The sequence below is a fragment of the Treponema sp. genome (assembly GCF_024696245.1).
GTDB lineage: Bacteria > Spirochaetota > Spirochaetia > Treponematales > Treponemataceae > Treponema_D.
Genome location: NZ_JAILGZ010000109.1, coordinates 1 through 57,671, shown reverse-complemented (window position 1 = coordinate 57,671; position 57,671 = coordinate 1). Strand labels below are relative to the sequence as shown.

41 protein-coding genes and 2 tRNA genes (1 of these 43 running past the window's edge) are annotated in these 57,671 nt (G+C 39.2%); 12 read left to right on the top strand and 31 right to left on the bottom strand.

Going from position 1 to position 57,671, the window contains the following annotated elements; all coding sequences use genetic code 11:
• Nucleotides 1-445 carry the 3' end of an ATP-dependent DNA helicase RecG gene (gene recG / locus K6D58_RS07830; protein ID WP_296829382.1) on the top strand. Its footprint begins 1,754 nt before the window's first position, so 445 of the gene's 2,199 nt are visible here — the last part of the coding sequence; its start codon lies off the left edge, out of view; the stop codon is at nucleotides 443-445.
• Here recG and K6D58_RS07825 read toward each other — a convergent pair.
• The 22 genes from K6D58_RS07825 to epsC form a co-directional block, all read right to left on the bottom strand.
• Nucleotides 419-1,255 (bottom strand): sigma-70 family RNA polymerase sigma factor, encoded by an 837-nt coding sequence (locus tag K6D58_RS07825; protein ID WP_296829379.1) that lies wholly within the window; start codon nucleotides 1,253-1,255, stop codon nucleotides 419-421. The two genes, recG and K6D58_RS07825, sit on opposite strands and share 27 nt — an antisense overlap.
• A 339-nt stretch (nucleotides 1,256-1,594) precedes the next feature.
• Nucleotides 1,595-1,867, bottom strand: a complete 273-nt coding sequence (locus K6D58_RS07820; protein ID WP_296829378.1) for a co-chaperone GroES — start codon at nucleotides 1,865-1,867, stop codon at nucleotides 1,595-1,597.
• Between the two features lie 236 nt (nucleotides 1,868-2,103).
• On the bottom strand, nucleotides 2,104-3,798 hold the full coding sequence (locus K6D58_RS07815) for a tetratricopeptide repeat protein (RefSeq protein ID WP_296829375.1): 1,695 nt from the start codon (nucleotides 3,796-3,798) through the stop codon (nucleotides 2,104-2,106).
• 38 nt (nucleotides 3,799-3,836) lie between these two features.
• Complete coding sequence (gene nusB, locus K6D58_RS07810; protein ID WP_296829372.1) at nucleotides 3,837-4,289, bottom strand: transcription antitermination factor NusB; 453 nt, start codon at nucleotides 4,287-4,289, stop codon at nucleotides 3,837-3,839.
• Between the two features lie 12 nt (nucleotides 4,290-4,301).
• On the bottom strand, nucleotides 4,302-5,393 hold the full coding sequence (locus K6D58_RS07805; protein ID WP_296829369.1) for an MOSP complex formation periplasmic protein, TDE1658 family: 1,092 nt from the start codon (nucleotides 5,391-5,393) through the stop codon (nucleotides 4,302-4,304).
• A 68-nt stretch (nucleotides 5,394-5,461) separates the two neighbouring features.
• Entirely contained in the window at nucleotides 5,462-7,288 is a 1,827-nt protein-coding gene (locus K6D58_RS07800) for an alanine--tRNA ligase (protein ID WP_296829366.1), read from the bottom strand.
• A 248-nt stretch (nucleotides 7,289-7,536) separates the two neighbouring features.
• Nucleotides 7,537-7,866, bottom strand: coding sequence for a hypothetical protein (locus tag K6D58_RS07795; RefSeq protein ID WP_296829364.1), 330 nt, complete (start codon nucleotides 7,864-7,866; stop codon nucleotides 7,537-7,539).
• Between the two features lie 126 nt (nucleotides 7,867-7,992).
• The gene (locus K6D58_RS07790; RefSeq protein ID WP_296829361.1) at nucleotides 7,993-9,027 is read right to left on the bottom strand and encodes an endo alpha-1,4 polygalactosaminidase; all 1,035 of its coding nucleotides are present in this window, start codon (nucleotides 9,025-9,027) and stop codon (nucleotides 7,993-7,995) included.
• 178 nt (nucleotides 9,028-9,205) lie between these two features.
• Nucleotides 9,206-9,676: a 30S ribosomal protein S7 gene (gene rpsG / locus K6D58_RS07785; protein ID WP_296829358.1), complete on the bottom strand. Its 471-nt coding sequence runs from the start codon at nucleotides 9,674-9,676 to the stop codon at nucleotides 9,206-9,208.
• Between the two features lie 17 nt (nucleotides 9,677-9,693).
• Nucleotides 9,694-10,068, bottom strand: a complete 375-nt coding sequence (gene rpsL, locus K6D58_RS07780; RefSeq protein ID WP_296829356.1) for a 30S ribosomal protein S12 — start codon at nucleotides 10,066-10,068, stop codon at nucleotides 9,694-9,696.
• Nucleotides 10,069-10,195: 127 nt separating this feature from the next.
• Entirely contained in the window at nucleotides 10,196-14,692 is a 4,497-nt protein-coding gene (gene rpoC, locus K6D58_RS07775; protein WP_296829353.1) for a DNA-directed RNA polymerase subunit beta', read from the bottom strand.
• Nucleotides 14,685-18,242, bottom strand: a complete 3,558-nt coding sequence (gene rpoB / locus K6D58_RS07770) for a DNA-directed RNA polymerase subunit beta (RefSeq protein WP_296829350.1) — start codon at nucleotides 18,240-18,242, stop codon at nucleotides 14,685-14,687. The genes rpoC and rpoB overlap by 8 nt, the downstream gene beginning before the upstream one ends.
• Nucleotides 18,243-18,466: 224 nt before the next feature.
• A complete protein-coding gene (rplL, locus tag K6D58_RS07765; protein ID WP_296829347.1) occupies nucleotides 18,467-18,841 on the bottom strand; it encodes a 50S ribosomal protein L7/L12 in 375 nt (124 codons plus the stop codon).
• Between the two features lie 168 nt (nucleotides 18,842-19,009).
• A complete protein-coding gene (gene rplJ, locus K6D58_RS07760) occupies nucleotides 19,010-19,570 on the bottom strand; it encodes a 50S ribosomal protein L10 (protein ID WP_296829344.1) in 561 nt (186 codons plus the stop codon).
• A complete protein-coding gene (rplA, locus tag K6D58_RS07755) occupies nucleotides 19,570-20,250 on the bottom strand; it encodes a 50S ribosomal protein L1 (RefSeq protein WP_296829342.1) in 681 nt (226 codons plus the stop codon). The genes rplJ and rplA overlap by 1 nt, the downstream gene beginning before the upstream one ends.
• Complete coding sequence (gene rplK / locus K6D58_RS07750; protein ID WP_296829339.1) at nucleotides 20,250-20,684, bottom strand: 50S ribosomal protein L11; 435 nt, start codon at nucleotides 20,682-20,684, stop codon at nucleotides 20,250-20,252. The genes rplA and rplK overlap by 1 nt, the downstream gene beginning before the upstream one ends.
• A gap of 190 nt (nucleotides 20,685-20,874) precedes the next feature.
• The gene (nusG, locus tag K6D58_RS07745; RefSeq protein WP_296829336.1) at nucleotides 20,875-21,432 is read right to left on the bottom strand and encodes a transcription termination/antitermination protein NusG; all 558 of its coding nucleotides are present in this window, start codon (nucleotides 21,430-21,432) and stop codon (nucleotides 20,875-20,877) included.
• Nucleotides 21,433-21,446: 14 nt separating this feature from the next.
• Nucleotides 21,447-21,635: a preprotein translocase subunit SecE gene (gene secE, locus K6D58_RS07740; RefSeq protein WP_296829333.1), complete on the bottom strand. Its 189-nt coding sequence runs from the start codon at nucleotides 21,633-21,635 to the stop codon at nucleotides 21,447-21,449.
• Between the two features lie 35 nt (nucleotides 21,636-21,670).
• Nucleotides 21,671-21,743: transfer RNA gene (locus K6D58_RS07735), tRNA-Trp, on the bottom strand.
• Between the two features lie 105 nt (nucleotides 21,744-21,848).
• A complete protein-coding gene (gene rpmG, locus K6D58_RS07730) occupies nucleotides 21,849-22,025 on the bottom strand; it encodes a 50S ribosomal protein L33 (protein WP_296829330.1) in 177 nt (58 codons plus the stop codon).
• 27 nt (nucleotides 22,026-22,052) lie between these two features.
• Nucleotides 22,053-22,125, bottom strand: a tRNA-Thr gene (locus tag K6D58_RS07725).
• Between the two features lie 107 nt (nucleotides 22,126-22,232).
• Nucleotides 22,233-23,096 carry a serine O-acetyltransferase EpsC gene (epsC, locus tag K6D58_RS07720; RefSeq protein WP_296829329.1) on the bottom strand — a complete coding sequence of 288 codons (864 nt, stop codon included), beginning with the start codon at nucleotides 23,094-23,096 and terminating at the stop codon, nucleotides 22,233-22,235.
• A 76-nt stretch (nucleotides 23,097-23,172) separates the two neighbouring features.
• On the opposite strand from epsC, the gene K6D58_RS07715 reads away from it, so the two are divergent.
• Nucleotides 23,173-23,658, top strand: coding sequence for a hypothetical protein (locus K6D58_RS07715; protein ID WP_296829326.1), 486 nt, complete (start codon nucleotides 23,173-23,175; stop codon nucleotides 23,656-23,658).
• Here the strand turns inward: K6D58_RS07715 and radA are convergent.
• Genes radA through K6D58_RS07700 form a run of 3 tightly spaced genes read right to left on the bottom strand, consistent with a single transcriptional unit; the run spans nucleotide 23,651 to nucleotide 27,988 of the window.
• Nucleotides 23,651-25,006: a DNA repair protein RadA gene (gene radA, locus K6D58_RS07710; RefSeq protein ID WP_296829323.1), complete on the bottom strand. Its 1,356-nt coding sequence runs from the start codon at nucleotides 25,004-25,006 to the stop codon at nucleotides 23,651-23,653. The genes K6D58_RS07715 and radA overlap by 8 nt on opposite strands.
• Nucleotides 25,007-25,024: 18 nt before the next feature.
• Complete coding sequence (locus K6D58_RS07705; RefSeq protein ID WP_486389758.1) at nucleotides 25,025-26,287, bottom strand: TraB/GumN family protein; 1,263 nt, start codon at nucleotides 26,285-26,287, stop codon at nucleotides 25,025-25,027.
• An 18-nt stretch (nucleotides 26,288-26,305) separates the two neighbouring features.
• Nucleotides 26,306-27,988: a tetratricopeptide repeat protein gene (locus K6D58_RS07700; protein WP_296829321.1), complete on the bottom strand. Its 1,683-nt coding sequence runs from the start codon at nucleotides 27,986-27,988 to the stop codon at nucleotides 26,306-26,308.
• A 55-nt stretch (nucleotides 27,989-28,043) separates the two neighbouring features.
• On the opposite strand from K6D58_RS07700, the gene K6D58_RS07695 reads away from it, so the two are divergent.
• From K6D58_RS07695 to ppk1, 4 genes are all read left to right on the top strand, one after another.
• Nucleotides 28,044-29,786, top strand: a complete 1,743-nt coding sequence (locus K6D58_RS07695) for a hypothetical protein (protein ID WP_296829318.1) — start codon at nucleotides 28,044-28,046, stop codon at nucleotides 29,784-29,786.
• Nucleotides 29,787-29,984: 198 nt separating this feature from the next.
• Nucleotides 29,985-31,415: an MGH1-like glycoside hydrolase domain-containing protein gene (locus K6D58_RS07690; RefSeq protein WP_296829316.1), complete on the top strand. Its 1,431-nt coding sequence runs from the start codon at nucleotides 29,985-29,987 to the stop codon at nucleotides 31,413-31,415.
• Nucleotides 31,416-31,426: 11 nt separating this feature from the next.
• Nucleotides 31,427-32,956: a Ppx/GppA phosphatase family protein gene (locus K6D58_RS07685; protein WP_296829313.1), complete on the top strand. Its 1,530-nt coding sequence runs from the start codon at nucleotides 31,427-31,429 to the stop codon at nucleotides 32,954-32,956.
• Nucleotides 32,953-35,094: a polyphosphate kinase 1 gene (gene ppk1 / locus K6D58_RS07680; protein ID WP_296829310.1), complete on the top strand. Its 2,142-nt coding sequence runs from the start codon at nucleotides 32,953-32,955 to the stop codon at nucleotides 35,092-35,094. The genes K6D58_RS07685 and ppk1 overlap by 4 nt, the downstream gene beginning before the upstream one ends.
• A gap of 72 nt (nucleotides 35,095-35,166) precedes the next feature.
• Here ppk1 and K6D58_RS07675 read toward each other — a convergent pair whose 3' ends face one another.
• Genes K6D58_RS07675 through ptsP form a run of 4 tightly spaced genes read right to left on the bottom strand, consistent with a single transcriptional unit; the run spans nucleotide 35,167 to nucleotide 40,239 of the window.
• Nucleotides 35,167-36,615, bottom strand: a complete 1,449-nt coding sequence (locus K6D58_RS07675; protein ID WP_296829307.1) for a small ribosomal subunit Rsm22 family protein — start codon at nucleotides 36,613-36,615, stop codon at nucleotides 35,167-35,169.
• The gene (locus tag K6D58_RS07670) at nucleotides 36,605-36,937 is read right to left on the bottom strand and encodes a MerR family transcriptional regulator (protein WP_296829304.1); all 333 of its coding nucleotides are present in this window, start codon (nucleotides 36,935-36,937) and stop codon (nucleotides 36,605-36,607) included. The genes K6D58_RS07675 and K6D58_RS07670 overlap by 11 nt, the downstream gene beginning before the upstream one ends.
• Nucleotides 36,937-38,481: a ribosome biogenesis GTPase Der gene (der, locus tag K6D58_RS07665; protein WP_296829301.1), complete on the bottom strand. Its 1,545-nt coding sequence runs from the start codon at nucleotides 38,479-38,481 to the stop codon at nucleotides 36,937-36,939. Before der ends, K6D58_RS07670 begins: the two co-directional genes overlap by 1 nt.
• Nucleotides 38,482-38,532: 51 nt before the next feature.
• Nucleotides 38,533-40,239, bottom strand: a complete 1,707-nt coding sequence (gene ptsP, locus K6D58_RS07660) for a phosphoenolpyruvate--protein phosphotransferase (RefSeq protein ID WP_296829298.1) — start codon at nucleotides 40,237-40,239, stop codon at nucleotides 38,533-38,535.
• An 89-nt stretch (nucleotides 40,240-40,328) separates the two neighbouring features.
• Between ptsP and K6D58_RS07655 the strand changes: the two genes are divergently transcribed.
• From K6D58_RS07655 to K6D58_RS07640, 4 genes are read left to right on the top strand one after another with little or no spacing between them, the layout of a single operon-like run.
• A complete protein-coding gene (locus tag K6D58_RS07655; RefSeq protein ID WP_296829295.1) occupies nucleotides 40,329-41,465 on the top strand; it encodes an exonuclease SbcCD subunit D in 1,137 nt (378 codons plus the stop codon).
• Nucleotides 41,462-44,242 (top strand): AAA family ATPase, encoded by a 2,781-nt coding sequence (locus K6D58_RS07650; protein ID WP_296829292.1) that lies wholly within the window; start codon nucleotides 41,462-41,464, stop codon nucleotides 44,240-44,242. Before K6D58_RS07655 ends, K6D58_RS07650 begins: the two co-directional genes overlap by 4 nt.
• A gap of 13 nt (nucleotides 44,243-44,255) precedes the next feature.
• The gene (locus K6D58_RS07645; protein ID WP_296829289.1) at nucleotides 44,256-47,030 is read left to right on the top strand and encodes a PD-(D/E)XK nuclease family protein; all 2,775 of its coding nucleotides are present in this window, start codon (nucleotides 44,256-44,258) and stop codon (nucleotides 47,028-47,030) included.
• Between the two features lie 26 nt (nucleotides 47,031-47,056).
• Nucleotides 47,057-50,623 carry a UvrD-helicase domain-containing protein gene (locus K6D58_RS07640; protein WP_296829286.1) on the top strand — a complete coding sequence of 1,189 codons (3,567 nt, stop codon included), beginning with the start codon at nucleotides 47,057-47,059 and terminating at the stop codon, nucleotides 50,621-50,623.
• Here K6D58_RS07640 and K6D58_RS07635 read toward each other — a convergent pair.
• On the bottom strand, nucleotides 50,613-51,803 hold the full coding sequence (locus tag K6D58_RS07635) for a hypothetical protein (RefSeq protein ID WP_296829284.1): 1,191 nt from the start codon (nucleotides 51,801-51,803) through the stop codon (nucleotides 50,613-50,615). The two genes, K6D58_RS07640 and K6D58_RS07635, sit on opposite strands and share 11 nt — an antisense overlap.
• Before the next feature lie 98 nt (nucleotides 51,804-51,901).
• Here K6D58_RS07635 and coaBC point away from each other — a divergent pair, with 98 nt between their 5' ends.
• Together coaBC and K6D58_RS07625 are read left to right on the top strand one after the other, a co-directional pair.
• Nucleotides 51,902-53,101, top strand: a complete 1,200-nt coding sequence (coaBC, locus tag K6D58_RS07630; protein ID WP_296829282.1) for a bifunctional phosphopantothenoylcysteine decarboxylase/phosphopantothenate--cysteine ligase CoaBC — start codon at nucleotides 51,902-51,904, stop codon at nucleotides 53,099-53,101.
• 28 nt (nucleotides 53,102-53,129) lie between these two features.
• Nucleotides 53,130-53,999 (top strand): mechanosensitive ion channel family protein, encoded by an 870-nt coding sequence (locus K6D58_RS07625; protein WP_296829279.1) that lies wholly within the window; start codon nucleotides 53,130-53,132, stop codon nucleotides 53,997-53,999.
• 234 nt (nucleotides 54,000-54,233) lie between these two features.
• Here K6D58_RS07625 and K6D58_RS07620 read toward each other — a convergent pair whose 3' ends face one another.
• The gene (locus K6D58_RS07620; RefSeq protein WP_296829276.1) at nucleotides 54,234-57,635 is read right to left on the bottom strand and encodes a fibronectin type III domain-containing protein; all 3,402 of its coding nucleotides are present in this window, start codon (nucleotides 57,633-57,635) and stop codon (nucleotides 54,234-54,236) included.
• Between the last annotated feature and the right edge of the window lie 36 nt (nucleotides 57,636-57,671).

The following is a 57,671-nucleotide window of genomic DNA, read 5'->3' as shown; positions in this document are numbered from 1 at the left end:
AATCGAAGACACTGAACAAAAAGAAATCCTTGATGATTTTAAAAATGGAAAGATACAGATTCTTATAGCAACAACTGTAGTAGAAGTAGGTGTAGACGTTGCAAATGCCAGCTGTATTGTTATCGAACACGCAGACAGGTTTGGCCTTGCAGAACTTCACCAGCTTCGTGGACGTGTAGGAAGATCCAGCATTCAGTCCTACTGCTTCCTCATATACGGAAAAAACATAAGTCAGGACGGCATTCAAAGGATGAAGGCCCTGCATGAAAGTACAGACGGATTTAAAATTGCAGAAGAAGATTTAAAACTAAGAGGTCCCGGCCAGGTAACCGGAACCATTCAGTCTGGATATCTTACTTTAGGCATTGCAGACTTAAACAGGGATAAAGAAATCCTTAAAATTGCCCGCTACGATGCATTAAGCAACATACGCGCTGAGCTTTGACATTTTGCCAGGTACACGCATGTGTTTGATTGCACTCTGTTCAATCTGGCGGATTCTCTCACGGGTAAGATTAAACTGCTTTCCAACTTCCTTTAATGACATTGGTTTAACCCCGTTAAGACCATAACGCAGACGGAGAACACGTTCTTCATTAGGCTTAAGGGAAGAAAGTACCTTAGAAATATCTTCCTTCATGCATGAATCTACAGCAGCTTCTTCCGGAGCTGTATAACGGCAGTCTTCTACTGTTTCTCCAAAAGACTTTACTGCACCATCAGCATTAATTTCTGCATCAAGACTGAGCATTTCCCTTGAAATCTCTACCATTTCCTTTACATAAGATGATTCAAGATTAAGCATGCGGGCAACTTCTGTAAATTCTTCTTCCTCTGAAAGTTTTGAACCAAGCATCTTGCGGGCCTTTTCTATGCGTACAAGATCATCAGCCTTATTCATAGGAAGTCTTATAGGACGTGTTTTTTCGCTGAGAGCCTTAAGAATTGTCTGACGGATCCACCATACTGCATAAGAAATAAAACGGAATCCTTTATTAACGTCAAAATGGTCAATAGCAATAATAAGACCAATATTACCTTCGCTTACAAGATCTTCCAGTTCCATTCCCCTGTGGGCAAACTGCTTGGCAATATTTATAACAAAACGAAGGTTGGCATTTATAAGCCTGGTTTTAGCATTTTTATCTCCGGAAGCAGCTTTTACCGCAAGTTCTTTTTCTTCTTCTGCTGTCAAAAGCGGTATACGGGCAATATCTTTAATATAAGAGTTCATTACAGATAATTCGTTGTACATTTGAGCCTCCTGAAAACATAATTTATGAAAGTCATAAAATAATGTCTCATAAATATATTAGCAAGAAGTGTGCCAAACTAATAATAAAATCACAAAAATCATGGAATTTAATAAAAAAAATGCATAAATTGAACCCAAAACGGCAGAAAAAGACCTGCAGCAGGCTTTATTTAACAAAAAATCAGGGTATAAATATCAAAAAACGGCAATAAAGGCCATAAAATGTAAACAAAATCATAAAAATACAAGAGATTTGTGGTAAATTAGGGCATAAAAAAAGTGAGTCAAAATGACCCACTTCAATTGAAAATAAAAATCCCTGTATCAGAATGACCCTTATTATTCTACAACAGCGATAATATCGCTCATCTTAAGGATAAGGTAATCTTCTCCGTCAACCTTGATTCCAGTTCCGGCATACTTGTCATACAGGATTTTATCTCCAGTATTTACTGTAATCTTGTCCTTTTCTGTTCCTGGACCTACAGCTTCTACAACAGCCTGCTGTGTTTTTTCCTGTGCTGTATCAGGAATAATAAGTCCGCTTGCAGTTTTTGTTTCTGCTGCTACCTGTTTTACAAGAACCCTGTCTGCCAATGGTCTGATTTTCATATTTACCTCCAGTAATTTTTTAAAACATCATTTACTGACAATTTAATAAAATCTCAAAATGAAGTCAAATTTTTTTTCAAAATACTTCTTCATCTGTACATACCTGAACTTCAAAAAAAAAGCCTCTCGACTATGCATCCCACCTGCTTCAGGAAAGCCACCATATGTTCGGAAATACCTGCCAGAGCCTTGCAAAACCCCACCTGCTTCCAAAGCCCCAGGTAAATCCATAAAAACTATTCAAGAATATTCCTTAAAAGAAGTCTGGCCTTATTATTACCCGGATTAAGCTGAAGTGCATACTGCAGTGACCTTATTGCGTTTTTTCTGTCCCCAAGACCATCACTAAGCTTTCCTGTACGGTAAAGAATCTCTGATTTAGTAAATGAATCTTCTGCAATGGAAGAAGCCTCACTTAACAAATCCACAGCCTTCTCCTCCCTATAGGAACCTGCATAAATTACAGCCAGATTAACCAGAGTAACTGTATCTTTTGCATAATGATTATTCAGATAGTCATATAATTTTTCTGCAAGCTCTATATCCCCGTTACGACAGGCAAACCATGCAGCATAAACAAGTTCCCTTTTTCTTAAAGAAGAAGGATTCTCTCCGGGATCAAAATTCTCCCCATAGGCGGAAGTCATATTTCTCTTAAAGATTAATTCAGCCGTGTCCACAGAGTTTTCCTTTATAAGAACATCAACTGCATAATCCCCAACTTCTTCCGGATAAGTATTTTTATCAGTCTGATTTTCCTCAAGAAATTCCCAGATACGGGGAGCCTGCTGTTCTGGAATTGCCTTACTCATGCTAAGGGTATAATGCTTTAAGACCCTCAAAGCCGGACTGTCAGAAATCTCCAGAGCCCTGTCTATTTTATAAAGAGCAACATCAACAGTAGCACGGGGCCTTGAATCATTCTCTTCCATCTGCAGGGTTTTTAATCCGGAAGACCTTAAGTCAGCCATAAGCTTATCTTCCTGAACAGGCTGATAATCAAGAGCATGCTGAACATACAGGGCCAGAGCAGGCACATAACAGGGATTTACAGATAAAAGATAATTAATACCCTCGTACTCCCCTTTAACATCATCCTTAGAAAGACAGTAAAGGACATTATTCATATAAGTCTTTGCAAGAACATCATTACTTTCATCAGGAATAAGTGACCATTTTTCTGCATCAGCTATTATCAAATCCCTGCTTTTACATTCATTTTCTTCATCGTGAATCAAATGGTAACAGTCAGATAAAAGCATAAGATGCTCCAGCTCTTTATTTCTATCTGAAAACTCAGCCTTTGCTTCTCCTGCAATTGCACTTCTAACAAAGTCCTTCCCATCATAAAGAACTTTCTGCCAGAAAAGCACATCTTTTTCTCCGGAAATATTTTCAGAAAACAACTCCCCTGCTTCTTCAAATTTCCCGTCTTTAAGATACAAAAGGGCAGCATTCCTTAACCAGACCGAATCCCCTGAACCTTTCCAGGCATCAAGATAAACACTTATCAGAGATGGATCCTTAAAAGCATCTTCATTTTTATTATGAAGAAGCATCCTTAAAGAACTCTCAGCGTATAAAGATGAATATTCAGTATCTGCAAGTTTTTCTGCTGTTTTTACAGCCTTGTCATATTTTTCCTGATCAAGAAGAAAGCTTACATAACAGGCCCTGACCTGAACATTATCAGGAAACTCCTTTAAAGCTGCTGATAAAACAGATTCAGCCTTTTTATCATCTCCCAGAATTACGTATCTCTTGTAAACCCCAAGACGCTCAAAATAAGTAAAGGCATTTTTTTCTGCTTCTTTTAAAAGTTTATAAGCTTCTTTTGTATCATTTAATGAAAGGTAAATATCAATCTGCTCAAGGGTAGCAGTTAAAGAAACTGATTTAGAGTGAGATGAACAGGAATTAAAAAGCGGCAATATAAAAACTGCCGCTATAAATATCAGAAATGTTTTTCTCAAGAAGCCGTCTCTTTGCTGATTTTATCAAGAACCGCATTGATGAACTTATATGAATCTTCAGCACCAAAGTCTTTTGCAATGGCAACTGCCTCGTTTATTACAATCGAAGGAGATATATCCTTCTGATTAAGCAGGCTGAAAACGCTGATACGCATTACAGCAAGTGCAACTTTATTCAGGCGTTCCATAGTCCACTTTTCACTTAAGTGAGCCTTAATTATGCCGTCAATCTCTTCAAGATGATTGATTGTACCTGCAATAAGCAGACGGGCATAATCATAAGAATCTTCCTTAGAAGATGAATCTTCTTTTTCTCCATCGCCTTCAACAGCAGAAGATTCATCAGACTTATCCCAGTCAAACTTAAGAAGTTCTTCAAGAGGCTTATTTACAAGATCATGGCTGTATAAAGCCTGAAAAGCCAGTATTCTACCTTTTCTTCTAGACACCTTTTACTCCTACTACCAGTTAAGAAGCTTATCAAGAGCTTCACCGGTCTTCTTGCGTTCTACATTTGCAGAAGTATCAAGTTCCTTTCCAAGATCCTTAGCAGCCTGAGAAAAATACTGATTCTGCTTCTGAGAAGTTAAATTCTCTTTAATGTATTCATATACAGTTACATTACTTTCCGGCTGAACAACATCACCAATACCAAGCATCTTTGCATCATACTTTTTAAGTACTGCATAGAACTGATAATCATTGGCAGTTTCTGTTAAATCACTAAGATAACCTGTATCTTTTCCGAACAGTTCAAGAATTTTATCATAATTCCAGCCAAGCTGCTGAGCCTGCTGAGATGTTTTCTGAACAATAATGTCACCTGCACGATAAGATTTACCGTTTTTATCAGAATTCTTAATGTCATTGGCAGCAGATGCAGGTTTGCTTTCGTAAGAAGCCCTTAAATCCATGGCTGTCTTTTTAGCTGCAGCGTCATCGTCTCCCTTTGGAACCATTACAAGGAAAAGACGAACCATATCATTCCATACAAATGTTGCCTTATTCATTTCGTAAGCCTTGCGGATTTCTTCATCAGAAGCCTGAACACCTGCAATAGCATCCCTCTTCTGTTTAAGAACATACTGCTGGGCAATAATCTGATTCTTAAGGTAAGCCTTGTATTCGCTGGTATTCATACCGCTGTTTTCTTTAAGGTATTCATCAAGACTTTTACCTGTACGCTCTTTAATAGTTTCGTTAAGCTGAGCTTCGGTAACATTCTGACCAATCTGCTGACTGAATGTCCTAAGGAACTGTTCATTTACCTGAGAATCACTTATAGAAAGACCGTCTTTTGCAGCAGCCTGATTAATAAGCTTTTCAATAATAAGATTCTCAAGAACTTCTTTTTTCTGATCCAGGGTCAGTTCAGTCATTCCGTAAGGCTCATACTGCTTAAGTACAAAATTTACACGGGCCTTAAGCGTTTTTACAGTAATAGTTTCAGGTTTACTGAGCTTAATTACTGCAAGTGGCTGTAAATCATTCTGAGCAAATGCATTTACTGCCATACCAAAAATTAAAGCTAATCCTAAAGCAAAACGTTTCATAAAAATCCTCTTTTAGTAAATAAAACACCTTAAAATCAAAATGTTACAGATTAATTTAAAGGCCTGTGCTATTTATCAAGCGGAAGACCACCTGAAATAACAGCACGAATACGGCGGACACCTGCAGAAGATGACTGCTCCTTCTGAATCTTAAATTCACCAATCTGAGCTGTATGCTGAACATGAGGTCCACCACATACTTCCTTACTGAACCAGTCATTTACAGGATCACGGCCGATTGTATAAACTTTTACGTCTTCACCATATTTATTTGTAAACAAAGCACGGGCACCAGCAGCTTTTGCAGCATCCAGAGCCATTACTTCCATAGTTACAGGAAGATCTTCCTTAATCTTTTCGTTTACAATATCTTCTACCTTCTGAATCTCTTCCTTAGTCATAGGACGTTCAAAAGTAAAGTCAAATCTCATGCGTTCACTGTTAATATTGGAACCCTTCTGAGCAACCTGATCACCAAGAACATTTACAAGAGCCTGCTGAAGAAGATGTGTTGCAGTGTGATACTTTGTAGCAGCATCAGACTGTTCAGCAATACCACCCTTTGCCTTTCCTGCTTCGGCAGTTTTACTTGCTTCCTGATGTTTCTTTTCTGCTTCACGGAAACCTTCAACATCTACAGTAAAGCCGTTTTCTGCACCAAGTTCCTGAGTAAGTTCAAGAGGGAAACCATATGTTTCGTAAAGATTATAAGCAACCTTACCACTGATAATCTTTTTAGGATTCTTCATAAGGTTAGGAAGAAGTTTCTGGAATTCTGCTTCACCCTTCTTAAGTGTAAGACGGAACTTTTCTTCTTCTGCAGTAAGTTCCTTGTAAACCTTAACTGAATTCTGATCAAGTTCAGGATAAGCATTCTTAAAGTTATCAACTACAACCTGGGCAACTTCTGCAAGGAAAGCCTTTTCAATACCCAGCTTCATTCCATGACGTACTGCACGACGGATAAGACGGCGGAGAACATAACCAGCTCCAACTCTGTCTGGACTTACACCCTTCTGGTCACCAAGAATAAATACTGAAGCACGGCTATGGTCGGCAATAATGCGGACACTCTTGTCTTTTTCTGCATCTGTACCATAAACGTAACCACCGGCAAGTTCACCAATCTTTGCAATAATAGGCTGGAACACTTCTGTAAGATAAACCGAAGTCTTTCCCTGAAGAATACAGTTAGTACGTTCAAGACCCATTCCGGTATCTACATTTTTCTTTGGAAGAGGTTCAAGAGTCTTTTCATCAACGCGGTTAAACTGCATGAATACGTTATTCCAGATTTCCATCCAGTTTGCAGAATCAGTACCCTTGTTTGAACCTTCAGGAGGCAGACCTTCACCAACCCAGTAAAAAATTTCTGTATCAGGACCACAAGGACCTGTAGGACCGGCAGCCCACCAGTTATCACTTGCAGGAAGATATGCAATCTTATCCTCAGGCATTCCCACTGACTTCCATACAGAAGCAGCTTCTTCATCACGAGGAGCATTTTCATCACCGGCAAAAACAGTTACAGAAATCTTACGTGGATCAAGGCCAAGCCAGTCTTTACTTGTAAGGAATTCATAAGAAAAAGAAATAGATTCCTTCTTAAAATAATCACCAAGAGACCAGTTACCAAGCATCTCAAAACAAGTAAGGTGGGAAGGATCTCCAACTTCATCTATATCACCAGTGCGGACACATTTCTGATAGTCAGTAAGACGGGTTCCCGCAGGATGCTTTTCTCCCAGTAAATAAGGAACAAGTGGGTGCATTCCCGCAGTTGTAAATAAAACAGAAGGATCATTCTCCGGAATTAAACTCTGTCCGGAAATAACAGCATGATTTTTAGATTTAAAGAACTCAATGTATTTTGAGCGTAATTCATTTGCAGTCATAATAGAAGATAGTAGCACTTTCAGCTCAGATATTCAATTAAGTTTCTGCAAGATTGGAGCAACTTGTACTTACGCCAATACTCAAAAACACTAAGAAAAGCTTACCTTTCATAACCGGCTTTGCGGGGTTTTATTCCTCCCCTCCGGTCCGGAACACTCCGTGCCCCTCCAATCCGGGCTAGTATGACACAAAAAAAGCCCGGCACCCTAAAGAGCACCGGACTAATAAAGACTCCACGATTTTTAAATTATTTTTCTATATTTACAAGTGTTACCATACTAGCTCCAGTCTGGAATTCAATGGCATCACCTTTTTTATCATATTTCATAAGATAATCTTTTCCCTCCATTGCAAGGGAAATCTCATTACCCTTTATCCTGTACTCCACGCTTTTATCCGGAAGTCCAAGGAAAGAATAACAGGCTTCATTATCATCCCTGAATTCAATAACGAGTCCTTTATCACTCGTACCGTAAGAATTACCAATTACAGCTTCGGCATCATTACCACACGCTGTAAAAGCCAGTGCAACTGCAAGACCAAGCAGGCCCCCCAGAACATAATTTAACTTTCTCATTATTTCTCCTCCTGACATTGAAATAATCTTAAAGTTAGTTAATTATACAATATTCATTAGGACAAACAAGGGTAAAAACCCACAGCTTAAGGGTGATAAAAAAAAAGTCGAATAAAAAAAGAAAGATTACTCCTCTTCAAAGTATTCAAAGGCATCAATTATATCCAGGTATACCCCGTCAAAGCCTGCTTCCTGTATTTTAGAAAGATAACCGTCTTCTCCACAGATTATATTCTGCCAGCTGTCATACCAGTAGCGGACTTTATAATTTCCTTCCCAGTCAGTATTTTCTTCACATATAAAAGAAGGAGAACCAGATTTCCAGTCTGACTGCCAGTACCAGCGGTAAGTCTCGGCTTCTCCAATACTCATGTAACAGATTAAAAGTCTTTTACCACCACTCTTTTTATTTCTGATAGCTTCAATATCAGAAGACGTAAGGGCTTCATCACAGCAGTAAAGGTCCATAATAATTGCATCATAATCAGTATCAGCAAGAGCCGAAACAAAAGCTTCCTTTGAATCGTAATTTTCAGGATTAATTATATAGAGGAAATTCTTTGCATCAGAAAGGGATGTAACATCATCAGTGTTCTGATTATAAACAGAATAAGAGGGGATTACGTTAAGGGAACGTTCAGTAGCTGCAAAAGAAAGATATCCTTTATCCGCATTTTTAGCAAAAGAATCAGTAATTTTACTTTGATCACTACCTGTATAATCAGTAGAGAGTACTGTAAGGCCGGCTGCTGTATAATAATCGCAAAGTTCCTGAATTTCCTGAGACTGTTCATCCGGTGTTGCCGTACCATCAGCAATATCGTAAGAAGCATTCATTCCGTAAAAAGCATCTTCCCTTCCGCAACCGTTAATTGCTGCAAAATATGCAGAATCAGGAACAATTGAATCGGCATCATCATCATCCCAGGCAACATTCTGTCCGTTTTGTGGAATAACGATAAAATCAGAATCACTTTGCCTTGCAGTTTCTGAGATTTTAATTACAAAATTCCTCATAGCTGCCCTGTAATTATCACAAGTTAGAGAATCTTCTGAAACATTGTTATCAGAAGAATTACTTTGAGAAGAACCAGTACTGCAGGAAAAAGAAAGAAAGACCAAACTTCCCATAATAATAGAAAAAATCAATTTTTTATTCATAAATAAGACTCCAATATAATTGTAAGTCCCATTTTTAACTAAAAAAATACAATAAAATCTATAAAAGGAAGATTAATTTTATAAAAAAAGCTTAAAAAAATACTTGCGTATATTAGAGGACAAAAAAAATACCCGTCCAGCATTACCTGTAAACGGGCATTGGTAAAAGAAGTTAAATCTACCAGCGATAGTGAGCAAAAGCCTTGTTTGCTTCTGCCATCTTGTGTGTATCTTCCTTCTTTTTGTAAGCAGAACCTGTGTTGTTGAATGCATCAAACAATTCAGCAGCAAGTGTTTCTGCCATTCCGCGACCTGAACGGCTGCGAGCAGCACCAATCATCCATCTCATAGCGAGAGCTTCGCGACGAGCATCACGGATTTCTACTGGTACCTGATATGTAGCACCACCTACGCGGCGGCTTTTTACTTCTACCATTGGTTTTACATTGTCAAGAGCCTTGAGGAAAACTTCAAGTGGATCCTTGTCTGTTTTAGCCTTAAGCTTGTCCAATGCTTCGTAAATGATTTTCTGGCAAGTCTGTTTCTTACCATCAAGCATCATACGTGAAACAAATTTAGCGATTACAACGCTGTTATATTTTTCATCTGGCATAACCGGACGATTTACTGATTTCTTATGTCTTCCCATAGTAATCCTCCTTTACATTATGCCTTAGGTTTCTTAGCACCGTACTTAGAACGAGCGCGTTTGCGTCCGTCAACGCCAAGAGTATCTTTTGTACCGCGGATGATATGGTAACGTACACCAGGAAGGTCCTTTACACGTCCACCGCGAACTAATACTACTGAGTGTTCCTGCAAGTTATGTCCAATACCTGGAATGTATGCAGTAACTTCAATTCCATTGCTTAAGCGAACACGAGCAATCTTACGAAGAGCTGAGTTTGGCTTTTTTGGTGTCATAGTCATTACACGTGTACAAACGCCACGTTTCTGCGGACAAGACTCAAGTGCGGGAGCTTTAGTTCTGTTTGCAGCTGACTGACGACCTTTACGAATTAACTGATTAATTGTAGGCATCGCCTATTCTCCTATATTTTCCGGGCAGCACTCCCGGGTATTAACTATTAGAGTGCCGAAAGTTTACTAAATTCAGAGGGAACTCGTCAAGAGAATTCCCTGAATTCCCCCTGAATTTAATGTTTTTTTAGTCGTCCATTCCTGCGTTATCTTCAGGTCCGAACATTACTTCTTCTGGACGTGATTCAAGTTCTTCCTGTCTGCGAAGTTCAAGAATCTCTTCCATCTTTGCATCAAGGTCAACATTTGATTTATCAGTAAGCTTAATGCCATGATACTGTCTCATACCACTTCCTGCTGGAATCATGTGACCAATAATTACGTTTTCTTTCAAACCGCGGAGGTGATCAATTGATCCTGCAATTGCCGCATTTGTAAGAACGCGGGTTGTCTCCTGGAATGAAGATGCAGAAATAAAGGAATCAGTAGCAAGAGCTGCCTTTGTGATACCCTGGAACATTGGGCGTGCAACAGCTGGCTGTCCACCCTTTGCAATAACTTCTGCGTTTTCTTCGCGGAATGTATACTTGTCAACCTGCTGACCAAAGATAAATCTTGTATCACCAACGTTAACGATTTCTACCTTCTTAAGCATCTGGCGGATAATAGTACCGATATGTTTATCGTTAATATCTACACCCTGTGAGCGGTAAACGCCCTGGATTTCGTCCATAAGGAAGTTCTGAAGAGCATCTTCACCAAGAACGTTAAGTACGTCATGTGCATCTACTGAACCGTCACAAAGTTTTTCTCCTGCTTCTACAACGTCACCGTCACGAACAAGAAGACGCTTTGTCATAGGTACCAGGTGGCTGTATTCCTTTCCGTATTCATCAGTAACAATAACTGTACGCTTACCCTTAACAACCTTACCGAAGCTTACTGAACCTGTAATCTGAGAAATAACAGCAGGGTTCTTTGGCTTACGTGCTTCAAAGAGTTCTGATACACGTGGAAGACCGAGAGTAATATCGTTAGCCTTTGCAGCTGCCTTAGGAAGTTTAGCAAGAACAAATCCTGCTTCTACTTTTGCTTTGTCATCTGCAAGAAGAAGAGCACCTGCAGGGAGGTGATAACTTCCAAGTTCGTTACCATCTTCATCAGTGATGATAAGACGTGGCTGCTTAACATCAAGGTGAAGGTCACTGATAAGTCTTTCCTTATTACCTGTCTGAACATCAGCATGTTCTTCAAGGGTAACGTTAGGAATAATATCTTCATAGTGAACATAACCAGAAACTTCTGCAATAATTGGTTCGCTGAACGGATCGATTTCACCAATTGGTTCTTCTTTTTCTGCAATACAATCTGCGTTAACAAACTTAGCATAAATCTTGGAACCGTTGGCAATTTCCATCTTCTGATCACTGCTAACCAGATAAAGTACATCACCTCTGATTAATACGCGTCCATTTTCTGTAGCTGTTATTTCTTCCGAACCATTTTTAATGATTGGATTATCTTTACGAACACGTGCACCGTCTTCTACAAGAACTTTTGAACCGGAAGCAATTTCATACTTCTTGAAAAGTTTTGTAGTAACCATAGCACCACGACGTGTAAAGAGCCAGCTTCCATCTTTTGTTTCTACGTGTGTACCAGAAACGCTTTCGATGTATACAGGATACTTGATTCTGATGTGGTTATCTTCTGCACTTGTATCAGCCGCACCACCAGTATGGAATGTACGAAGTGTAAGCTGTGTACCAGGCTGACCGATTGACTGAGCAGCAATAGTTCCTACTGCTTCACCAATTTCTACAATCTTGTTGCGTGCAAGGTCTTTACCATAACACATTACACAAATACCATGCTTGCTTTCGCAGGTAAGTACTGTGCGGAGCTTAACTTTTTCTACACCAGCTTTGTCAATTTTCTGAGCAAGAGCTTCATCAATATACTGGTTTACATCACAAAGTAATTCACCTGTTACAGGGTCAATTACGCGTTCAATTGTATAGTGACCTGCAATTCTTGTTGCCAGTGGAACAACAACTGTATCACCATCTTTAATAGCTGTGTAATCAATACCGTTGATAGTACCACAGTCTTTTTCGTTAACTACAACATCCTGTGCAACATCAACAAGACGACGTGTCATGTAACCTGCATCGGCTGTCTTAAGAGCTGTATCGGAAAGACCTTTGCGGGCACCGTTTGAAGAAATAAAGTATTCAATAACCGAAAGACCTTCCTTAAAGTTTGACTTAACAGGAAGTTCAATAATGTCTCCGTTAGGCTTCTGCATAAGTCCACGCATTGCAGCCAGCTGTGACATCTGTTTCTTAGAACCACGGGCACCTGAGTCAGCCATCATAAAGATTGTATTGAAACCGTCTTTATGAGCAGCCATGTCTTTATACATAGCTTCTGTAAGTTCATCAGTTACGTGAGCCCAGATTTCTGTTACACGGTTATAACGTTCATCACCGGTAATAGCACCCTTAGAATATTCATTAACGATCTTTTCAGCTTCTTTATTAGCTTCTTCTACCTTCTTAACCTTTGTTTCCGGAATAAGAATATCATCCATAGAAAGAGTTGCACCGTAGAAGGTAGCATTCTTATAACCACAGGCCTTAACTGCATCAAGCATCTGGATTGTAAGCCATGCACGATCAGCAGCATAAAGACTGATGATAAGTTTACGAAGCTTAGCTTCTTCAAAAGGAGTTTCTCTATTGTAGATAACTTCTACTTTCTTAACGAATGAAGGTTCAGAAAGAAGTTCATCAAGAGCTTCTGCTGTAATCTTTTCGAATGTCTTACCCTTTTCTGCAAAGAATTCAGAGATAAGGGCACGAACCTTAATATCAGAAGTCTGTTCATTATGATAAACAGATTCAATCATCTTCTTAAGAAGTTTGTCTCCAAGCTTCTCATTCTGATAATCTACTTCTTCCGGCATGAATTCATTAAATGCAAGACGACCTGCAGAAGTTTCAATGTATTTATTTTCTGGATTTTCATCACCAGCAACACATTTATTAAGAATATTCTTATGAATCTTAATCTTTGCCTGCCATTCAATTGCACCACTTGATGCTGCAAGACGAACTTCATCTGCAGAACTGAAGAATTTTCCAGTTCCCTTTGCATTAGGCTTAATTGATGTCATGTAGTAAATACCAAGAACCATGTCCTGTGATGGTGCAACAATTGTCTTACCGTTAGCAGGGTCAAGGAGGTTACGTGCAGAAAGCATCAATGTCCAGCATTCCATCTGTGCAGCCTGTGTAAGAGGAACGTGAATAGCCATCTGGTCACCGTCAAAGTCGGCGTTGAAAGCTTTACATGCAAGAGGATGAAGCTTAAGGGCCTTTCCTGGAACAAGTACAGGTTCAAATGCCTGAATACCAAGGCGGTGAAGTGTAGGAGCACGGTTAAGCATAACCGGATGTTCGCGAACTACTTCATCAAGGATGGCAAATACTTCTGTAGCTTCGTTTTCTACAAGCATCTTTGCCTTTTTAATATTAAATACAACACCCTTATCTACAAGCTTTTTCATAATGAAAGGCTTAAAGAGTTCAAGTGCCATTTTTTCTGGAAGACCACACTGCCAGAGCTTAAGTTCCGGACCTACTACGATTACGGAACGACCTGAATAGTCTACACGTTTACCAAGAAGGTTCTGGCGGAAACGTCCCTGCTTACCCTTAATCATGTCAGAAATTGACTTGAGTGGACGGCTAGAAGCTCCCTTAACAACGCGGTTCTTGCGCTTTGTATTATCAAAGAGGGAATCTACTGATTCCTGAAGCATACGCTTTTCATTGCGGATGATGATATCCGGAGCAGCAAGGCTCTGAAGTCTCTTAAGACGGTTATTGCGGTTAATAACACGGCGATAAAGGTCATTAAGGTCAGATGTAGCAAAACGTCCACCATCAAGCTGAACCATAGGACGAAGATCAGGCGGAATTACAGGTACTACATCAAGAATCATCCAGCTTGCCTTGTTTCCTGAAGTGCGGAAATTTTCAACGATTTCAATACGGCGAAGAAGACGTTTGTCACTCTTAGCACCCTTTTCAATCATTTTTTCACGCAATTCTTCTGCAAGAGCATCAAGATCGATGTTTTCAAGAAGAGTCTTAACAGCTTCTGCACCCATACCAGCAGTGAAAGTTTCACCAAAGCGTTCCAGTGCTTCATTGTATTCATCTTCAGAAAGAAGCTGCTTTTTCTTAAGATCTGTATCACCCGGATCAATAACTATATATTTTTCGTAATAAAGAACTGAGCGGAGTTCTGCTACCTTAAGGTCAAGAAGAAGACCCATGCGGCTAGGAACAGCATGATAGTACCAGATGTGACTTACAGGAGCTGCAAGTTCAATATGGCCGATACGTTCACGGCGAACCTTAAAGTGAGTTACTTCTACACCACAGCGGTCACAAATAACACCCTTATAACGGATGCTCTTGAATTTACCACAGTAACATTCCCATTCCTTAGTAGTTCCGAAAATGCGTTCACAGAAGAGACCATCACGCTCCGGACGAAGAGTACGGTAATTAATGGTTTCCGGCTTTTTTACTTCGCCATAAGACCAGTTACGGATTGTATCTGGTGAAGCAAGTTTAATTTTAAGACTTGCAAAATCCTGAATATCACGCATCTTCATTCTCCTTGTCAAAACCAGCGTTTGACTTGTCAATCATTTCCTGATCGCGTTCAGTAAGGGCAATCTGCTTACCCTTGTCATCATAAATAGTGAAATCCAAAGCAAGACCGCGTAATTCCTGAACAAGAACGTTAAATGATTCCGGAACTCCGATTGGAGCACTAGGATCTCCCTTAACGATTGATTCATATACCTTTGAACGACCATTCATATCATCAGACTTAATAGTCATCATTTCCTGAAGGGTATTTGCGGCACCATATGCTTCGAGAGCCCAAACTTCCATTTCTCCAAGACGCTGTCCACCAAACTGAGCCTTACCACCAAGAGGCTGCTGAGTAACCAGTGAGTATGGACCAGTAGAACGAGCGTGCATCTTGTCATCAACAAGGTGATGGAGCTTCATAAAGTAAATAACACCTACGAAAATAGGGTTAACGAATGTTTCACCAGTGAATCCGTCATGAACCATCTGTTTACAGTCAGGAGAAAGACCTGCTTCTACAAGTTTTTCTGCAATCTGTTCCTGAGAAGGTGTCTGGAATGCAGGTGAATTATACCATTCATTAAGAACCATACCTGCACGACCAAGTTCACTTTCCATGATCTGACCGATATTCATACGTGAAGGTACACCAAGAGGGTTAAGACAAACATCAAGTGGAGTACCATCATCAAGGTAAGGCATGTCTTCTACAGGGAGAATACGTGCAACAACACCTTTGTTTCCGTGGCGTCCTGCCATCTTATCACCTACAACAAGCTTACGTTTGTCTGCAATGATAACTTTTACAACTTCATCAACACCAGGGTTAAGTTCATCACCTTCACTTCTCTTAAGGCGTTCAATTCCGATTACAACACCCTGTACACCATGTGGGAGACGGAGTGAATTATCACGAACTTCCTTAGCCTTTTCACCGAAGATTGAGTTCAAAAGCTTAAATTCAGGAGTTGTTTCTGTTTCTGATTTTGGAGTTACTTTACCAACAAGGATATCTCCTGAGCGTACTTTAGCACCAATACGGATGATACCTTCCTGGTCAAGGTTGTCCAGTGTTTTTTCTGATGTATTTGGAACATCACGAGTAATCTTTTCTGGTCCAAGTTTTGTTTCACGAATTTCTGTCTGGAATTCATGAATATGGATGGAAGTATACATATCTTCCTTAACTACTCTCTGACTGATAAGAACAGCATCCTCGTAGTTGTAACCATTCCATGGAACGAAACCAACAAGAATATTACGTCCAAGAGCAAGTTCTCCGTTAAATGTAGCTGAACCGTCAGCAATTACATCGCCCTTCTTAACTTTTTCTCCAACCTGAACTGTAGGTCTCTGGTGGTTACAAGTATCAGAGTTTGTCTTCTGATATTTAAGAATCTGATATTCATCAAGTTCTCCGTTTTTAGCTCCGTTAGGCTTGATTTTGATAAGGTCACTTTCTACCCATACAACTTCACCATCACGTTTAGCCTTAATAAGAACACCTGAATCATAAGCTGTCTTAGCTTCCATACCTGTACCAACATGTGGTGGTTCAGGGAAGATAAGAGGAACGGCCTGACGCTGCATGTTACAACCCATGAGCGCACGGTTAGCATCGTCGTGTTCAAGGAATGGAACCAGGGATGCAGATACAGAAATTACCTGACGTGGAGAAACATCCATGTACTGAATGTCTTTTGGAGAACGGCTTGTATAATCACCACGGTGACGGCAGGAAATAAGATCTGTAGGGAATGAACCATCAGCCTTCATTCCTTCAGTAACCTGACCTACGTAATACTTCTCTTCTTCCATTGCTGCAAGGTATTCAACTTCATCAGTTGCTTTTCCATCAACAACCTTGCGGTATGGTTCTTCAAGGAATCCGTATTCATTAACACGGGTAAAGATAGCAAGAGATACAATCAAACCAATGTTTGGACCTTCAGGAGTTTCAATAGGGCACATGCGGCCATAGTGAGTCCAGTGTACGTCACGAACTTCAAATCCGGCACGGTCACGTGAAAGACCACCAGGACCGAGAGCGTTAAGACGACGTTTGTGTGTAAGTTCTGCAAGAGGATTACACTGATCCATAAACTGTGAAAGCTGTGATGATCCGAAGAATTCACGTACAGCAGAAACAATAGGCTTAATTGAAATAAGATCCTGTGGCTTAAGGGTTTCTGTTTCCTTAAGGTTCATGCGGTCTTTTGCAATGCGTTCCATGCGGGCGAAAGCTGATTTAAATGAATTAGTAAGAAGTTCGCCAACAGAACGAATACGACGATTACCAAGGTGATCGATATCATCAATTGGTTCATCACCGATATATACTTCAATAAGATGTTTTGCTGTCTGAATAATATCTTCTTTAGTGAGAACAACATCTGTTACAGAATCATCAAAATCAAATTTCTTGTTAAGCTTGTAACGACCTACACGGCTAAGATCATAGCGGCGTGAAGAGAAGAACATGCTTGTAAGGTCCTTTTCTGCAGCTTCAAAAGTGATTGGTTCACCTGGAAGAAGTACCTTATATACTTCTGCAAGACAATCTTCCTTTGAAGGTTCATCAAGAACTTCTTTTCCTGTTTTAGCAAAGAGAATTTCTTCCCTTTCAAAACAGTTAACGATCATTTCACTGTCTAATGAAAGATTCTTTTCTTCCTTATTTTTAGGATCTTTTCTTGTTGTAAGTTTAATAACATTTACTTCTGTAATGCCATTTGCAACAAGATCATCAAGATCATGAGGACGAAGCTTATCACCAGCGCGGAAAAGTTTTTTATCTTCACCGGAATCAGCATCCTTAATAAGAACAGCTGATGCAAGAATTTTTCCTACAAGAGCTTCACGTTTTGCTGAATCAGATGGAACTTTAACTGTTTCTGTTTTATAGAAGCAGTTAATGATTTCTTCACGAGTAGAATATCCTAATGCCCTGAGAAGGATAGTTGCAAGAATCTTCTTCTTGCGGTCAATCTTTGCATAAAGGAGTTCTTTCTTCTGGTCTATTTCAAATTCCAGCCATGAACCGCGGTAAGGAATAATGCGGCTTGAGTAAACACCCTTTTCGTGCTGGAAGATAACTCCAGGAGAACGATGAATCTGGCTTACAACTACGCGTTCAGCACCATTGATAACAAAGGTACCTCTGTCTGTCATAAGTGGAACATCGCCCATATAAATATCTTTCTGCAGGATTGCTCCTGTTTCAATAAAGTTCAAGTTAATGCGTGCTTTAAGAGGAACGGCATAAGTAAGACCTTTCTTTTTGCATTCAAGTTCTGAAAATTTAATATTTGCAAAATCAAGTTCATAGAATTCATATTCAAGAACCATGTCGCCGTTCGGACTTTCGATAGGGAAAACTGAATTAAAAACTTCCTGTAAACCCTGGTTAAGCAGTGGCTGCTTGCTCAACTGCCTGTCTTTCTGAATAAACTCTTCAAATGAAGAAAGCTGGATGTCAATAAGATTCGGAAGTTCCATAAAATCTTTAATATCTTTTCCGATATATTGACGTACGATTTTTTTGCTTTTAGCGAACATCGTTTCCTCTTGGGTGGGTAAACTGGTACCTGCAGAACCGCTACAAGTCTGAAAGGAATCCTTGACAAGCACTCTTTCCAGCTCAGCACGAGAACTGCTGACCTTGGGTTTTTTGCCCGATATAACGTCCAAAAGCTTCAGGAAGAGCATAAACCTCCTCCTGAAGCTCTATAAATAGATTTGAGTATATTAACTAAATCTCAAAAAGGTTAAGTTAAGCAAAATTATTTCTTGCTTGCTTTTCCACCAGCTGCTTCGATGTCAGCGAGCATCTTGTCAGCATCAGCCTTAGAAACATTTTCCTTAAGAACTTTTGGTGCACCTTCAACAAGTGCTTTTGCTTCACCAAGACCAAGACCAGTGATTTCACGAACTGCCTTGATAACTGGGATTTTCTTTGCTGCATCAAATGATTCAAGAGTAACAGTGAATTCTGTCTGTTCTTCAGCTGCAGCTGCTGCTGGACCTGCTGCTACTGCTACTGGAGCTGCTGCAGATACACCAAATTTTTCTTCCATTGCTTTTACAAGGTCAGCTGCCTGCTGAACTGTAAGGTTTGCAATTGCTTCTAAGATTTCGTCGTTTGTTAAAGCTGCCATATTGTCTTCTCCATTAATCAATATATGATTAGTATAAAATCCGTGTCGAAATTAAAACAAACTGTTCCTTATTTATTCTGACTACGGTAAAAACTGCGGACAGTCGACAGCTATGAAGCCTGACCACAGTGAAAAAAGATAAGCTCTGGGTTACCCCGCCGAGTATAATTACTCAGCTGCTGGAGCTGGTGCAGCTTCTGCTGCAGGTGCTGCTGCTGCAGGACCTTCTTTTTCCAGTTTTTCAACATAAGCCTGCAATGTACCAGCAAGTTTTCTTGCAGGACCATTGATAGCAGACATAAGCATAGCGATAAGCTGTTTCTTTCCAGGCAGTTTTGCAAGAGCCTCGATTTTAGCAGCATCATAAAGTTCGCCGTCAACCCATGCACCTTTTACAACAAGAGCAGGAGTATCTTTTGCAAAGTCAAAAAGAACTTTAGCAGATTCGTTTGCTTCTTCTTTAATAAGAGCAATTGCAGTTGGTCCAGAAAGATACTGGGCAACTTCATCGTTCTTTAATTCATCAAAAGCAAGGCGAGCAAAATTATTCTTGAAAACCTTGAGCTGTGAATTCTTTTCGCGAAGTCCATCACGAAGTTTTGTAATCTGCTCTACTGTAAGTCCACGATAATCAACGAAAACAAAGTTTGTATATTCACCAAGAACTTTCTTTGTTTCTTCGATTGCAGCTGACTTAGCAGGCTGGATTTTCTTTGCCATAATAGCCATTATTCACCCTCCTTATAGTCAACCCAAACACCAGGTCCCATAGAAGAACTGATTGAAACTGAACGTACAAAACCAATTGCAGCATCTGCAGGCTTCTTGCGGTTCAATTCAGCAAGGAAAGTGTTAACGTTTTCTGCTGTATCTTTAGAATCCATAGAAACTTTACCTACAGCAATGTGAACTACTCCACCTTTGTCAGCGCGGAATTCTGTTCTACCTTTCTTGAGTTCAGCAACAGCTTCTGCAATGTTAGGTGTAACAGTTCCTGTCTTAGGGTTAGGCATAAGACCTTTGCGTCCTAATACCATACCAAGACGTCCAACATCCTTCATCATGTCAGGTGTAGCTACAGCTACGTCGAAATCAAGCCAGCCACCCTTTACTTTATCAAGATATTCTGTTGAACCAGCATAAGTTGCACCGGCATCAAGAGCTTCCTGTACACGATCTTCCTTACAGAATACGAGTACTCTCTTTTCACCTTTGAACTGATGTGGGAATACCAGAGTATCACGAACAGTCTGGTTCTTTTCAAGTTTGAGTGATACTGAAAGTTCTACAGTTTCGTCAAACTTTACATAGTGAAGGTCTTTAACAAGCTGACAAGCTTCAGTAACATCGTACTTTTTAGCTGGGTCATACTTTTTAAGTGATTCGCGGTAATTCTTTCCGTGTTTCATTATTCAGCCTCCACTTCTACACCCATACTGCGTGCAGTACCAGCGATGATTTTCTTAGCTGCTTCAACGTCATTTGCGTTAAGATCAGGAAGCTTCTGTTTTGCAATTTCCTCAAGCTGTTTCTGAGAAATCTTTCCAACTTTATCGCGAAGAGGATTTCCAGCACCCTTCTGAAGTCCAGCTGCTTTTTTAATAAGAACAGCTGCAGGAGGAGTCTTGAGAATAAATGTAAATGATTTGTCCTGATAAGCAGTGATTACAACAGGGATGATAAGTCCCTTTTCCATGTTCTTGGTACGGTCATTGAATTCCTGAACGAATTTTGGAGCAGGAACGCCGTGTGGTCCAAGAGCAGGGCCGATTGGTGGAGCTGGTGTTGCAGCGCCTGCAGGGCACTGTAATTTGATGACAGCTGTTACCTTTTTTGTGGCCATAATATATCTCCTTATCTTGGTGTGGATTTCCCTCAAGGGGATAATCCTAACGAAGTGCCTATGTCCAACGGACCTGCACCTCTCCCAAATTAAGAACGGGTATAAAACCCTATTCTATCAAAAATCAGACGGTTCATTTAAAACCGCAAGGGGTTATCTTTTATAAAAAAGACAACCCTTAATAAATAATTTAGATTTTCTCTACCTGAAGAACATCTACTTCTACCGGAGTAGCTCTTCCGAAAATCTGAACGTTAACGCGAAGCTTATTGCGTTCTGCATTAACTTCTTCTACTGCACCACTGAATGTAGCGAAAGGTCCTTCAATAATCTTAACCTGATCGCCAATTTCGTAGTTCTGCTTAACGCGAACGGATTTTTCACCCTTAATTTCGCCGGCAGCCTGAAGAAGTCTCTTTGCTTCATCAGGAGTAATTGGTCTTGGTTTTACAGAAGGATCTGTACCAACAAAACCTGAAACACCCTGAATACGGCGAATCTTAGAACAAGGATCCTTCCATCCAATCTGAGGAAGATCAAGTTCAACCATCAGATAACCTGGAAGTAAAAGATTGTTACGTGTTACTTTTTTACCGTTACGAACTTCTGCAACTTCTTCACAAGGAAGCTTTACATCGCATACGATAGATGAATCAAGAGCACCTTCAGCTACAAGCTTATTAAGTGTGCGATAGATTTTCTGTTCGTAACCTGTATAAACCTGAAGGATATACCAGCTTTTAGACATTTACTCCACCTTAATTATTTAGAGCCAAGGAGAGTTGTAGCACCAGTAGTAAAAATCCAGTCAAATACACCAAGTGCAACTGCTACGACGATTGTAGAAATAAATACAACTTTTACAGAAGAAAGAGCTTCACTTCTTGTTGGCCAAGTAACTTTTTTAAGCTCTGCAATACACTCTTCACAAAATCTAATCAACTTCTTCATTTTATTTCCTAAACTCGTATTTTCTAAAAGAATTACAGGCCAGGCAGGACTCGAACCCGCGACAACCGGTTTTGGAGACCGGGACTCTACCAACTGAGCTACTGACCTAAAGGTTTAACATGAAATCCACTTTATATAGACTTCATGCTAAACCTCCAATCATTTTCAGGATTGGAAATTTATGCTCCCTGCTTAAAGCAGAGATATTTATAATTATTTTGCCTTTGTTTCTTTATGAAGAACTGACTTGCGGCAGAAAGGACAATACTTTGCCTTTTCAAGCTTACCAGTAATGTTCTTACGGTTTTTGTATGTTGTATAGTTCTTTCTCTTGCACTCTGTGCACTGCAAAGCGATAATTTCTACGGCTGATTTTTTCTTGCTTGCCATATCTTGCTCCTTAAAAAAATAATCCAAAGCTCCCGAGCGGAATCGGACCGCTGACCTCATCGTTACCAACGATGTGCTCTACCGACTGAGCTACAAGAGCGAAATAAATGATTTTTGTTTGGCTACTATAATTGAATAAAGCAAATATGTCAATAATAAGAGACTTTATTTTGAGCCAAATACAAATATTTTTCTATAAAAAAGAACTTAACTGCCAAAGCAGGTTTGAACGATAGTTGTACCCGCAGGAACGGATTTTGTAACCCAGGTATTTCCACCTATTACACAACCTTCTCCAATAACAGTTTCTCCTCCAAGGATTGTGGCATTTGCATAGATAGTTACATTGTCACAAATAGTTGGATGGCGTTTTTTATTCATCAGTTCTTTTTTTACACTAAGAGCCCCTAACGTTACACCCTGGTAAATCTTTACGTTATTACCAATATTGCAGGATTCACCTATAACAACACCGGTACCGTGATCTATAAAGAAACTCTCTCCGATAGTTGCAGCCGGATTTATATCAATTCCTGTACGGCTGTGGGCATGTTCACTCATAATACGAGGAATTACAGGAACACCATTTGCAGAAAGAAAGTGTGCTATACGGTAAACTACGATTGCCTCAAGACCAGGATAACTTACAATTACATCTTCAGTTGATTTTGCAGCAGGATCTCCGGCATAGGCAGCCTGTACATCCAGACCAACCTTCCTTCTGATTTCCGGAATTTCTTCTATGAGGGCAAGAGCCGTTCTTTCTGCAAGACTAAAGCAATAGGAGTTTTCTACTTTGTCATCCTGAAGTGAAAAATACAGGGCCTTTTTTATTTCCCTTGATAAAGTCGAAACTATACGGTTTACCCTTTCTCCCGTAACAAAACGAAGGGTCTCGTCATCTATATCTTCTGCTGTACGATAACCTGGAAAAATAAGGGTCTGAATATCATGAAGCACATCAATTACATTCTGACGGTTAGGAAAAATCTTTGTTTCATCAAGATTAATTCCACCATATTTTTTGTAAGAGTCCAAAATATTTGTAACGAATGCGTCAATATCTGCCATGGGGAAAAAATATCATTTATCGGTAAGTTATTCAATTCAATTTGTAAAATATGAAGTTAAGGGGTATAGTTTAAACATGAAAATCCCTTTTCTTCTGCTTATACCGGCACTCAGCCTTTTTATCAGCTGTAACAGACCTGTTCAATGGAAACAGAAAAAAGCAGCCTGCAAATTTGAATTTTTAACCTTTGAAAAAAACACTCCTGAAAAAACCGTAAGAAACAAGCTTAAAAAATGGGATATAGACTTTGATACAGAAAAAGGAAAACTTTTTACCTGCATAGAAGCAGACTGGATTACCTTTGAAAAAATTGAATACTCCCAGATTTTCCTTTACTTTAACGACAAAGAAGAACTCTTTAAGGTAAGGGCTTACATTCCGGGACAAAACCCCGGTAAAAAGCTTCTGAATATGATGAACAAAAGATATACAGAAAGCCGCCACCGTGGTCAAAAGCCAAGGGAGCATTACTTTACCGGTGTTAATGAAGAAAATGCTTCCCTTAAATACAACAAGGATGATGAAGTCTGGCTTCTGGAAATAAATTTCTCTCCTACTTAAAAAGAGCTGTCAGCAGGGACTTAATATCTGAAACTTCCTTAGCCCCGGACTCCTTTTCCGGACAGACAATATTAACGTAACCCAGTTCCTTACCTGTTTTTATACGCTGCTTTAAGCGGGGAACAGGCCTTATTTCTCCTGCAAGACTTAACTCACCAAGAACAAGTGTTTTTTCCGGAAGAGGGAGGTCTGCCCTTGCTGAATACAAAGCTGCTGCCAGTGCTGCATCTATTGCACTTTCTGAAAGCCTGACTCCACCGGCAACATTAACGTAAATATCCTGATCGCTGAATTTAATTCCGGCCCGCTTTTCAAGAACAGCGGCTATCCTGCTGATTTTCTGTGAATCAATCTTTTCTGAATAAACCCTGTTAAGTGACGCTTTTGCAGGAACCGTTAAGGCCTGAATCTCTACAACAAAAACCCGGCTTCCTTCAAAAACAGGAACACAGGCTATACCTGCAGGAGTTCCATTCTGCCGTCTGGTAATAAAAAGGGAAGCAGGATCCCCTACAATTTTAAGGCCGTCACTTTCCATCATAAAGATTCCCAGCTCATCTACAGAACCAAAGCGGTTTTTCTGAGCCCTGAGGAATCTGACTTCATCTGAGCTGCGTTCAAAATTAAGGACTGTGTCTACCATATGCTCAAGACTTTTTGGACCGGCAATAACTCCGTCTTTTGTAACATGAGCTGTCATTATAAGAACACTGTCCCTTTCCTTAACCCAGCTGATAAGTTCGTTGCCGCAGTACTTAAGCTGACTTACTGTTCCCGGAACAATACCTGCCTGTACGGAATAAACTGTCTGAATTGAATCAATAATAACGAGAGTTGGATTAAGGGAATCAAGGGCGTCCAGAATATCTTCAAGACGAAGGGTTGTTAAGATTTCTACATCATCTACATTCAGGTTAAGCCTTACAGCCCTGGCCTTTATCTGGGAAGCAGATTCTTCCCCTGACACGTAAAGAACACGGCTCTTAGGATTTCCGGAAAGAAATGCAGCTGATGTCTGAATAAGAAGGGTCGACTTTCCGATTCCAGGTTCACCACCAATAAGGACGGCACTTCTTTTTACTGCACCACCGCCCAAAACCCGGTCAAACTCACTGTTACCCGTAGAGTAACGGCCGCTGTCTTCCAGGGCTACGGTTTTCATTGGAACAGGCTTTACCTTTACAGCCATTCCGTCCTGATGCTGCAGGGGAGATGCTGCGTTAGGGTCAAGAATGCACTCTTCCATGGTGTTCCATTCACCACATTCAGGGCAACGGCCAAGCCAGCCAGGCTGACTGTAACCGCAGCTTGAACATTTATAAACGATTGAACCTTTTTTCTTTGCCATAAGTGATGACTAATATACTTAAAATATTCCCTTTATCCAAGAAATTATTTTATTAAAGAAAGTTGTAACGGAAGCCACAAGGGAAGCTCCTGCTGCAAAAGTTCCTATTGAACTTCCTAAAGAAGAGAGGAAGAAAACAAGAAGAACCCTTAAGATTCTGTTTTTATAAAAGCCCTTAAAGGAAGAAGCATCCTTCTGAAGGTTTTCCATATCGCCTACAGAAGGCTTTTTTAGAACAGCCTGAAGGAGACCTGCCACAAGACCAATACCTACAAAAGGACACAGGGATGTTACCGGAGCACCAATTACGGAAATAAGTATTACAAGAGGATGAGCTAAAGCTATAATTGCTCCTACACCAGCCAGGGCACCATTCCAGATAACCCAGGCACTGAGCATATCCCAGCCCTTGCTTTTTCCGCCAAAATAAAAACCTGATGCTATTAAGGCAATTATAATAAGGGGAATTGCCCACATACCGATTTTTGATGCAAGTCCTTTTGGAGGAAGGGAATCAATATCAGAACAGTCAGAAGTTTTTTCTCCTGCTGCAAGCTTTGTAAGATAAGCCATTACTCCCGGAAGATGCCCCGCACCTAAAACGGCAAGAACCTTGTCTCCCTTGCATTCCCATATTTTAGAAGCAAGATAACGGTCCCTTTCGTCTATAAGGACTTCCTTTACTACAGGAAGATAACCTGACAGTTCCTTCATAAGGGTATCCATTTCGCTGGTCTTTTTAAGCTCCTCTATTTTTTCCGGAGTAGAATCTTCGTCATCACCGGCAAAAGCTGTTCCAAGAAGGATGGCTAAAAGCTTGCATTTTCCCCAGAGGCTGTTTTTTGACCAGGCTCTTTTTAAGGTAATACCTATAGGGCGGTCTACCATTGTCTGAGGAATTCCCAGTTCCCTGGCAGTATTTATGGCAGCTGCCATCTCATCACCAGGCTTTACGCCGGAACCTTCTCCCATTCGTTTCTGATAACCGGCAAGAATAATATTGGCAAGCATAAGAAAGCCCATCTTCTTTTTCAGGACCTGGACTATATCCATCTTACGCCAGCTTTCCGGATCTTCTATGGAAGCAAGTCTCTTTTCATCAAGTTCAATGGCAACATTATCAGGCTGATTATCCCTTATTGCAGTTTTTACTTCTTCTATACTCTGTGCAGAAACATGAGCAGTTCCCACAAGAATAATTTTTCTTGAACCGAATTCAAGAAATTTCTGAGTAGCTGTGTTCATAGACGAACTGTCAGCTGCCTGAGTAGTGTCATTCATTTTTTTATCCATATATTTTTATTCATCCTGAGGAATTTCTTTTACAGCCCACTCTGCAATACGGTATTCAAAGAACATAGGACTGTTTAATTCCAGAACCTTTGCATAATATTCCTTTGCGGCAGACTTTGAACCAAACATATCATAAAGAAGGCCAAGATAGAAATACATCTTTGCCCTGTCATTAAGATTTGACATGTTTCCAATCTGCTGAGGAAGATTCTGATAACCGTTTTCGTCATGGTAAACACGAAGCATCTTGTAATCTATGCTGTTTATGTTTCCCATCTTTCTAAGGATATCATTTGAATATTTTTTTGCCTGTTTTTTATCACCAAGCATGTAGTAACAATATGTTACAAGAAGAGGGTAAGAAATATTATTCAGGTTGTGCTTGCGGGCTTCAAAAAAAGCTTCCCCGGCAGCCTTCCAGTTTTTATTGTGAAGTTCAAGAATACCAATGCTTTCGTAAGCGTAATAATACTTAGGGTTAAGTTTTACGGCTACCTTGTAATCTTCCAGAGCCAGATCAAGTTTTTCCTGTTCATCATAAATACCTGCACGATAAACGTAAGCTAAAAAGTAATCAGGCTGAAGTTCAACACATTTACTCCAGAATTTTTCTGCTTCTGCAAAATGTCCCATATAACGGTTATACATTCCGCAGTCAAGGTTATAATCATAATTGTCCGGCTCAAGTGCCAGGGCTTTTTCTACATAACTCAGGGCAATTACATATTTATCATTGGCATAGGCAAGTTTTCCAAGATAGGAATAGGCCTGTGCATTATCAGGATTAATTTCAAGAAGTTTTTTAAGGCTTTTTTCTGCTGCTGCATCGTTTTCAAGGTAATATTCCATCTGACCAAGACCAAAAAGGGCATCCTGATTCTGAGGTTCCTTTGCAAGAGCCTTAAGATAATACTGTTTTGCCGAACCGTACTGCTTCTTTATGGCAGAAGACTGTCCCAGGGCAACATTGGCAGGTGCATTGTAAGGGTCCTTTTTAATTATTTTCTGCAGCATGGCATTGCGGTCTTTTGAATCTCCCTTTATGTCCATAATTGCAAGACGGATTTCCATTACTTCTACCCTTCCTGCTTCTACAGAATCAAGGTGATCACATTCAGCGAGGGCTTCATCATACTTTCCGGCTCCTGTAAGTAAGGATGCCTTAATCAGATTTATGCTGAAGTCATCTTTAAGTTCAGCATCCAGGCCTTCATAAAGGGCAAGGGCTGATTCATCACTGCCGGATTCAAGTTCCTTGCTGAGTTTTTCCATAAAAAGAGTCTTACGGATAGAAAAAGACATCTGCTTAAGTTCTTCATTTTTAGAATGCTTTTTAAGAAGCAGGTCTACCTGATCCCTGGCAGCTTCAAGACGGTCTGTAACCTGAAGGAGCTGTGCCCTTAAGATAAAAATATCCAGATCATTTGCATACTTTTTCTTTGTTTTTGAATTCATGGAATCATAAAGGGAAAGAGCTCCCTCATAATCACCAGATCTGGCAAGAGCTTTTACTTCTGAGATAAATCCCTCTTTGGAAAACTCTGCTTCATTAACAGGCTGAACTTCTTCCTGCTGAACATTTTCTACCTGAACAGCCGGCTGTGTATTTTCTACCTGATTTGAACCGCAAGATACTGTTAAAAACGCCGCTGCACCCAAAATACTTACTGCACATAAAAACTTTTTCATAACCCTTCCTGATTAAACATTGAATTTTATAGTATGAATAACTAAAATAGTCAAAATGCGTAGACACCCTTTAAGAAAGTTTATCGGACTCCTTGCTCTTACATCTGTAATATTAATCGGCATTTTCGTGCTTCAGTTTAAGACTCAGTCCGTAATTACAAGAACAATTGGATCCCTTCATATCTCTATTTACCAGAAGGAAAATGATCAGCACCAGATGGTTGTTAAAAACCAGTTTGAAGCTGAATACAAAGGAATCGTTTTCTATTGTAAAGAAGAAGAGCCTGTTACTTCAACAAGTAAAAGCGGAGAACAGGTAAATCTGGAACTTACAGACTGGGATGCAGACAAAAAATCCTTAACCTTTATCTTTAAAGACGGTACCAGACTGGTATTTGACACTACAAAGAACGAAGATTCAATATTTTCTATAAAACTGGGAGAAAACAGTGACGCTGCCTCTGTTACAATCCCTTATAAATTCTCAGGTTCGTCAAAAATCGATACTTCTGACACTTCCCGCATACTGGTTTACGAGAAAAAAGACGGATTTGAGTTTAAGGCACCCCTTCTTTCTGCAAACAGCATAACCCTGCGCCAGAAAGGACACCCTGCAACCATGCAGCCTTATAATCCTATTCAGAAATTCAACTTTACCCAGACTGCAGGACTTCCTGGTACTGACCCGTCAGAATACAACACTGCAATTAAGTCCATGAAGACCCTTGCTGTTTCTAAAATCAGTGCAGCCCTTGCTTCCCAGCCTGATTCCGTAAACGAACAGGAAATCGCTGTTTTTGTTGCAGAAATGGCTGCCGCAGGAAAATTCAACGAAGCTATAGATCAGGTTCCTGAATCCTTTAAAAACGGAACAAGAAGGACTTATTTTACAGCACCTTTCTTTAACCACCTGGCTTCAATGACACCTTCCCTTGACCGTCATATTTCCAACCTGGTTTCCATGACAGATAATGCCATCAGCCGTAAAAACCTTGATATCTTTACGATTGACGGAATCAGTGACTTTATTCTTCAGGGAAAAAAGACTGCAAGAATCAGAAATCTTCTTAATATGGCTTCCAGCGCAGGCAGACCTAACTTAACTCAGGCAGTTTCCATACTTAATGTTTACGAAAGACTTTATTCAGAAGCCCCTGAAACAGCAGCAAGCCTTACACCTCTTACAGAAATCTGTGCTTCAATAATCGAAGACAACTGTTCCCTTAATAATGAAGTAATTGAACTTACAGGATTTAATACAGATGTAAACCAGGGCCTTACCTGCATTCAGGCCGGTTCTGCCCTTATAGAAGCCGGACAGATTGCAGGAAAACCTTCCTGGTGCGACACAGGACGCCTTCTTGTAAACAAATCCCTTGCTTCTGCATCATCCATGAATTTCCACACCCTGGCTTCTGCTTACCAGATACTTGTTAAGGACAACACCTTCTACCCTCACTGTGAAATCCTTGGTTACTACGGAAATTCAGCAGCCTGGGCATGGACTTGTGCCAGCGACATAAGCTATAAAATCGACGAAGAAAACATTGTAAACATAAACATAGACTTTCCTCTGTCTTACAGTCACTACATCATCTTTAAAGGAATTCCAACCTTCCACGGACAGATTGAAATTCAGCAGCAGATGTTCCGCACTGACTCAAGATTTGAAACCTATAACTCTTCAGGATATGTTTACCTTGCAGATTCAGAGACACTTCTTATAAAGAGCCGTCATAAATCTCCACGTGAGCTTATAAGACTCTTCTGTGACCCTGCATCAAACTTCAGTAAGTAAGATTTAAGGTTCAATCAAAGAAATTTCTTCTCAATGTCAAGTAAAAAGTCTTGAAAATTGAAATTTTTTTTGTAAAACTGTGCCCTTTTTTACTATTTTATGTTATACTATACAGAACGTACTACGGACTTATTGAAAAAAAGTGTCATGACCTGATTGTGCCCTATTTTTACAGACAGTCATGAAGCAGGAGTAATTGTGAACAAAAGAGATTTTCCAAAGATCCATTTTTATGATCAGGACTTTGTGGATATTTACGACAAATCATGGAACTGGCTCTCGGATTTCTGGCTTGATCCGGCTAATGATGAAGTATCTCCGGACGGCTATTTTGTATATCCTGTAAAAAATCAGCTTGTTCTTGATCAGTTTGAGTCTATTTTCTCTTCTTTCTTTTTAGTTTACTCAAACAGAAATTACCCTGCAAACAAAAATATTGATTATTTTTACGAACAGCAGGAAGAAAACGGTGCAATCCGCTGGAAGTATGATATTAAAACCGGAAAACCAGTTACTACTAAACAGAATCCGGAAGGTGTAGGACTTCCTCTTTTTGCCTGGGCTGAATTTAACCTCTATCACAAGAGTGCAAATAAAAGGCGCATTAAGGAAATCATGCCTGTGCTCCAGAAATACATGGACTGGCTTGACCGCACCTTTAAGCAGCAGAACGGTCTTTATGCTGTTCCTCATGAAGCTTCTACAATGTTTAACTCTCCAAGAAAGGGATGCGTTTATCCTGTTGACTTTAACAGCTGTGTAGCAATTAATGCAGCTCATATGTCGGCTCTGGGAGACATTCTTAACGATAAGGACATCAGCTTTCAGTACAAGAGAATGTACTTTAGCCTTAAAACAAGAATTAACGGTCTTATGTGGGATTCAGAAACAGGATTCTACCATGACCTTGATAAAAATGAGCAGCGTCTTCCTCAGAAAACAGCAGCCGGCTTCTGGCCTCTTCTTGCTGAACTTCCTAATGCAGACAGGGCAGATACCCTTATTGCTCATCTTACCAACCCTAAGACTTTTGGAACTGACCATCCATTCCCTACCCTCAGTGCAGACAGCCCTGACTTTAAGGAATCCGGAGAAGGCTTTAAGGGTTCTGTTGTTCCGCCAATTAACTTTATGATTATAAAGGGTCTTGAAAAGTACCAGCAGTACGGTTTTGCCCGTGAATGTGCAATCCGCCACCTCTATTATGTACTTGAAGGTTTAAGCCCTGCCGACTCAAAGAAAAAAGGTGATCTTTACGAAGGATATCTTCCGTGTAAAGAAGGCCCTGCTTCATGTAAGGCAGAAAGCAGCTTCCCTCGTTCAAGATTCATGCATTATGCAGGACTTTCTACAATCGCACTTATGATAGAAAACGTAATCGGTCTTAACATCAGCCTTCCTCGTAAGACTGTAGACTGGATTATTCCAAACCTTGAAATAATGGGCATTGAAAAACTTTCCCTTAAAAGGAACCTTGTTACAATTCTCAGTAACAAAACAAGCCGTGGATGGGAAATCCAGATGGAAAGCGAAAAACTTTATTACTTTACCATCAACATTCTTGATCAGAAAAAGAAAACCCTTCCTATTCCTTCCGGAAAATGCTCAATGCTTATCGATAAACTGTAGGAACTTAACAGATGAATGCATTGCGGGCAGTTATAGAGATTGGCTCTACCGGCATTCGTCTGTTAGTAGCCGAAATCACCAGCGACAACAAGCGTAATATCCTCGACAGAAGCGAACAGCTTGTAAACTTAGGCCGTGATGTATTTACAACAGGTTCAATTTCCAGTCAGACCCTCCACTCATGTATAAGAATATTAAGCCGCTATGTTGAACAGTTAAATGGCTGGGGATTAAAACCGGAAGATGCTATCGTAATTGCTACCAGTGCAGTCAGGGAAGCAGACAACAGGGACCCTTTCTTAGACAGAATCAAAATAAAAACAGGCTTTACTGTAAAAGTAATAGACGGTATTGAAGAAAACCGCCTTATGTATATTGCCGTAGCTGAATGTCTTAAAGACGAAAGCCCTGTAACTCAGAAATCAGACTCCATCATTCTTGAAATAGCCGGTGGTGCTACAGAAATGATGCTTATGGAAAACGGACGCATGGCCGCTGCCCACAGTTTAAGGCTTGGTACCGTAATTATTGAACAGAAAATCCATGCCCTTGCCGGAAACATAGATGATGCAAAACGTTTTATCAGGGAATTTATTTTAAACACCCGCAACAACTTAAGCATAGAAATGAACCTTGCAAAAGTAGAGCGTTTTATTGCTGTTGGCGGAGATATGAAACTTGCTGCTATCTTTGCAGGTAAACCGGTATCCCCTTTTATGTGGGAAATACAGCGTAAAGACTTTAATGACTTTGTTAACGAAGTTCAGCACTATACTCCGGAAGAATGTGTTGCAAGATTCAAACTAAACTATAACGAAACTGCAATCTTTCAGATTTCACTTACAGCCTACAATCTCTTTGTTCAGCTTACTAATGTTTCTTCTATATTTGTGCCTGATATTTCCATCAGGGAAGGTATTATTATCAGTGATACAAATCATATTGATGAAAACCTTCAGGCTGAATTTAATTCTCAGATTTTTGCCAGCGCTTCTGCCCTTCTTAGAAAATATCAGGGTGACGAAAAGCATTCCCAGTTTGTAAGGGATGTCTCACTTAAGATATACGATGCCCTTCAGGAAGAAAATGGTCTTGAAGCTCAGGACAGGATTCTTCTGGAAGTAAGTGCCATTCTCCATGATATAGGAATGTTTATTCAGGCAGAAAATCACAACCTTCACGGTAAATACATAATCAACAACTCTGAAATTTTTGGACTTAGCCGGGAAGAAAAAGCCATTGTTGCCTTTATTACAAGTTTTCATAAAGGAAAGATTCAAGTAAGCGAAAACCATGAATTCAGGTTATTGTCCCGTTCTACAAGAATGTCCATACTTAAACTTTCTGCTATCTTAAGGCTGGCCGATGCTCTGGACAGAAGTCACAGCCAGAAGCTGAATAACTTTACAATTCATTTTGCCCCGGACAGTATTACATTCAGGATAAAAGGACATCACAACCTTTCCCTGGAGAAACTTGCCGTAGAAGAAAAATGCGATTTATTTGAAAATGTATTCGGATACAAGGTGGTTCTGGTATGAAAAGAAGTGCCGACTCAAATTATAAATACCTTAACAGGGAACTCAGCTGGGTTGAATTTAACAACAGGGTTTTACACGAAGCTGCTAAAAAGGAACTGCCTCTTTTTGAGAGACTTAAATTTATTTCCATTGCCTCTTCCAATTTTAATGAATTCTTTCAGGTAAGGGTTGCCTCCCTTAAAGCTGCCCAGAAAAATAATCCGAGAGCTACAGACTCCAACGGCTACACACCTTCCGTACTTCTTAAAAAATTAAGCAGCCGCATTCACCAGATTGTAAGACAGGCTTATGACATTCTCCTTACAGAAATCCTCCCTGAATGTGAAGCAAATAAAATCTTTTATGTAAGACCGGATAAATATAATCCGGCACAAAAATCCTTTACGGAACATTTTTTTCACCATGATATTTTTCCTCTCCTTACACCATTAAGGACAGACGGTGAATCTTTTCCTCAGCCTGTAAACTTAAAGCTTCATGCAGCCTTTCTTCTTAAGCCTATGGAAAATGTTCATCACCTGCAGAATGCCCTTGCTGTAAATACTGAAAATGAAATTGCAGCTCTTGTACCTCTTCCTTCCGGTCTGGACAGAATTGTATGGCTTCCATCTTCTGACGGTTCAAAACAATTTACTACTCTTGATGACATAATTACCTGTTACGGTAAGGAACTTTTTTCCGGATTTAAAGTAACGGAAACAATGGTATTTAAAATCACAAGGGATGCAGACTTTTCTGTAGACGAAGATAACAGCAGGAATTTTATTCAGGCAATGCAGGAAGTTCTGGAAAAACGACAGTCCTCTTTTGCCGTAAACATGGTCTGCACTACCAGCAGTGAAAAGCTCCTTAATCTTGTAAAAGAAAAGCTCTGCCTTACAGATGATGACATTTACAAAGTTTATGAACTTATAGATCCTTCTACTTTAATCGGAATCACTGATGCAGAAGATGCAGAAAAATTTCTCTGGCCTGAGTGGAAGCACTTTAATACACCTGATCTTCCTAAAGAAGATACTTACTGGAACACTTTAAGGCAGCATGATGTTATGCTCAATGTTCCTTATGAAAGTTTTGACCCTGTTGTTAAATTCATTAAGGACGCCTGCGAAGACCCCCATGTTCTTGCAATAAAAATGACCCTCTACCGCACAGGTACAGGAAGCGAAATCGTAAAGTCCCTTATTCACGCTGCAAAAAACGGAAAACAGGTTACAGCCTTTGTTGAACTTAAAGCCCGCTTTGATGAAAAAACAAATATCTCCTGGGCCGCTGAACTTGAAAAAGCCGGTGCTATTGTTATCTACGGGGTTGTAAATCTTAAAGTTCACGCAAAGATATGTCTTGTTACAAGAAAAGAAAGTGACGGTCTCAGACAATATGTTCACTTAAGTACAGGCAACTATAATGCAAAGACTGCCCGCCTTTACCAGGACTTTTCTATTTTTACAGCTAACCATGATATCTCCAGGGATGCAACTTTTTTCTTTAACGTAATCTCAGGTTACAGTGCCCTTCAGACCATGCATCATCTTTACATGGCTCCGGTTACATTAAAGACAAGACTTATTGAACTTATAGAAAGGGAAATAAGCTTAAGCACTAAAGAAAAACCTGGTCTTATAATTGCAAAGATGAACAGCCTCTGTCACAGGGAAATAATCGATGCCCTTTACAAAGCCAGCTGTGCAGGAGTTCAGATTAAACTGAATGTAAGGGGAATCTGTACCCTTATACCGGGACTTCCGGGAATGAGTGAAAACATTACCGTTACCAGTGTAATCGACCGCTATCTTGAACACAGCCGTGTTTTCTATTTTCAAAACGATGGTGAAGAGGAATTATTCTTGAGCAGTGCAGACTGGATGGACCGCAACCTGGACAGACGTATTGAACTTATGTTCCCTGTTACAGATAAAAATATTTTTGCCAGCATAAAAAAATCCCTGGACTTATACTTTCAGGATAACACCCACTCCCACATCTTACAAAAAGACGGTTCATGGAAGGCAAACAGTCCTTCTAAAAAAGAACAGGCTGTAAGGGTTCAGGAAGTGCTTTATAAAAAATATAAAAAGAGAAGTGATTCTTCTAAAAACATTCCTGCGGCAGAATTTCTTGTCCGAAGAAAGGACTAGCTTGTAATCAGGTAATAACCAGCCGGGCCAGTCCACACCAGGCTAATACAAAGACCATACCCAGCTGAAGTTTTAATCCAGATAAACTATCTTTGCCCCGCTCTTCCAGTCTTCATGCATTGGTCTTTTAGGATAAGGAATGGAAATGTGGTCTCCTGACAATAAAGTCTGCCCGCTTTCTATAAGAAGCAGCCCCTCAGAGGAACAGGCGTAATATCCAGTCTTATTTTTTGGAAGACGAATAGGGTCACTGGCAATTCTGAATTCCAGTTTCTTTAAATCACATTCTTCATTCAGGCTCTCATCTTTCTGACTGCGGCGGCAGGCTATAAAAGAAAGTACAGCCCTTTCTTTAGGCAGGGATGATTTTTCTGAAAGAGTACGGAGTTTTTTTGGTGCATTATCAGTACTGAAAGCATAGTTACACCACTTACCTCCCGGCTTTCCGTCCATAGGACACTCTTCGCAGTGAGTGCAGGGCGAAATCATGTAACACTTTCTTCTAAGGAAGGCATCCCTTAAAAGAGAAATAAAACGGGCTGCCTTAGGGAATCCAGGTTCTACCAAAAGTATGCCGCTCTCTTCTTTTGTATAGGAAAGAATTTTTTCTGCATATTTTTTTGCAAGATAATCCGGCGGCATCTCAAAATCCTGCACAACTTCGTTAAACATATTGGCACTGGCAAAAAGAGAAACCTTTTCTTTTATTGTAGAACCAAACTCTCCCTTAACCCGGACAATATTCCAGGCTTCACAATGAAGGGCAGCTGCTGTACTAAGAAAAATATTTTCTCCAAGAGACAAAGCTCCCTGAGAAATATCCATACAGTACCAGGTGAGCTTAAGCTTTCTTAATTCAGGGCGGGCCATAAAAAGAGCTGTTACTAAAGTAAGGGGACCAGAACCTGCATCAAGACACACATCTCCGTCTTTAAGGTTAAAAAAATCAGGGCTTAAGTTTGCAAAAAGTCTTGTTAACCTTACAAGATTCCACTGCATAAAATAATGAACATAAGCCATAAGGAACTCAGGGCTGTTCATGTAGCCAAGACGCCTGTCTCCCCTTTCGTCTGTAAGTTTATGACTTAATGTCCTGATAATGCCAGGAAGCTGAGCCCTCTGTTTGGAATTAAGGGGATGAGTTGATGATATTACTGAATCAAAATCTTCAAGAAGTTTTGCTGCATCAGAAGGAATCTTATTTACTTCAAAAAGTGAATCAAGAGGCTTTCTGCTTTTACCTGAAGCCGAAGTCTTTATATCTGAAGATTTATTATTAAAGGATTTATTTTTAGCTGATTTATTGTCACTCCTGCTCTTTTCTTTTACAGAAGACTTTTTTTCTTCTGAAGCAGGGAATTTATTTGAAGCAGAGCCTGCATTGGAAGCACCGGCTGCAGCAGCTTTACGGGCAGCATGTTTATTTGCTTTTTTTTCAAGAGCCTTTTTTTTAAGATAAGGAGTAAGTCCCTGTTTTACTTCCCACCATTTTAGTTCTATTTTTTCGTCGTCATTTTTCATTTATTTTAGTCTCCTGAAGTCTTAAATATAAATCAGCCAGTTCCTTGCGTATTAAATGAATACGCTCAAGGGAAGATGCATTTTCTGAAAACCTGGCACTCTCCTGGAGTATTCTGTTCCTTGCACCTTCTATTGATAAGCCTTTTTTGTGAATCAGATACTTCATCCTTAAAATAATATCCAGATGACGCTGGGTATAGACTCTGCGGCCGCTGACTGTTTTTTTAGGAGCAATAGCTGGAACTACTTCTTCCCAGTAGCGGAGAACATGAGCCTTAATACCAGTAAGTTTTTCTACCTGACCGATTGTAAATTGCGACATTAATCCTTGTTATTGTCCCTTTCCTGCCACTTCTGACGGCTGGCCTTCATTTCTATCTGAACCGGAATCTGATCAAATCCCAGATCTTCACGAATGCGGTTTTTAAGATAAGTAACATAACTCTGAGGAACATTATCCGGTCTTGTTGCAAAAATAAGGAAGTTCACCGGGTTAATGCTGGTCTGAGTCATATAGCGGATTTTAAAATGAATTGCCTTTGTTGCTGGAGGCGGATATTTAAAGAGCCAGTCCTGTAATGCCATATTAAGGGCAGCCGTATCAACCTTACGGGTAAGCTGACCATAAAGAGTCAGTACTGTATTCATAAGATTCTTTATTCCGTCTTTATTCTTTGCGCTTAAAGTAACAATAGGAGCCCAGTTCATGTGACCGAACATTGTCTGAATCCAGTCCTGAGTTGCACGAATAGCCTTGTTACTCTGGTCTTCCATAAGGTCCCACTTGTTAAGGACAAAAATAACACCACGACCTTTTTCAAAAGCAAGGGAAGTAATTTTTTTATCCTGTTCCGAAAGCCCCAGGGTTGCATCTATCATAATAAATACAATGTCACACTCATCAATTGTTTTAATGGCCCGGTTAACGGAATAATATTCTACGTTTTCCTTTACCTTAGCCTTACGCCTGATTCCTGCTGTATCAAGAATCTGAATATCCCTGCCGTTATAGCGGAAGTTTCCTTCTACTACATCACGGGTGGTTCCGGCATAATCACTTACAATAGAAGCTTCCGTATGAGTAAGGGCATTACTTAAAGTAGATTTACCTGTATTTGGTTTTCCTAAAATCGCAATACGAATAGGTCTGTCTTCTTCGCTGCCTTCTGTAACTGAAGAAAAATCAATTCCGGAAATCATTCTTTCTTCCAGTTCCGGAAGATTGTCTCCATGACTTGCAGAAATAAAAAGCAGGTCCTGAAAACCAAACTTTGCATAATTGTAGGCAAGGTTGGTGTTTTTTCCGCCTTCTGTTTTATTAACAGCAGCAATAAGTTTATTCCAGTAAGGCCTTAACCTTAAAATAAGTTCCTCGTCTTCTGCTGTAATTTCTGTTGCATCAAGGAGAAGAAGAATTCTGTCTGCCTTAGAAAGCATTGATACTGTCTTTTCTACTACAAGATCATCCATTTCGCTTTCACGGCTGGTAATGTCACGGGTAAGTTTATATCCGCCAGTGTCCATAAGGTGAACAGGCTTACCTGCAAGAAAACAGGTTCCTTCTACAGGGTCTCTTGTAACACCTGGAGTAGGGTCTGTGATTGCCCTCTTGGTATGAGTAAGGGCATTAAACAATGTAGACTTACCAACATTTGGTCTTCCGGCAATAACTATAAGGGGAAGATTAAAATAAACCTTGTCAGGAAAAAACTTCTGTATCTTTTGTTTTCTCTTACTTTCTATGTCTTTTTCTGAACCTTCATTTTCTGCAGGAGCAGCTTCTTCTGCTTCTTCTACATAAGTTTCTTCTACCTGAACTTTTACCGGCTTTGGTTTAGAAAAATCAGGCTTGCGTTTTTTTTTCATTGCGCACACTTTTAAACACCTTTAATAAAAAATATATATATTATAAAAAAATCAGAAGAGTGAATTTGAAGAAAGGCTTTCAAGTTCATCCATAGAAAACTGGGAAAGAATTTCTTTTATTACAGAAATCTGTTTTGGAGCCATACTCAAACTTCTGATTCCAAATCCTGCAAGAATAATTACACTCTCTTTTTTTCCTGCCATTTCTCCACAAATAGAAACAGGAATACCTTCTTTTTTTGCTGCATCTATTGTCATCTTTATAAGTCTCAGGACTGCAAGATTAAACTCATTGTAATATGGAGCAACACTTGGATTTTCCCTGTCAATTCCAATGGTATACTGAGTCAGGTCATTGGTTCCAAGAGAGAAAAAGTCACAGTGGCTGGCAAAACAATCTGCACAAATTGCAGCTGCTGCCGTCTCTACCATAATTCCTACAGGAACATCTGCTTTAAAAGGAATGTTGTCTTCTTTTAAACTGTACTGAACACCTTTAATGATTCCCCGGACTGTATCAACCTGAGAAACATCTGTAATCAAAGGAAGCATTATCCTTAAGTTTCCGTATACACTGGCACGGTACAGGGCCCTGAGCTGGGTTCTGAAAATCTGAGGATAAAAAAGTGAATGTCTTATAGCCCTTAAGCCCATAAGAGGATTTTTTTCTGAATTAAAAGGAATCTCCTTAGTACCAATATCCTTGTCTCCACCGGAATCAAGGGTTCTTATTGTTACAGGTTTGTCTCCCATTATCTCCAGAACTCTTTTATAAGCCTGAAACTGTACTTCTTCACTTACGGAATTTGAATAGGAAGCATTTTTGTTGCCGTTTGATTTCATTGAATCCATAAAAAGGAATTCTGTCCTGAACAAACCAATTCCGTCTGCACCTTCTTCAAGGGCAATTTCTGCTTCTTCCGGAGTACCAATATTGGCGTAAAGCTTAAATTCAACTCCGTCTTCTGTCATGGCAGCTTTATTTCTAAACTGCTTAAGGCGGTCCACCCTTTTCTGTTCAGCGGCAATCTTGGACTGAGACTGCATTAATGTTGCTGAATCAGGTGAAACTACAACTTCTCCCAGGCTTCCGTCTACAATTATCTGTTCACCGTTTTCTACCTGAGATGTAATTCCCTCAAGGCCTACAACAGCAGGAATACCGTAAGTGCGGGCAAGAATGGCAACATGACTGGAAATTCCCCCTTCAATAAGGGCAAGACCGGCAATCTTCCTTTTATTAAGGATAACCGTGTCCGAAGTCTTCATGTTACGGCCAACAATTACTGCATTTTCAGGAACTTCTTCTATGTCAAAAGGGTGATAGTCCAGAAGTATATCAAGAACTTTACCAAAAACATCTTCTATGTCTCCGGCACGCTCTGCAAGGTAATCATTACCACTGTTACGAAGGCGGTCTGCATATTCCCCGGCCTTCATATCAACTATGTATTCAATGTTATACTTGTTTTTTTCAAAGGCAGCCTTTACTTCCTGTAAAAAAACAGGATCTGCAAGCATAAGAAGATAGGTTTCAAGAATAACCCTGTTAAGGTCTTCTGCAGAAACCTCAGAAAGTGATTTTTCTATACTTTCCTTAACTTTTGTGCAGGCTGACTCAAATCTCTGCCATTCAGACTCCAGTTCATTATCAGAGAGTTTATTTTTAGAAATTATACGTTCCGGTGTTTCTGGTAAAACAAAGGCTTTTCCTATCCCTGTTCCGCTAGAAGCAGAAATTCCAAGTAAAACATTCATTCTTATATATTACCTATTATTTTTTATGTGGTCAATTTTATATTTTAGAGGTATATTATTTTGAGGGAATTAAAACACAGGGGATACTATTGAAACTTACCCATATTTCGGACTTACATCTGGGCTTATCCTTATACGGATACTCCATGGCTGATGATCAGAAATACATACTTGATCAAATCATTAAAATTACCAAAGAAGAAAAGGCAGACGGCATAATCATAGCCGGTGACATCTACGACAAGGCAATAGCACCTGTAGAAGCTATCCGCATTTTTGAAGATTTTCTTACTGAACTTGTAAAACTTAAAATCAAGGTCTACATAATCAGCGGAAACCATGATAACTCAGACAGGCTTACCTTTGGTTCAGGCTTTATGGAGAATTCAGGCATATTCTTCAGCCATAACTATGACGGAACTGCGGCATGCCCTACCTTTACGGATGAATTTGGGGAAGTAAAGATTTACCTTCTGCCTTTTATCCGTCCTCAAAACGTAAGGCCCTGCTTTCCGGATAAAGAAATTGCTGACTACAATGATGCTCTAAAAACTGCAGTTGATTCCCTGAACATAGACTGCAGCAAAAGAAATATTCTTGTTACCCACCAGAATGTTACAAATGCAAAGCACTGCGATTCTGAAGAACTTATTTTTGGGGGACTTGATAACATCAGTTCTAAAATTTTTAAGGACTTTGACTATGTAGCCCTGGGACATATTCATTCACCCCAGCATATAGAAAGGGAAAGCATCCGTTACTGCGGAACACCCTTAAAGTATTCAACGTCAGAAATCAATCAGACTAAATCCGTAACAGTTATTGACCTTAAGGAAAAAGGAAACCTTTCTGTTTATCAAAAGGAACTTAAACCTCTCCGTGATATGAGGCAGGTTAAAGGAAAGTTTGATGACATTATAAAAAACAGCAGCTCTGATGACAAAAACCATGAAGACTATATCAATGTAGTTTTAACGGATGAAGATGATGTAGCAGATGCAATGGCAAGAATCAGACAGGTTTATCCTTTTGCCCTTCAGATTGAATATGACAACTACAGGACACAGCATATTGCTGATTCAATTAAAACCAGCGACGTAAAAAAAATGAATCCCTGTGATGTATTCTCTGCCTTTTACACAGACAGAACAGAAAAAGAATTATCTGAAGATGAATCTGAATACATTAAAACATTAGTAGAAGATATCTGGGGAAAAGAAGAATGAAACCTATCAGCCTTAAAATGACAGGCTTTGAATCTTACTGTAAGCCTGTTGAAATAGATTTTACAAAAGTATCAGACAAAGGACTCTTTCTTATTTGTGGTTCCACTGGCAGCGGTAAGACTACAATTTTTGATGCCATTACCTATGCCCTTTATGGCGAACCAAGCGGTGATACAAGAAAAGAAAGCATGCTCCGCTCTACTCTTGCAGATGAAAATATTCCTACAAAAGTAGAATTTACCTTTGAGGTAAACTCAAAAATTTATACAGTAAAAAGAAATCCAAAATATATCCGCAAAGCCAAGACAGGAAATAAAACTGTAACCGAAAATGCAAATGCTGAACTTATTTATTCAGACGGAAGGGATCCGGTAGTACAGACATCTAAAGTTACGGCTGCAGTTCAGGACATTTTAAAATTATGTAAAAAAGATTTCTGTCAGATTGCAATGATTGCCCAGGGGGCATTTCAGAAATTTCTCCTCGCCCCAACTGAGGATAAAAAAACTATCTTCCGTGAAATCTTTAAGACAAGCAGATACCAGCAGCTGGAAGAAAGACTGGACGCTGATGCAAAAGCCCTTTCTTTTGAATGCAGGGAAATAAACAATCAGATAAGTCATGATATAAATCTTATTGAAGCCTTTGATGATGAAGAAAAAAATAAAGAGCTGTCCCTTATAAAAGAAAAATCTTTTCCGGAAGAAAATGATATAGAGTTTCTTGAATATATTTGTAAGGACAACGATAAAAAACTTAAGAAAAACGAAAAGCTTATAAAAGATAACCAGAAAGAACTGGAAGAAATAAATTCAAAGGCAACCAGAGCTGAAGAAAAAAGAAAAATTGCCGGTCAGATTGTAAGCCTTACTGCACAGCTGGAAAATCTAAAAGAAGAAAGTCTTGCTGCAGAAAGCAGTCTTAAAAAGGCAATGCTCAGGGAAGAAGAAAAATCTCAGGCCCAGGAAAAGCTTACCCTTATAAAAAATTCCCTTGAAGATTACCAGCAGCTGGACACAGAAGAAAAGGCAGCCAAAGACTTTGCTAAAAAAATAGCAGAGTCCCTTAACTCACAAAATAAACTTAAAAACGAAATAGCTGTATCAGAAAAAGAAATTACAGCAAAAAAAGACAGGCTTAACAAACTTGAAGATTGTGGAGAACAGCTGATTATTATTCAGAATCAGCTTGAAGAAGCCTCTGACAGTTATGAACAGATTCAAACTATAAAAAATAAATACTCAGGCTTTATCAGACAAAAAGAAATTCTTAACGAAAAACAGGAAGAAGCTGCAAAAGCAAGTCAGGACTTTAAAAATAAAAATGCCCTTTATCTTGAAAAGAAAAGACTTTTCTTTATGGAACAGGCAGGCATTCTCTCCCAGGAACTTATTGAAAACCAGCCCTGTCCTGTATGCGGTTCATTAGACCATCCGTCTCCTGCAAAAAAATCCGGAAATGCTCCTGATAAAGAAGAACTTGATGAATTAGAAAAAGAAGCAGAAGAATCCAGCAATAACTTTACAAAGCTTTCCGGAGAAAGTTCTGAATTAATGGCAGGTCTTTCCAACGAAGAAAAAAATTTAAGGGAACAGATTCTTAGCTTACTCCCGGATTACACAGGAACAATAGAAAACCTTAATGACAGTCTCTTAAAAAAAGAAGGAGAAGTAAATAAAAAACTCAGTCTCTTACGCAGTCAGGTGAATGAAGCAAAAGATATGGTCAAAGAAAAGACGGATCTTCAAAACGAAATTCCTCTTCTTGAAAAAACACTTTCAGACGATCAGGCTTCTCTTTCACAAAATCTTATTGACTGCGAAAAATATCGCTCTGCCCTTGAAGAAAAAACTGCCTTTATTAACAAGCTTAAAGAAAAACTTCTCTTCTCTTCTAAAGCTCAGGCTGAAGAAAATATCAGCAGTCTTGAAGACGTAATCAATAACATTGACAGGGATATTGATAACGCTAAAAAGACCTATGAAAACTCCAGTAAAAAACATGCAGAATATTCCGGTCAGCTTAAACAGGCCCAGGAAGTTCTTGCAACTTACCAGGATATAAACCAGGAAGAAGTTCTTTCCCAACAGGCAAAACTTGAAGAAAAAAAATATAACCTGTCACAGATTCACGACAGCCTTATCTCTGTTTGCAAAAACAACAGCCGCAGTCTTGAATCCATTAAAAAACTTTTTGAAAGTATTGCCACTATAGAAAAGAAAAGGCAGATGGTCAGCCACCTTGCAAATATTGCCAACGGAAATATTTCTTCCAGCGGAAAAGTAAGACTTGAAACTTATGTACAGGCAGCTTTCTTTGACAGAATAATTGCCAGGGCCAACAAAAGATTCCTTACAATGTCATCACGACAGTTTGAACTTGTCAGGGATATTTCTACAGAAAATCACAGAAGCCAGATTGGTCTTGATTTAAATGTTGTTGATCATCACAACGGAAGCATCAGGGCAGTATCTACACTTTCCGGCGGTGAACAGTTTCAGGCATCACTTTCCCTGGCACTGGGACTGTCAGACGAAATTCAGGAAAGTTCAGGAGGAGGTGGCATTCACCTTGACTCAATGTTTATAGATGAAGGCTTTGGAAGTCTTGATCCTGCAACCTTAAACAAGGCAATGAATTCACTCATGTCTCTTGCTCAAAACGATAAACTCATTGGAATAATTTCACACGTTGAAGAACTTAAAAGCAGAATCGACAACAGGATTATTGTTACAAAAGATATAAACGGAAACAGTACAGTACAAATAGAAAACTAGAAGGGAAGAACTGATGGAAGAAAATAACCTTATTCAAAAAACAATTGAAGAAAACATTAAAAACATCAACTCTGTATTTATTTTTCCTACCCAGAATGCAGCTGATTTATGGGCAGACAGAACAGTTAAATATTCACAGGTAAAAGCAGTTGCTTCTGAACGCTTTATTGCCTGGGACCGTTTTAAGGGAACATCCATCAGATCCCAGAACCAGAATAAAACTTCCATTCCTTCTACCATGCGTCAGATTTTTGCAAAAATCCTTATAGAAAAAAACGCAGAATCTCCTTTCCTAAAAAATCTTATTACCCCGGAATATGCCGGCAGTGCCTCTGGTTTTTATAAATGGTTTGCATCCATACTTCCCGGACTTGCCACATGGAAGAGACAGTTTGATTTAAAAAAGATTTCTCCGGATGATGAAGATTCAGACCTTCTTGAACTTTACAAACGTTACTCTGACTTTTTAAACACTTACAATCTTTTTGACCCTGCATGGGAAACTCCACCTTTTAAAAAAGACGGAAACACCTATATTTTATTTTTTCCGGAAATACTTTCTGACTGGTTTGAATATAAAACTATTCTTGAATCTACAGAAGAAATAAAACTCATTCACATGGATAATAATTCCTACAAAGATGCAAAAGTAAAAATGTTCAACAATTCCAGGACAGAACTTACAAATATTGCATTAAAAATCAGGGAACTTCATGAAGAAAAAAATATTCCCTGGTCAGAAATTGCTGTAAGCGTTCCTGATCTTGATAATTATGGTCCCTACATAAAAAGAGAATTTGAGCTCTACCAGATTCCCCATGTTTTAAAAATGGCTGCTCCCCTTTCTGACAGTTCTGCAGGTTCATTTTTTTCTATGGCAGAAGAATGTGTTAATTCTGATTTTACTTATGAATCAATTAAAAACCTTCTTCTTAACACTCAGCTTCCATGGAAAGAAGGTCTGCCTGTAAATCGTTTTATTGCCTACGGACAAAACAATCACTGCATCTGCAGCTACGAATATAAAAATAAAAAAATCGATGTATGGAAACAATCCCTTAAACAAAACTACGATAAGGAAGTAGAAACTTTTTACAACGATTTTTCAGGTCAGCTAAAAAAACTTGTGGAAAGCAAAAGCTTCTCACAAATAAGGGACAATTATTTTATTTTTAGAAACACCTTCTTTAATATGGAAGAATGTCCGGAAGAAAGTGACCGCATTATAAGCCGCTGTATAAGTGAACTTGGTTCCTTAATTGACCTTGAGACAGTCTTTCCGGAATGTATGGTAAAAAATCCTTACAGTTTTTTTGTCAGCTATCTTTCTGATACAAAATATCTTGCTCAAAATAAAAACAACGGAGTTTCAATTCTGCCATACAAAACAGCAGCCTCCTCTCCTTTTGACTGTCACATTATTATTGATTCAAGTCAAAGAGGACTTTCTGTAATTTACAAAGAACTGCCTTTCCTTACTGATGAAAAAAGAAAAATACTTTTTGGAACAGATTATCAGGACTCAAATACTTCAGAAGAATTTATTCAGCTTTACGCAATGAATTCCTTAAAGGAAGAACCATACTTTACCTGCAGTTCCAAAACCTTTACCGACTATGCCCAAAGTTCAAGCTATCTTATTCCAGAAGATTTAACAAAGTGCTCTGATGATAAAATACTTCACAATAAGGATACTTACTACGAAGAAAACCAGTGGCTTATAAATCAGACAGCATTTCCGGAAAAAATTACTCAGCTCCAAAAAGACGGACAGGATTTCTGGTATGACTGCCAGCTTTCAGAAGATTCAGCAGTACCTGAAGAAACAATTAAAAAAATCCAGGATGCCGTAAATAAAAAAAGACTTAAGGACTCTTACGTTTGTATTTCTCCAACAGTCCTTAACCATTTCTTTGACTGTCCAAGAAAGTGGCTTTTTTATTCAGTATCAAATTTGGATGAAGAAAATACAGAAGCCGAACTTGTAAAAAACACAGAACTGGGAGATTTATATCACAGAGTTTTTGAACTTTACTGCCGTCAGCTGAAGTTTAAAAATCTATTAATTCTCTATGAAGAAAACTCAATACCTGAAGAGCATAAAAAAATTTTACAGCAGGCAATTAAAGATGCCATAGAAGAAAGTAAAAAAAGTTTTCTTACAGGAGAACTTTTATCTGCAACAGAAAATTCCCTTACTGAATTACTGGTTAAAAGTGTCAGTACTTTTTCACAAACCTTTAACGGCTGCAAGGTAATTGCAACAGAAGAAAGATATTCATTTGCAGATAAAGAAAAAAATATTCTCTTTGAAGGAAGAATAGACTGTCTTCTCATGGATCCTGAGGCAGAAGAATACATCCTTGTAGATTTTAAGAGCAAAAACATTCCCGGCAATAAATATCTGGACCCGGAAGATAATCCGGCAAGTCCTCTTGAAGAACAAAACCTTCCTGACTTTCAGATGCCTTTTTATATTTATCTTCTCCGCAAACAGACTCCTGCAGTTAATATAGAAAACTGCTGCTTCTATAATGTTCAAAAATCAGAAGCAGATCCTGTTGCAGGAATATCAATCTACCAGAGAAAAAATAAAAGAAATACGGTAAGCCCTGAAGACTTTGAAAAGGTTATTGATAAAATGGTGGAATGCACAAATCGTTACGCAGAAAGAATCAGGGATAACAATTTTTCCGTAAACAACACTGCCCAGGATTTTAACACCTGTTCATCCTGTCATTACAAAGCCATTTGCCGGCGAACCTTTACCGTCAGCAGAAAAAACTAATTTTTTATTTTTAAGAGGAAAACATTATGGCAGATAAAAAAGAAAAAAAACAAAACCAGGCAGACCAGTATCAGCTGGCAGCCATTAAGTCAAATATAAACTCTGTAGTAAGTGCAGGAGCCGGCTCAGGAAAAACCTCCGTTCTCTCCCAGAGATTTCTTGACCTTGTTCAAAACAGAAACTGCAACGTAGACCAGATACTTACCCTTACCTTTACAAAAAAAGCAACTGTAGAAATGTCTTCCAGAATCTATAAAGTTCTCAAAGAAAACTCTCCGGAACAGGCAGCAAATTTTTACAAGGCAAATATTAAAACCATAGACGCTTACTGTAATTCCGTAGCAAAAATGGGAGCCCACTTTTATGGAATCTCTCCGGACTTTACTCAGGATAAAGAAAGCATAGATAAAAAAATAAATGAAATGGCCCTGCCATTTATCCTTAAAAACCGCGACAGCCTGGCAATTAAAAAACTGGTAAAAACAAATAACTACGACCAGATAGCTCAGGAAATTTTTGCAAACACAATTACCACATACTCCACCGTTGTTTCAGAAATCGATTTTGAAAAGGACCTTGAACGACAGAAGACTGAAATAAAAAACGCATGGAAAGAAAATCAGGACAAAATATTTAATGCCATGAATCTTTTTATGAACGACTGGAATTCCCTTCCAGAAAAAAAAGATTCTAAAACTTATGACAAAATTAAAAAACATCTTCAGCCTTTTACGCCACCCTACAAATCCCAACTGACAGAAGAAGATATTAATAATCACAATACCAGCAATATAGAAGAAACCTTTAATCAACTTAAATATTTCTGCACAACTCCAAGTCCAGGTCAGTTAAAGGATCTTAGAGAAGCAGCCATATCCCTTAAAAGTGCAAAAGAAATCATTATTGTTCTTGAAGAGATTATCCTTTTTATACAAAATCTGCCAGTAATCTCTGCCCTCATTCCCCTGATGAAAGAATTCCAGACTATGGCCAATAATTTTAAAAGACAAAGCGGCATTCTTTCTTTTAGTGATATTTCTGCCCTTGCCCTTAAAACTCTTATTGAACACCCGGAAATAAGAAAAACTGAAAAAGACAAATACAAGGCTATTATGATTGATGAGTTCCAGGATAATAACCAGATGCAAAGGGACATGCTCTTTCTTCTGGCAGAAAAACCTGAACGTACAGAAAAATCAGTTCCCCGCCCTGATGAACTTTGTCCGGACAAACTTTTCTTTGTAGGTGATGAAAAACAAAGTATTTACCTCTTCCGTGGTGCAGATGTATCTGTATTCAGAAAGCTCTCCCTGGACTTTAAGGAAGGCAACTTACAGATGACAAACAACTACAGATCCCATCAGTCCCTTATCGCCAGCTTCAATACAATCTTTGGCGGATATAAATTTCCCCCATCAATGAATGAAGACTCAGAAGATTCCCAGGAGACAGAAGAAATAAATCAGCCATCTGTTTTTTTCTCAGAAAAGAAAACTTATCCAGACATAGAAATCCCAGAATACGAAGCTGTCTATCACAAAGTTACTCTTTCTGATTCTGCAAAAAAAGAAATCACAAAAGATAACTATAAAGAAATATACCAGCCTCACATTCACATTGCAAAAACTGACAATGAAGAAACAGAAGCCGAATGGGTTGCACAAAAAATAAAGGCCCTTATAACTACAGGAGCAGATGAAAACGGACCGGTAAATCCTGGAGACATAGCAATTCTCTTTAAGAGCTATGAACCCCAGAGCCGTTACGAACGCGTTCTTCTTAAATACGGAATTCCATATAACACAGAAACTGTAAAAGGATTTTTCTCTGACGGACCTGTAAACGATATTTTTTCTTTCTTAAGATTATGTGTCTATCCTTCAGACACTCTTTCCTATGCCCAGATTCTCCGCTCACCTTTTGTAAATCTTTCGATTACAGAAATAAATGCTATTCTTCTTCAGGACAGGGAGCCCTTTAACCCAAACAACCTTAACCTTCTTTCTCCAGACGGTCAGCATCACTACCAGAAGGCCGCAGACTTTTATCAGGAAATAAAAAAAGAAAGTAAAACCGCCACCCTTACTGACCTTATAAACATAATCTGGTACAAGGCAGGCTACAGATACGAAACCCTGTGGAATCAGCAGGTATCCATGTATTCAAAACTCTATGATTTAATTTTTGAATTTGCCCGCCAGTGTCAGTTAAAAAACATGAGCCTTGCTGCCTTTGTTGATGAACTTAGAAACTACAAGGATGAACAGGCAAAGCTTGACAACATGGACATCCCTATCGTACAAAAAGAAGGTGTCCACCTTATGTCCATACATAAAAGTAAGGGACTGGAATTTAAAATCGTATTCATTCCTGTTACAAATAAAAAAGGCCAGCAACAAAAAAACAACTTCTCGGTTTACTACAGCAAGGAATATGGTTTTACAGTAAACACCTCTCCCAGCCAGGATTCAATTAATGACAATAAAAAAATCAACTACTTCTTTGACCTGGCAAAAAAAGAAAACGCCCTTAAAGCAAATGCAGAATTAAGACGCTTAACCTATGTTGCCCTCACAAGAGCAATCAACAGCCTCTACATTTCCAAGTGTAAGGAAGATCCAAAAACAATTGAGGCTGAAGATTATACTCCGGGAAACGAAAAGAATCTGGAAAATATTTACAACACCCTCTATCCAGTTCTGGAATTTTACAAAGAAAAAGAAAATTCTCCTTTTACCTTTGAAGATATTGAACTCGAAGAAAACCTTTCTACCCAATCAGATAAAGTAAGGCCAAATACCCAGGAAGCAAAATATCAACTTCTGGAAGACTTTAAAACCATTGATGTTTATAACAGCACAGACAATAAAAAAATCATCAGCCTTGATGAAGTAATGGACAGGTATATACTCCCAAGCCAGCTTATGCATCAAAACCAGGAACAGGTTCAAAAGCAAAACACCAGGGAGGATCTCATAAAGGCATGGACTCCTCAGGAAGACACACCCTACAAAGAAATCAACACCATTATTATAGAAAGTCTCCCTCATGCCGGCTCAGAAAAAGAAACCCAGCCAAGATTCAGCTTTGCAAACTTTGGTACCATTGCCCACTCTTACCTGGAAGCAGCCCTCTCACCAGAAAAAAATCTCCCTGAGTATTCAAACAAAGACATAGTAGGACTTGAAAACAATCAGAACAAACTTCTTACCGTTCAGAATGTATGCAAAAAAATGTCTCAGGACTTTCTCTCAAGCTCACTGGGACAAAAAGCCACAGCAGCTGACTGGAAAAAATGCGAATACGAATTTAAATATTACACAGGTCAGTATTTAATTCACGGAACAATGGACTTAATCTTTAAGGAAGGAGAAGGCAGATACCGTGTAGTTGATTACAAGACAAATCAAACCATAAAACCAGAAATCTATTATAATCAGCTTACCCTCTATCGTGCAGCAGCAGCCCAGCTCCTGTCTGTAAAAGAAGAAGACATAAGCTGCTCACTCTTTTACCTGCGCTTTGGAAAAGAAGTAGACATTACGGAAGAATGTAATAAAAACATAGACTGGAAAGAAATCCTTACCAGGTAACACCCATTCCAAAAGAGAATGTAACGTAATCTTCCCTCTCTATATCAGAGAAGGAAGCATTTACTACATTATTAATTACAGGAGTAAGGTTCCAGTCAAAATTATAATTTGCAACAGCAGTAAACATCAGGTGTCCAATCTTAAAATCAAGACCGGCACCTGGTTTAAGAGTAAGATGATTATCCGTACTGATATCTGCCACACCAATAACAAAAGGCCTGAATAATTTAGTAATGCAGGCATTAAAACCTAAAACTGCACCAAAGTCATAAACTGAATTATTTTCCATGGAAGTAAGGTCATAACCAATTGTAGCACCGGCAAAAGCATAAGTACCAATAGCCCAGGTCAAAGTTCCCCTTACAAAAACAGGTTCCTTTTCCTTAAGTTCCACATCAAGATAAAAAGCCCTTCGCCCAGCCTGAATTGATTCTTCTGAATCTTCTTCTTCATTATTATTTTCAGCAAGCCCATTGTCACTTTCTGCTTCAAGTAAAGCCTGACATTTTTCATAATCAGCCTTAATCTGAAAATCACTACGAACTTCAACCTGAGGTTTAACAGTAAACATTACGGAAGAAAGATCCCTGGAGGATAAAAAAATTAAAGGCTTATCAATTCCATTCTGGTTTTCGTAAAGTACAAGAAGATCCGGACAAAACCTGTACTCAGAAGCTGCAGCCCATTTCTTAAATGAATAACTTAATCTGGCAGACAAAATAATTCCGGAATTCATCAGAAGGTCATTATAAATCTCTACAGAGTATTCATAATCCTCCTTCTGGTGTTCAGTCATCTTTTCTACAGGAGTAAACTTTTTTCCCGTAAAGACAGAATAAGGAATACATATTTTCTGATTAAACAATTTCTTTCTGCCGGCAATATCAGCAGAAAAAACAAAAGTCCAGCCCTGCTTAACCTTGTCATAATTTATCACTGACATCTTTAAAGTATTATCATAAGTAGAATTGGTATACTTCTGACTTTCAAAAGATTCATATATATCTGACAATTCACTTCTAAGCTGACGCAAAGCCCTTGTAGTAGATTCACCGGAAGCCTTTTCCTGATTTATCTCAACCTTTATTTTTTCTATATATTCAATATAAGCCTCAGGAGTCTGGGCATTCAGGGAAAAAAGAATATTAAGCAATAAAAATACAAATACAAATTTCTTCATAACTCTGCCATCATTCTAATCTAAAACAGCCTTTTCTTAAACGACTTTTTTACAATTTTATAGTATAGTCTATATAATAGTAACTAAAGAGGAAATAAATGCTGGCAAATAAAACAGTCGTACTGGGAGTAACAGGAAGCATAGCAGCCTACAAAGCCGCAAGCCTTGCAAGCCTTCTTGTAAAAGCCCACGCAGACGTTCACGTCATAATGACTAAGAACGCCCTTAACTTTATAAACCCAATAACATTTGAAACCCTTACCGGCAACAAATGCCTTACCGATACCTTTGACAGAAACTTTCAGTTCAATGTAGAACATGTTTCCCTTGCAAAAAAGGCCGACCTTTTTATGGTAGCACCTGCCACTGCAAACATAATAGCAAAAATCTCGGGAGGAATTGCAGATGACATGCTTACCACCACCTTCCTTGCAGCCTCCTGTCCAAAAATAATTGCACCTGCCATGAACACAGCCATGCTGCAAAACCAGATAACTCAGGACAATATACAAAAATGCATCCACTATGGAATTCAAATTATAGAAAGCTCCAACGGGCGCCTTGCCTGCGGAGACACCGGCAAAGGAAAACTCCCGGAACCAGGATTTCTCTACGAAGCAATACTTAATCAGATTGCCCTTACAAAAGACCTGACAGGAAAAAAACTTTTAGTAACAGCAGGACCAACCCAGGAAAGCCTTGACCCGGTAAGATACATTACAAACCACTCCAGCGGAAAAATGGGATACGCCATAGCAAAAGCCGCAGCCATGAGGGGAGCAGACGTAACCCTAATCAGCGGCCCTGTAAATATTCCAGTACCCTATGGTGTAAAAATTCAGAATGTAATTTCAGCAGAAGATATGTTCAATTCAGTAAAAGAATTTTCACCTGAAGCCGACATCATAATAAAAAGTGCCGCCGTTGCAGACTACACCCCGGCCCAGTTTTCTGACAACAAAATCAAAAAAAGCGACGATGACCTTTCCATAAAAGTAAAACGCACCAGCGACATCCTCCAGTGGCTTGGACAGAATAAAAAGAGCGGACAATTCCTCTGCGGCTTCTCCATGGAAACCCAGAACATGATAGAAAACTCCAGAGCAAAACTGGACAAAAAAAACTTAGACCTTGTTTGTGCCAACAACCTTAAAACAGAAGGCGCAGGATTTCAGAAAGACACAAATGTAATCACATTAATTACTAAAGAAGACACTCAGGAACTTCCACTATTAAGCAAGTTTGATGCAGCAAATAAAATTCTGGATAAAATTATACAGATGACAGGCCGCTCATAAAAATGCATATAACAAAAAGGAGAAACAAATGCCGGAAAAAGAAACAGAAAGTGTAGCAGACACCGTTTCAGAAACAGTAGGTCAGACAACAAAATTCCTTCACCTTGATGACCTTAAAAATTACATTACCTGGTCCAACCTTGCAAAAGTTGCCACAGCAGTAATCGCCATCCTGATTTTTTACGTTGTCTACAGAATCATTAAAAACGTAATACTCAAAAAAACAAAAGAACGCATGCAGCCCCACACCGCCATGCTCTTAAACAAAACAGTAAGCTACGTCTTCTACGTACTCATCACCATGTACATCCTGGGACTCTTTGGAATCAACCTTAGTGCAATATGGGGAGCAGCAGGAGTAGCCGGACTTGCCATAGGTTTTGCCGCCCAGACCAGTGTCAGCAACCTTATATCCGGCCTCTTCGTCTTAAGCGAAAAAACAATTAAACTGGGAGACTACATCACAGTAGGAGACGAAAGCGGAATCGTAGACAACATCGGCCTTCTCAGCATAAAAATCCGCACCCTGGACAATCAGGTAGTACGCATTCCAAACAGCACAGTAATCAACAACAACCTTGTAAACTACAACAGCTACACAAAGCGCCGCCTGGTCTTTGACATCCCTATCAGCTACGATGCCGACGTAGACAAAGTCCTTGAAACAATTAAGAAAGTTCCGGCCCAGTGCCCCGCAGTTCTCTCCGACCCGGAGCCAGCAGTTTTTTACGACGGTTTTGGTGACGCAATCAACCTTAAGCTTGCAGTATGGTTTAAAACCTCCGACCTTATAACAGTTAAAAATCAGGTCTATACAAACATAGTTAAAATCTGCCGTCAGGACAATGTAGAAATCCCTTACACCCACTACGACGTAAAAATCCTCAACAACAAATAGACTTTGACTTTTACTCTGGAGCACCGCGGATTACATAACCGGCTTTCCATGGCTTGCCCTACCGGCCGGTCTTCCGCCCTGCTCCAGACGTGCTCCGCACCCATTCCAATCCGGGCTGGCATAAAAATCCCACCCCGGCTGTAACTTAAAAAAATAAATGCACAGCAAATAAAAAAGGCGGCACCCTTTAATAAGAGTACCGCCTTAATTGTTTTTAGCTAAAGCTTGCAGATATTAATCAAAATACCATGCATATTTATTACTTTCACAAGTAGCTGATGTAGCATCATTAAAATAAAGGATTTCAGTATCATTATTATTTGTTCCTGAATAACCAAGAGCAAAATTTTTAGATGCTACATTAGCTCTGAGTGTATAAGCAGATTCTGTAGAATTATATCCAAAGAAGAAAGTTGAAGCACCTGTTGCATCACTTGATGTTGAAGTACTTAATGAAACATTAGTTCCAAGTGATGTTGCAGCTGTTTCTGTCATAGCACTACTAGCTAAAGTAACGTATCCCTTTGATGTATGATAGATAGAGAAAGTATCATAAACTTTAGAAACTGTTTCTGATGAACTATTTGTTACATCATGGGTAACTGTAATTGTTCCATCAAGGGCAGGATAAATATTCCATGTTGCAGTACCACCACCAGTTGACCACTGACACATAAGTTTATTTGCAGCTCCAGCAGTATTCAAAGGACTGTGATCACTTCCATGATTTGCCTGAGCAAATGTATTCCTAATCTTATGTGTCATTGTTGCAGCAGTTGCACTTACAGTTTCTTCAGCAGCGTTCCATGTTTCACCATCTTCACTTGCATATACAGTAAATGTGTATTCAGTAGAACTTGTAAGACCTGTAAACTGGGCTACACCATCTGCTTCATCTGCATAAGTTCCTGCATAAGATGTAAGACTTATAAAGCTCTTAGCTGTTACATTCGCATCAGAACATTCAACTTTATACTGCCAGTTAGAAGAAGTATCATCAGATGCCCTATCCCATGTTACAAGAATTTCTCCTGTAAAGCGGGCTGTTGCAGCAACATTCATAGGAATATTAGTCGGATTCGAAGTTTCAACAGTTATGGCTTCAGTAGCATCAGAAGCATTTCCGTACACATCATAAGCAGTGGCAGTAATACTATAAGAAGTACCCTTTGTAAGTCCACTAAGAGTTGCAGAGACAGTACCAGCAGCTACATCAAGAGTCTTTGTTGTAGAACCTGTTGTATAACTGATTCTTACAAAACTAAGGTCAAGATCTGAAGGATTTGTCCATGTAAGCGGAATTTTAGTAGATTTAGCTGTTCCAGCTGTTAAATTTGTAACAGCAGCAGGAGCAACATCATTATAATAATCACTATTAGCTGTAGCTGTAGAAGCAATTATAAATGCAGCACATCCGGCGTTATCTTCAGAAGAAGAGTTTGTTAAACCGAATGTAAGGGAAGCATGGCATACATAGTAGCCTGACATGCTTTCAGAATACAATCTGCTGAAAGAAGAGTTCCAGCTTGATTCACCCCAGTAGAATGAAGCCTGTTTTGTATCAGTAATATAAGAAGTACCGTCGTTTTCTACACCTGTTGTTGTTGCAACCATTGCAAAATTAGACCAGTCGCCACTACCCCATGTTCCATTATAATCAACATAACTGCGACTGTTTGTATCTGCATAAAGGAAATAACCAGTTCCAACTCCTGTTGTACCTGTAGCAGCTTCAAGAGAGAAGTAACCGTCTGTTCCGCTTAATGCAGGACGGATAATCCAGTAGCTTGCTGTTGGATTTGCAGAATCTGCTACAGCACCTGTGTTATAACAGGTTGTAGAAGATTTACTTGATACCCATGCAAGGTAGCGTGAAGGAGTTGTACCGTTAGCACTATATCCGTTTCCAATCTTAAGGATTACAGTCTTAGCTGTTACAGCATCAGGTGTAGATGATACAACTGTTGTAGAACCGTTCATAACGCTTGCAGTAAAGGTATATTCAGAACCTACTTCAAGACCTTTAAAGTGAGCACTTTTTGTACCTTCTTCAACACCAGTTATAGAAGAAACTCCATTAGTACATGAAACATCATAAGTATAAGAAATTTTACTTCCGTCTGCTTCATAATCAACTACATCATTCCATGTTACAAGAACAGAACCTGTGTAGTTAACAACAGCAGAAGCTTCAAATGTATCAAGAGTTACAACAACATCTGTTCCAGTTGTCTGAACATGTCCAAGAGTATCAGTAGCATAGAGTGTATATGTAGCACCCTCTGTAAGACCAGTCAAAGCATAAACTCCACCTGTAAGACCTGTTTCTACAACTTCATCGCCTTTTTTAAGTGTAATTCCTGCAAAGTCATTATCAGCTGGATTTGCCCATGTAATCTTTGCAGAAGAAAGACCTGCACTTACACTTACTCCATCAGCATCTACTACTGGTGCTGTTGTATCAGCAACTGTAGAAGCTGTAAGAGGTGTTGCAGAAGTATGATTATCACATGCGTCATAAGCTGTTACTGTAATAGAATATTCAACTGCTGTTTCAGCACGCTGAAGGCTGCCGATTACAACAGTAACTGTTCCTTCAGCAGCAACAGAAGAAACATCAAGACCATCAGTTACATCATAAGTTAAAGCTGTTTCTCCATAAGTTGCAGTAACAGCACTTGCCATTGCAGGTACTGTAATACCATCTGCTGTAGTTGTAACTGCAATTGTAAGGTTTGTTGTATCATCAGTGCTGTTTCCCTTTGTATAAGTAAGGGTTACAGAATCTTCACCAGTAGAAGCTACTACGACAGCAGGAGCAACAGGAGGTGTTATATCATTAGTTGTTGTTACCCATCCGTCAGATGTACCAACAGTAGTTTCATACCATCCGTCAGCACCAACAGCCTTAATCTTTACACAGTAATTTGATTTACCATCAAGAGTTGATGTTGGAGTAAGAGTTACAGCACCTGCAGCAAGACTTCCTGTTTCAACTTCAGTATAAACATATTCATCACCAGAACTTGTAACCTTATAAATTTCATATGTTACAGAAGTAGCTTCTATTCCAGACTGATAAGTCCAGGTCAAAGTAAATGAGTGTTCTGAAGAAGCACTTTCTGTTGCATCTACAAGTTTATATGTTTCACTTTCAGGCATATAGCTTGCTTTTACATTAACGTCAAGAATTACAGTTTCTACATCAGAATCAGAGAACATTACATAAAACTTACATGCTCCATCTACAGCTTCTGTAATTGAAGAATCAACAGCATAAGAAACTACAGCCTTCCATGCACCTTCTCCAACAGAGTCAGAAGATGTAGTTGCTGTAAATTTACCAGCAGAAATACTTACGCCGGAAGCGCTGTTTTTGGCAATTAATTTTACAGGTTTAGAGTTTTTTACAAAAACAGTAAAAGTACCCTCTTCATCTCCAGGCATAATATTAGTCTTATCCAGAACAAAATCATATGTTTCTGAAGAAGATGTACTAAGACCTTCCACTGAGTACTCTGGTGAAGAATTTGAATTTGTGTCTACATAGTCAAATCCACCCTCGGTATCACAGGAAGTAAAAATCATAGCAGCTGTTAAAATTGCTGCAGAAATGACTTTTAAAGTTTTTAACATTTTTTCCTCCATACTTTATAGGGATACAAACATAGC

What these genes read in the sequence shown, in the direction of transcription:
- K6D58_RS07715 (WP_296829326.1), top strand. Translation starts at nt 23,173, where the DNA reads ATGAAAATCCCTTTTCTTCTGCTTATACCGGCACTCAGCCTTTTTATC.
- K6D58_RS07675 (WP_296829307.1), bottom strand. Translation starts at nt 36,615, where the DNA reads ATGAAAAATGACGACGAAAAAATAGAACTAAAATGGTGGGAAGTAAAA.
- coaBC (WP_296829282.1), top strand. Translation starts at nt 51,902, where the DNA reads ATGCTGGCAAATAAAACAGTCGTACTGGGAGTAACAGGAAGCATAGCA.
- rpoC (WP_296829353.1), bottom strand. Translation starts at nt 14,692, where the DNA reads ATGCGTGATATTCAGGATTTTGCAAGTCTTAAAATTAAACTTGCTTCA.
- K6D58_RS07650 (WP_296829292.1), top strand. Translation starts at nt 41,462, where the DNA reads ATGAAACCTATCAGCCTTAAAATGACAGGCTTTGAATCTTACTGTAAG.
- rpsL (WP_296829356.1), bottom strand. Translation starts at nt 10,068, where the DNA reads ATGCCTACAATTAATCAGTTAATTCGTAAAGGTCGTCAGTCAGCTGCA.
- K6D58_RS07620 (WP_296829276.1), bottom strand. Translation starts at nt 57,635, where the DNA reads ATGTTAAAAACTTTAAAAGTCATTTCTGCAGCAATTTTAACAGCTGCT.
- epsC (WP_296829329.1), bottom strand. Translation starts at nt 23,096, where the DNA reads ATGGCAGATATTGACGCATTCGTTACAAATATTTTGGACTCTTACAAA.
- rpoB (WP_296829350.1), bottom strand. Translation starts at nt 18,242, where the DNA reads ATGTTCGCTAAAAGCAAAAAAATCGTACGTCAATATATCGGAAAAGAT.
- rpmG (WP_296829330.1), bottom strand. Translation starts at nt 22,025, where the DNA reads ATGGCAAGCAAGAAAAAATCAGCCGTAGAAATTATCGCTTTGCAGTGC.
- K6D58_RS07795 (WP_296829364.1), bottom strand. Translation starts at nt 7,866, where the DNA reads ATGAGAAAGTTAAATTATGTTCTGGGGGGCCTGCTTGGTCTTGCAGTT.
- K6D58_RS07705 (WP_486389758.1), bottom strand. Translation starts at nt 26,287, where the DNA reads ATGAATGACACTACTCAGGCAGCTGACAGTTCGTCTATGAACACAGCT.
- ppk1 (WP_296829310.1), top strand. Translation starts at nt 32,953, where the DNA reads ATGAAAAGAAGTGCCGACTCAAATTATAAATACCTTAACAGGGAACTC.
- nusG (WP_296829336.1), bottom strand. Translation starts at nt 21,432, where the DNA reads ATGTCTAAAAGCTGGTATATCCTTCAGGTTTATACAGGTTACGAACAG.
- rplJ (WP_296829344.1), bottom strand. Translation starts at nt 19,570, where the DNA reads ATGGCTATTATGGCAAAGAAAATCCAGCCTGCTAAGTCAGCTGCAATC.
- rplA (WP_296829342.1), bottom strand. Translation starts at nt 20,250, where the DNA reads ATGAAACACGGAAAGAATTACCGCGAATCACTTAAAAAGTATGACCCA.
- der (WP_296829301.1), bottom strand. Translation starts at nt 38,481, where the DNA reads ATGAAAAAAAAACGCAAGCCTGATTTTTCTAAACCAAAGCCGGTAAAA.
- rplK (WP_296829339.1), bottom strand. Translation starts at nt 20,684, where the DNA reads ATGGCCACAAAAAAGGTAACAGCTGTCATCAAATTACAGTGCCCTGCA.
- secE (WP_296829333.1), bottom strand. Translation starts at nt 21,635, where the DNA reads ATGAAGAAGTTGATTAGATTTTGTGAAGAGTGTATTGCAGAGCTTAAA.
- K6D58_RS07805 (WP_296829369.1), bottom strand. Translation starts at nt 5,393, where the DNA reads ATGAAACGTTTTGCTTTAGGATTAGCTTTAATTTTTGGTATGGCAGTA.
- K6D58_RS07820 (WP_296829378.1), bottom strand. Translation starts at nt 1,867, where the DNA reads ATGAAAATCAGACCATTGGCAGACAGGGTTCTTGTAAAACAGGTAGCA.
- K6D58_RS07640 (WP_296829286.1), top strand. Translation starts at nt 47,057, where the DNA reads ATGGCAGATAAAAAAGAAAAAAAACAAAACCAGGCAGACCAGTATCAG.
- K6D58_RS07670 (WP_296829304.1), bottom strand. Translation starts at nt 36,937, where the DNA reads ATGTCGCAATTTACAATCGGTCAGGTAGAAAAACTTACTGGTATTAAG.
- radA (WP_296829323.1), bottom strand. Translation starts at nt 25,006, where the DNA reads ATGGCAAAGAAAAAAGGTTCAATCGTTTATAAATGTTCAAGCTGCGGT.
- K6D58_RS07825 (WP_296829379.1), bottom strand. Translation starts at nt 1,255, where the DNA reads ATGTACAACGAATTATCTGTAATGAACTCTTATATTAAAGATATTGCC.
- K6D58_RS07790 (WP_296829361.1), bottom strand. Translation starts at nt 9,027, where the DNA reads ATGAATAAAAAATTGATTTTTTCTATTATTATGGGAAGTTTGGTCTTT.
- rpsG (WP_296829358.1), bottom strand. Translation starts at nt 9,676, where the DNA reads ATGGGAAGACATAAGAAATCAGTAAATCGTCCGGTTATGCCAGATGAA.
- K6D58_RS07685 (WP_296829313.1), top strand. Translation starts at nt 31,427, where the DNA reads ATGAATGCATTGCGGGCAGTTATAGAGATTGGCTCTACCGGCATTCGT.
- rplL (WP_296829347.1), bottom strand. Translation starts at nt 18,841, where the DNA reads ATGGCAGCTTTAACAAACGACGAAATCTTAGAAGCAATTGCAAACCTT.
- K6D58_RS07635 (WP_296829284.1), bottom strand. Translation starts at nt 51,803, where the DNA reads ATGAAGAAATTTGTATTTGTATTTTTATTGCTTAATATTCTTTTTTCC.
- K6D58_RS07700 (WP_296829321.1), bottom strand. Translation starts at nt 27,988, where the DNA reads ATGAAAAAGTTTTTATGTGCAGTAAGTATTTTGGGTGCAGCGGCGTTT.
- K6D58_RS07625 (WP_296829279.1), top strand. Translation starts at nt 53,130, where the DNA reads ATGCCGGAAAAAGAAACAGAAAGTGTAGCAGACACCGTTTCAGAAACA.
- K6D58_RS07695 (WP_296829318.1), top strand. Translation starts at nt 28,044, where the DNA reads ATGCGTAGACACCCTTTAAGAAAGTTTATCGGACTCCTTGCTCTTACA.
- ptsP (WP_296829298.1), bottom strand. Translation starts at nt 40,239, where the DNA reads ATGAATGTTTTACTTGGAATTTCTGCTTCTAGCGGAACAGGGATAGGA.
- K6D58_RS07800 (WP_296829366.1), bottom strand. Translation starts at nt 7,288, where the DNA reads ATGACTGCAAATGAATTACGCTCAAAATACATTGAGTTCTTTAAATCT.
- K6D58_RS07645 (WP_296829289.1), top strand. Translation starts at nt 44,256, where the DNA reads ATGGAAGAAAATAACCTTATTCAAAAAACAATTGAAGAAAACATTAAA.